Origin of the sequence: Nesterenkonia halobia (assembly GCF_039536005.1) — a bacterium.
GTDB lineage: Bacteria > Actinomycetota > Actinomycetes > Actinomycetales > Micrococcaceae > Nesterenkonia > Nesterenkonia halobia.
Genome location: NZ_BAAAYG010000011.1, coordinates 1 through 57,280, shown reverse-complemented (window position 1 = coordinate 57,280; position 57,280 = coordinate 1). Strand labels below are relative to the sequence as shown.

49 protein-coding genes and 2 tRNA genes (1 of these 51 cut by a window edge) are annotated in these 57,280 nt (G+C 72.4%); 31 read left to right on the top strand and 20 right to left on the bottom strand.

The annotated features are described in order from the left end of the window. The 3 genes in view from recN to ABD652_RS12180 are tightly spaced (at most 36 nt apart) and all read left to right on the top strand, a layout consistent with a single transcriptional unit that may run on beyond the window. Positions 1-1,190 carry the 3' portion of a DNA repair protein RecN gene (gene recN / locus ABD652_RS12190; RefSeq protein ID WP_344721736.1) on the top strand. 607 nt of this gene lie to the left of the window's left edge, so only the last 1,190 of its 1,797 coding nucleotides appear in the window; its start codon lies beyond the left edge, outside the window; the stop codon is at positions 1,188-1,190. A 36-nt stretch (positions 1,191-1,226) separates the two neighbouring features. Then, positions 1,227-2,921, top strand: a complete 1,695-nt coding sequence (pyrG, locus tag ABD652_RS12185) for a CTP synthase (RefSeq protein ID WP_344721752.1) — start codon at positions 1,227-1,229, stop codon at positions 2,919-2,921. A 14-nt stretch (positions 2,922-2,935) separates the two neighbouring features. Beyond that, the gene (locus ABD652_RS12180; RefSeq protein WP_344721734.1) at positions 2,936-4,093 is read left to right on the top strand and encodes a site-specific tyrosine recombinase XerD; all 1,158 of its coding nucleotides are present in this window, start codon (positions 2,936-2,938) and stop codon (positions 4,091-4,093) included. Between the two features lie 53 nt (positions 4,094-4,146). On the opposite strand, the gene hutI is transcribed toward ABD652_RS12180, so the two are convergent. From hutI to ABD652_RS12150, 6 genes are all read right to left on the bottom strand, one after another. Further along, on the bottom strand, positions 4,147-5,307 hold the full coding sequence (gene hutI / locus ABD652_RS12175) for an imidazolonepropionase (protein ID WP_344721750.1): 1,161 nt from the start codon (positions 5,305-5,307) through the stop codon (positions 4,147-4,149). A gap of 74 nt (positions 5,308-5,381) precedes the next feature. Then, positions 5,382-6,605, bottom strand: a complete 1,224-nt coding sequence (locus tag ABD652_RS12170; protein WP_344721732.1) for a formimidoylglutamate deiminase — start codon at positions 6,603-6,605, stop codon at positions 5,382-5,384. After that, positions 6,602-7,924 carry an allantoate amidohydrolase gene (locus ABD652_RS12165; protein WP_344721730.1) on the bottom strand — a complete coding sequence of 441 codons (1,323 nt, stop codon included), beginning with the start codon at positions 7,922-7,924 and terminating at the stop codon, positions 6,602-6,604. Before ABD652_RS12165 ends, ABD652_RS12170 begins: the two co-directional genes overlap by 4 nt. Then, complete coding sequence (locus ABD652_RS12160) at positions 7,921-9,258, bottom strand: YjiH family protein (RefSeq protein ID WP_344721728.1); 1,338 nt, start codon at positions 9,256-9,258, stop codon at positions 7,921-7,923. Before ABD652_RS12160 ends, ABD652_RS12165 begins: the two co-directional genes overlap by 4 nt. Positions 9,259-9,296: 38 nt before the next feature. Then, positions 9,297-11,006 carry a urocanate hydratase gene (hutU, locus tag ABD652_RS12155; protein WP_344721726.1) on the bottom strand — a complete coding sequence of 570 codons (1,710 nt, stop codon included), beginning with the start codon at positions 11,004-11,006 and terminating at the stop codon, positions 9,297-9,299. A gap of 48 nt (positions 11,007-11,054) precedes the next feature. After that, positions 11,055-11,738, bottom strand: a complete 684-nt coding sequence (locus ABD652_RS12150) for an IclR family transcriptional regulator (RefSeq protein ID WP_344721724.1) — start codon at positions 11,736-11,738, stop codon at positions 11,055-11,057. A gap of 164 nt (positions 11,739-11,902) precedes the next feature. On the opposite strand from ABD652_RS12150, the gene hutH reads away from it, so the two are divergent. Further along, complete coding sequence (gene hutH, locus ABD652_RS12145) at positions 11,903-13,567, top strand: histidine ammonia-lyase (RefSeq protein WP_344721722.1); 1,665 nt, start codon at positions 11,903-11,905, stop codon at positions 13,565-13,567. 102 nt (positions 13,568-13,669) lie between these two features. Here the strand turns inward: hutH and ABD652_RS12140 are convergent, their stop codons facing one another. Genes ABD652_RS12140 through ABD652_RS12125 form a run of 4 tightly spaced genes read right to left on the bottom strand, consistent with a single transcriptional unit; the run spans position 13,670 to position 18,018 of the window. After that, a complete protein-coding gene (locus ABD652_RS12140) occupies positions 13,670-14,818 on the bottom strand; it encodes a bifunctional 2-methylcitrate synthase/citrate synthase (RefSeq protein WP_344721720.1) in 1,149 nt (382 codons plus the stop codon). Continuing rightward, entirely contained in the window at positions 14,815-15,738 is a 924-nt protein-coding gene (prpB, locus tag ABD652_RS12135; protein ID WP_344721717.1) for a methylisocitrate lyase, read from the bottom strand. The genes ABD652_RS12140 and prpB overlap by 4 nt, the downstream gene beginning before the upstream one ends. Position 15,739: 1 nt before the next feature. Next, positions 15,740-17,257, bottom strand: coding sequence for an MmgE/PrpD family protein (locus tag ABD652_RS12130; RefSeq protein ID WP_344721715.1), 1,518 nt, complete (start codon positions 17,255-17,257; stop codon positions 15,740-15,742). Beyond that, positions 17,254-18,018, bottom strand: coding sequence for a GntR family transcriptional regulator (locus tag ABD652_RS12125; protein WP_344721713.1), 765 nt, complete (start codon positions 18,016-18,018; stop codon positions 17,254-17,256). The genes ABD652_RS12130 and ABD652_RS12125 overlap by 4 nt, the downstream gene beginning before the upstream one ends. Positions 18,019-18,199: 181 nt before the next feature. On the opposite strand from ABD652_RS12125, the gene ABD652_RS12120 reads away from it, so the two are divergent. From ABD652_RS12120 to ABD652_RS12065, 12 genes are all read left to right on the top strand, one after another. Continuing rightward, positions 18,200-20,164 carry an AMP-binding protein gene (locus tag ABD652_RS12120; RefSeq protein ID WP_344721711.1) on the top strand — a complete coding sequence of 655 codons (1,965 nt, stop codon included), beginning with the start codon at positions 18,200-18,202 and terminating at the stop codon, positions 20,162-20,164. A 165-nt stretch (positions 20,165-20,329) separates the two neighbouring features. Further along, positions 20,330-21,217: a ParA family protein gene (locus ABD652_RS12115; RefSeq protein ID WP_344721709.1), complete on the top strand. Its 888-nt coding sequence runs from the start codon at positions 20,330-20,332 to the stop codon at positions 21,215-21,217. A gap of 25 nt (positions 21,218-21,242) precedes the next feature. Then, on the top strand, positions 21,243-22,226 hold the full coding sequence (locus ABD652_RS12110) for a segregation and condensation protein A (protein WP_344721707.1): 984 nt from the start codon (positions 21,243-21,245) through the stop codon (positions 22,224-22,226). After that, on the top strand, positions 22,223-22,921 hold the full coding sequence (gene scpB, locus ABD652_RS12105; protein ID WP_344721705.1) for an SMC-Scp complex subunit ScpB: 699 nt from the start codon (positions 22,223-22,225) through the stop codon (positions 22,919-22,921). The genes ABD652_RS12110 and scpB overlap by 4 nt, the downstream gene beginning before the upstream one ends. A gap of 67 nt (positions 22,922-22,988) precedes the next feature. Beyond that, entirely contained in the window at positions 22,989-24,113 is a 1,125-nt protein-coding gene (locus ABD652_RS12100; protein WP_344721703.1) for a pseudouridine synthase, read from the top strand. Then, a complete protein-coding gene (locus ABD652_RS12095) occupies positions 24,110-25,270 on the top strand; it encodes a prephenate dehydrogenase (RefSeq protein WP_344721701.1) in 1,161 nt (386 codons plus the stop codon). The genes ABD652_RS12100 and ABD652_RS12095 overlap by 4 nt, the downstream gene beginning before the upstream one ends. Then, positions 25,267-26,001, top strand: coding sequence for a (d)CMP kinase (gene cmk, locus ABD652_RS12090; protein ID WP_344721699.1), 735 nt, complete (start codon positions 25,267-25,269; stop codon positions 25,999-26,001). Before ABD652_RS12095 ends, cmk begins: the two co-directional genes overlap by 4 nt. Before the next feature lie 63 nt (positions 26,002-26,064). Continuing rightward, positions 26,065-27,603: a ribosome biogenesis GTPase Der gene (gene der, locus ABD652_RS12085; RefSeq protein ID WP_344721697.1), complete on the top strand. Its 1,539-nt coding sequence runs from the start codon at positions 26,065-26,067 to the stop codon at positions 27,601-27,603. An 86-nt stretch (positions 27,604-27,689) separates the two neighbouring features. Next, positions 27,690-27,763: transfer RNA gene (locus ABD652_RS12080), tRNA-Pro, on the top strand. Between the two features lie 201 nt (positions 27,764-27,964). Continuing rightward, the gene (locus ABD652_RS12075) at positions 27,965-28,657 is read left to right on the top strand and encodes an HAD-IA family hydrolase (protein ID WP_344721695.1); all 693 of its coding nucleotides are present in this window, start codon (positions 27,965-27,967) and stop codon (positions 28,655-28,657) included. A 27-nt stretch (positions 28,658-28,684) separates the two neighbouring features. Next, positions 28,685-29,884 (top strand): low temperature requirement protein A, encoded by a 1,200-nt coding sequence (locus ABD652_RS12070; RefSeq protein WP_344721693.1) that lies wholly within the window; start codon positions 28,685-28,687, stop codon positions 29,882-29,884. An 11-nt stretch (positions 29,885-29,895) separates the two neighbouring features. After that, a complete protein-coding gene (locus ABD652_RS12065; protein WP_344721691.1) occupies positions 29,896-30,258 on the top strand; it encodes a VOC family protein in 363 nt (120 codons plus the stop codon). 44 nt (positions 30,259-30,302) lie between these two features. Here ABD652_RS12065 and mgrA read toward each other — a convergent pair whose 3' ends face one another. Further along, complete coding sequence (gene mgrA, locus ABD652_RS12060; RefSeq protein ID WP_344721689.1) at positions 30,303-31,340, bottom strand: L-glyceraldehyde 3-phosphate reductase; 1,038 nt, start codon at positions 31,338-31,340, stop codon at positions 30,303-30,305. 117 nt (positions 31,341-31,457) lie between these two features. Between mgrA and ABD652_RS12055 the strand changes: the two genes are divergently transcribed. Then, positions 31,458-32,006 carry a hypothetical protein gene (locus tag ABD652_RS12055; protein WP_344721687.1) on the top strand — a complete coding sequence of 183 codons (549 nt, stop codon included), beginning with the start codon at positions 31,458-31,460 and terminating at the stop codon, positions 32,004-32,006. Positions 32,007-32,082: 76 nt separating this feature from the next. On the opposite strand, the gene ABD652_RS12050 is transcribed toward ABD652_RS12055, so the two are convergent. From ABD652_RS12050 to ABD652_RS12015, 8 genes are all read right to left on the bottom strand, one after another. After that, on the bottom strand, positions 32,083-33,201 hold the full coding sequence (locus ABD652_RS12050) for a cysteine desulfurase family protein (protein ID WP_344721685.1): 1,119 nt from the start codon (positions 33,199-33,201) through the stop codon (positions 32,083-32,085). After that, positions 33,198-34,055 carry a carboxylating nicotinate-nucleotide diphosphorylase gene (gene nadC, locus ABD652_RS12045; protein ID WP_425574580.1) on the bottom strand — a complete coding sequence of 286 codons (858 nt, stop codon included), beginning with the start codon at positions 34,053-34,055 and terminating at the stop codon, positions 33,198-33,200. The genes ABD652_RS12050 and nadC overlap by 4 nt, the downstream gene beginning before the upstream one ends. Positions 34,056-34,066: 11 nt before the next feature. Then, entirely contained in the window at positions 34,067-35,341 is a 1,275-nt protein-coding gene (gene nadA / locus ABD652_RS12040; RefSeq protein WP_344721683.1) for a quinolinate synthase NadA, read from the bottom strand. Beyond that, the gene (locus tag ABD652_RS12035; RefSeq protein WP_344721681.1) at positions 35,338-36,132 is read right to left on the bottom strand and encodes an NUDIX hydrolase; all 795 of its coding nucleotides are present in this window, start codon (positions 36,130-36,132) and stop codon (positions 35,338-35,340) included. The genes nadA and ABD652_RS12035 overlap by 4 nt, the downstream gene beginning before the upstream one ends. A gap of 187 nt (positions 36,133-36,319) precedes the next feature. Then, complete coding sequence (locus ABD652_RS12030; RefSeq protein ID WP_344721679.1) at positions 36,320-36,964, bottom strand: MBL fold metallo-hydrolase; 645 nt, start codon at positions 36,962-36,964, stop codon at positions 36,320-36,322. Between the two features lie 85 nt (positions 36,965-37,049). Continuing rightward, entirely contained in the window at positions 37,050-38,144 is a 1,095-nt protein-coding gene (locus ABD652_RS12025) for an S-(hydroxymethyl)mycothiol dehydrogenase (RefSeq protein ID WP_344721676.1), read from the bottom strand. An 86-nt stretch (positions 38,145-38,230) separates the two neighbouring features. Next, positions 38,231-40,774 (bottom strand): GcvT family protein, encoded by a 2,544-nt coding sequence (locus ABD652_RS12020; protein WP_344721674.1) that lies wholly within the window; start codon positions 40,772-40,774, stop codon positions 38,231-38,233. A 148-nt stretch (positions 40,775-40,922) separates the two neighbouring features. Next, positions 40,923-41,699, bottom strand: a complete 777-nt coding sequence (locus ABD652_RS12015; protein ID WP_344721673.1) for an IclR family transcriptional regulator — start codon at positions 41,697-41,699, stop codon at positions 40,923-40,925. A 140-nt stretch (positions 41,700-41,839) separates the two neighbouring features. On the opposite strand from ABD652_RS12015, the gene ABD652_RS12010 reads away from it, so the two are divergent. The 14 genes from ABD652_RS12010 (at position 41,840) to ABD652_RS11945 (ending at position 56,634) form a co-directional block, all read left to right on the top strand. Then, positions 41,840-42,184 carry a bifunctional 3-phenylpropionate/cinnamic acid dioxygenase ferredoxin subunit gene (locus tag ABD652_RS12010; RefSeq protein WP_344721671.1) on the top strand — a complete coding sequence of 115 codons (345 nt, stop codon included), beginning with the start codon at positions 41,840-41,842 and terminating at the stop codon, positions 42,182-42,184. Positions 42,185-42,198: 14 nt separating this feature from the next. Then, entirely contained in the window at positions 42,199-43,410 is a 1,212-nt protein-coding gene (locus ABD652_RS12005) for an NAD(P)/FAD-dependent oxidoreductase (protein WP_344721669.1), read from the top strand. Between the two features lie 97 nt (positions 43,411-43,507). Continuing rightward, the gene (locus ABD652_RS12000) at positions 43,508-44,788 is read left to right on the top strand and encodes an aromatic ring-hydroxylating oxygenase subunit alpha (protein ID WP_344721667.1); all 1,281 of its coding nucleotides are present in this window, start codon (positions 43,508-43,510) and stop codon (positions 44,786-44,788) included. Continuing rightward, positions 44,785-46,308 carry an L-serine ammonia-lyase gene (locus ABD652_RS11995; protein ID WP_344721665.1) on the top strand — a complete coding sequence of 508 codons (1,524 nt, stop codon included), beginning with the start codon at positions 44,785-44,787 and terminating at the stop codon, positions 46,306-46,308. Before ABD652_RS12000 ends, ABD652_RS11995 begins: the two co-directional genes overlap by 4 nt. Positions 46,309-46,381: 73 nt before the next feature. Continuing rightward, a complete protein-coding gene (gene glyA / locus ABD652_RS11990) occupies positions 46,382-47,674 on the top strand; it encodes a serine hydroxymethyltransferase (RefSeq protein WP_344721662.1) in 1,293 nt (430 codons plus the stop codon). Then, the gene (locus ABD652_RS11985; protein WP_344721660.1) at positions 47,674-48,891 is read left to right on the top strand and encodes a sarcosine oxidase subunit beta family protein; all 1,218 of its coding nucleotides are present in this window, start codon (positions 47,674-47,676) and stop codon (positions 48,889-48,891) included. Before glyA ends, ABD652_RS11985 begins: the two co-directional genes overlap by 1 nt. A 25-nt stretch (positions 48,892-48,916) precedes the next feature. Next, positions 48,917-49,231 carry a sarcosine oxidase subunit delta gene (locus ABD652_RS11980; protein ID WP_153143683.1) on the top strand — a complete coding sequence of 105 codons (315 nt, stop codon included), beginning with the start codon at positions 48,917-48,919 and terminating at the stop codon, positions 49,229-49,231. After that, complete coding sequence (locus tag ABD652_RS11975; RefSeq protein ID WP_344721657.1) at positions 49,228-52,134, top strand: FAD-dependent oxidoreductase; 2,907 nt, start codon at positions 49,228-49,230, stop codon at positions 52,132-52,134. The genes ABD652_RS11980 and ABD652_RS11975 overlap by 4 nt, the downstream gene beginning before the upstream one ends. Further along, complete coding sequence (locus tag ABD652_RS11970) at positions 52,127-52,846, top strand: sarcosine oxidase subunit gamma (RefSeq protein ID WP_344721654.1); 720 nt, start codon at positions 52,127-52,129, stop codon at positions 52,844-52,846. Before ABD652_RS11975 ends, ABD652_RS11970 begins: the two co-directional genes overlap by 8 nt. Continuing rightward, complete coding sequence (purU, locus tag ABD652_RS11965) at positions 52,825-53,688, top strand: formyltetrahydrofolate deformylase (RefSeq protein ID WP_344721652.1); 864 nt, start codon at positions 52,825-52,827, stop codon at positions 53,686-53,688. The genes ABD652_RS11970 and purU overlap by 22 nt, the downstream gene beginning before the upstream one ends. Before the next feature lie 67 nt (positions 53,689-53,755). Next, positions 53,756-54,499: a hypothetical protein gene (locus ABD652_RS11960; RefSeq protein WP_344721650.1), complete on the top strand. Its 744-nt coding sequence runs from the start codon at positions 53,756-53,758 to the stop codon at positions 54,497-54,499. 58 nt (positions 54,500-54,557) lie between these two features. Then, complete coding sequence (locus tag ABD652_RS11955; protein WP_344721648.1) at positions 54,558-56,102, top strand: Rv2578c family radical SAM protein; 1,545 nt, start codon at positions 54,558-54,560, stop codon at positions 56,100-56,102. A gap of 67 nt (positions 56,103-56,169) precedes the next feature. Beyond that, the gene (locus ABD652_RS11950; protein WP_344721646.1) at positions 56,170-56,511 is read left to right on the top strand and encodes an antibiotic biosynthesis monooxygenase family protein; all 342 of its coding nucleotides are present in this window, start codon (positions 56,170-56,172) and stop codon (positions 56,509-56,511) included. A gap of 50 nt (positions 56,512-56,561) precedes the next feature. Next, positions 56,562-56,634 (top strand) — tRNA-Arg (locus tag ABD652_RS11945). A gap of 84 nt (positions 56,635-56,718) precedes the next feature. Here the strand turns inward: ABD652_RS11945 and ABD652_RS13975 are convergent. Beyond that, on the bottom strand, positions 56,719-57,280 hold a 562-nt coding region (locus ABD652_RS13975), incomplete at its 5' end, for an integrase core domain-containing protein (RefSeq protein ID WP_425574579.1).

Sequence of the window (57,280 nt, the reverse complement as noted above, 5' to 3'; positions counted from 1 at the left end):
CGAACGAACGGCAGCGCCGGCTGGAGGCCGAGCAGCTGCAGCAGGCGCTGGAGCGCATCGATGAGGTCGCCCCGCAGTCCGGCGAGGACGAGGAGCTCAAGGCCGAGGCGATGACCCTGGAGAACGTCGAGGAGCTGCGCGAGGCCGCCCGGGTCGCGCAGACCGCGCTGTCGGGCCCGGACGCCGCCGAATCCGTCGGCGACGAGCCCAACGCGGTCGCGCTGGTCGAGACGGCGGCGCAGGCGCTGGCCGCCGTCGCCGACCAGGACCGGGAGCTGGCCTCCGTCCACGAGCAGATCGGCTCGGTCTCCTCGCTGCTCAACGACGCCGCCTCGCAGCTGGGCGTCCACGCCGCCAGCCTCGACGAGTCGGGGCCGGAACGGCTGGCCGAGGTCCACCAGCGTCGCGCCGAGCTGGACCGGCTGACCCGGCTCTACGGCCCCGACGTCGACGCGGTGCTCGCCTGGGCCGGGGAGTCCCGCGCCCGGCTCGCGGTGCTGCACTCCGACGCCGACCGGATCGAGGAGCTGCAGGCGCGGATCACCGAGGAGGAGGCCGCGCTGCGCGAGCAGGCCGCCGAGCTGCGCGCCCGCCGCGCCGAGGCCGGGGAGCGGCTCTCGGCCGCCGTCGGCGAGGAGCTGGCGGCGCTGGCGATGCCGCAGGCGCGGCTCGTCGTCGACGTCGCCGAGACCGAGGACCTGGGCCCGCACGGCGCCGACTCGGTGTCGATGCTGCTGGCCCCGCATGTCGGCGCGGACCCGTTGCCGCTGGGCAAGGGAGCCTCCGGCGGCGAGCTCTCCCGGGTGATGCTGGCCCTGGAGGTCGTCCTCTCCGCCCACGACTCGGCCGGGACCTTCATCTTCGACGAGGTCGACGCCGGCGTCGGCGGCAAGGCCGCAGTGCAGATCGGCCGTCGGCTGGCCATGCTGGCCGAGCATGTGCAGGTCATCGTGGTCACCCACCTGCCGCAGGTCGCCGCGCACGCCCAGCGCCACATCCGCGTGTTCAAATCCTCGGCGGAGACCGACGGCGACGCCGGAGCCTTCACCGCCAGCGACGTCCACGCCCTCGACGACGGGGAGCGGGTGGCCGAGCTGGCCCGCATGCTCGCCGGCCAGGAGGACTCCGAGTCCGCCCGGGCGCACGCCCAGGAGCTGCTGGAGAGCGCCGGACAGCCGGTCTCCGGCTGACGCGGACGCTCCCCGACTATTCCCGGGTGCTGCGGCCTGATACGATCGAACTCCGTGGCGCAGCGAACAAGTTCCCGGAATCAGACCAGTCCCGACCAGACCCGCCAGATCTTCGTGACCGGGGGTGTGGTCTCCTCCCTCGGCAAGGGTCTGACCGCCTCCTCGTTGGGGCATCTGCTCCGTGCACGGGGCCTCTCGGTGGTCATGCAGAAGCTCGATCCCTACCTGAACGTGGATCCGGGCACGATGAACCCCTTCCAGCACGGCGAGGTCTTCGTCACCGAGGACGGTGCTGAGACCGACCTCGACATCGGCCACTACGAGCGCTTCCTCGACGAGAACCTCGACGGCCTGAACAACGTGACCACCGGGCAGATCTACTCCTCGGTGATCGAGCGCGAGCGGCGCGGCGACTACCTCGGCGACACCGTCCAGGTCATCCCGCACATCACCGACGAGATCAAGCGCCGCATGCGGCTGCCCGCCGAGCCGGCGGACGGCCGCGAGGCGCCCGACGTGATCATCACCGAGATCGGCGGCACCGTCGGCGACATCGAATCGCAGCCGTTCCTCGAGGCAGCCCGCCAGATCCGCCAGGACATCGGCCGGGAGAACGCCTACTTCCTGCACGTCTCGCTGGTGCCCTACATCGGGCCCAGCCAGGAGCTGAAGACCAAGCCGACCCAGCATTCGGTGGCGGCGCTGCGCTCGCTGGGCATCCAGCCCGACGGCATCGTGCTGCGCTCGGCGCGCGAGCTGCCGCAGGACGTGCGCGGCAAGATCTCGCGGATGTGCGACGTCGACGAGGACGCGGTGATCAACTGCCCCGACGCGCCGAGCATCTACGACATCCCGCGCATCCTGCACAAGCAGGGCATCGACGCCTACGTGGTGCAGAAGATCGGCCTGAAGTTCCAGGACGTCGACTGGTCGACGTGGAATGATCTGCTCGAGGTCGTCCACCATCCCGACCACGAGGTCGAGGTGGCCCTGGTCGGCAAGTACATCGACCTGCCCGACGCCTACCTCTCGGTCACCGAGGCGCTGCGCGCCGGCGGCTTCGCCCACCGGGCGAAGACGAAGATCCGCTGGGTGGCCTCGGACCTCTGCGCCTCCGAGGAGGGCGCGGCCAAGGCGCTGGCCGGCGTCGACGCGATCTGCGTGCCCGGCGGCTTCGGCATCCGCGGCCTGGACGGCAAGATCGGCGCGCTGCGCCATGCCCGTGAGCACGGCATCCCGACGCTGGGCCTCTGCCTGGGGCTGCAGACCATGGTCATGGAGTACGCCCGCGACGTGGTGGGGCTGCCCGAGGCCAGCTCCACCGAGTTCGACCCGGACACCGCCTACCCGGTCATCGCCACGATGGCCGAGCAGGAGGACATCGTCGCCGGCGACGGCGACCTGGGCGGCACCATGCGGCTGGGCTCCTACGAGGCGGTGCTCGCCGAGGACTCGGTCGTCGCGCAGGCCTACGGCGCCACCCAGGTCACCGAGCGCCACCGGCACCGCTACGAGGTGAACAACGCCTACCGCGAGCAGCTGACCGACGCCGGCCTCGTCGTCTCCGGCACCTCGCCGGACGGTCAGCTCGTCGAGTTCGTCGAGCTGCCGGCCGACCAGCACCCCTACTATGTCGCCACCCAGGCCCACCCGGAGCTGAAGTCGCGGCCGACCGACGCCCACCCGCTCTTCGCCGGACTGATCGGCGCGGGCCTGGCCCGGCGCGGCTGAGCCCGGCGGCGTCCATGGTCGATGCGTCGACGGCCGAGGCCTCGACGGCCGACGCCGCCGGGGACTCCTCCGCGCAGGAGGAGTCCCGCCGGCGCCGTCGTCGGCTGGAGCAGGTCCCCGAGACGCCGATCGGCCGGCAGATCGGCGAGTATCTCACCCATCTGCGGATCGAGCGCGGCTCCTCGGCCAACACGCTGGCCTCCTACCGGCGTGATCTCACCCGCTACGGTGCCCACCTGCTCGACGCCGGCGTCGAGGACCCGGCCGCGATCGACGAGGGACTGGTGGCCTCCTTCGTCCAGGCGCTGAGCACCGGCGACGACGGCGGCTCGCCGATGGCGCAGTCCTCCATCGCCCGCACGCTGGCCGCCGTCCGCGGCCTGCACCGCTGGTGGGCGCTGGAGGGCCGCACCGTCGACGATCCCGCTCGGCACGTCAGCGCGCCCAAGCCGCGCCAGTCGCTGCCCAAGGCGCTGACCGTCGAGCAGGTCCGGCGCCTGCTGGAGGCGCCGAACCCTGCCACGCCGCTGGGCCTGCGGGACCGGGCGCTGCTGGAGTTCCTCTACGCCACCGGTGCGCGGATCAGCGAGGCGGTCAGCCTCGACGTCGACGACCTGCACGAGGTCCGCGCCGCAGCCGGTGCAGAGACCTCCGGCGACGGCGCGGTCGACGGTCCGGACGAGGATCCGGCCGACGGTCCGGACGAGCGGCCGGGACCGCCCGACGGGCTGATCGTCGTCCGGGTGACGGGCAAGGGCGACAAGCAGCGCGTGGTCCCGGTGGGGACCTTCGCCCAGCGGGCGGTCGGCGACTACCTCTCGGCCGGGCGGCCGGCCCTGGTCGAGGCGGCCGCGCGGCGGCGCAGCTCCTCGGCGTCCTCGCCCGCGGGGTCGCCGGCGCTGTTCCTCAACGCCCGCGGCGGGCGACTCTCCCGCCAGTCGGCCTGGACGATCCTGCAGCGTCACGCCGCCGCCGCGGAGATCGACGGCGAGATCTCGCCGCACACGCTGCGCCACTCCTGCGCGACGCATATGCTCTCCGGCGGCGCCGGCATCCGGCTGGTCCAGGAGATGCTCGGCCACGCCTCGGTGACCACCACGCAGATCTATACGAAGGTCACCGCCGAGTCTCTGCAGGAGAGCTACCTGGCCGCCCACCCGCGGGCGCGCTGAGCACGCGCCGCGGGACCGCGGTCCCGACCGGCCGCACCGTCGGCGGTGCCGCCTCAGGCCGCGCGGCGGCCGGCGCGCCAGACCGCGTGGGTCAGCGGCATCCCGGGGCGATAGGCCAGATGGATCGCCGCCGGAGCGTCGAGGACGTGCAGGTCGGCGCGCTTGCCGACCTCGAGGGAGCCGACTTCGTCGTCGACGCGCAGCGCCCGGGCGCCGCCGACGGTCGCCGCGCGGACCGCCTCGTGCAGGCTCAGCCCCATCTGCAGCACCGCAGTGGAGACGCAGAAGGACATCGAGGTCGTGTAGCTGGTCCCCGGGTTGCAGTTCGAGGCCAGCGCGACCTCGACGCCGGCGTCGAGCAGCCGGCGCGCCGGGGCCAGCGGCTGCCGGGTGGACAGGTCGCAGGCGGGCAGGCAGGTGGCCACTGTGCCGGCCCCCTCGCCCGCCCAGCTGCCGGCCAGCGCCTCGACGTCGGCGTCGTCGAGGTGATTGACGTGGTCGACGCTGGCCGCGCCGAGCTCCACCGCCAGCCGCACGCCGGGGCCGGGGCCGAGCTGATTGCCGTGGACCCGCAGCCCGAGTCCGGCCGCGGCACAGTCCTGCAACACCCGGCGGGAGGCCTCGGCGTCGAAGGCCCCGCGCTCGCAGAAGACGTCGGCCCACTGCACATGGGGCCGCACCGCCTCCAGCATCGGGCCGCGGACCTGGTCGAGGTACTCGGCGGCGTCGGCGCCGGGCGGGACCAGATGCGCGCCGAGGAAGGTCACCGCGTCGACGGCCTCGGCGGCGATCCGCGCGTGGCGGGCCTCCTCCTCGACGGAGAGCCCGTAGCCGGTCTTGGTCTCCAGGAAGGTCGTGCCCCCGTCGACGGCGTCCTGCACGCGGGAGGCGACGAGGGCGGCCAGCGCGGCGTCGTCGGCGCCGCGGGTGGTCTCCATGGTCACGCCGATGCCGCCGGCGCTGTAGGCCTCGCCGGCCATGCGCGCCTCGAACTCGGCGCCGCGGTCGCCGGCGAAGACCAGATGGGTGTGCGAGTCGACCCAGCCGGGCAGCACCGCCCGGCCGCCCAGGTCGTGGACGGCCTCGGCGGCCGGGGCCTGCTCGGCGGGCCCGATCCAGGCGATGCGGTCTCCCTCGACGAGCACGGCCGCGCCGTGCAGCACGCGATGCTCGGCGTCCTGGGTGGTCAGCTCGGAGATGCCGGTGATCAGCATCGAGCCGGGCCGCGCGGCGGCGGTGCTGTCGGCGGTGCTCTGGGTGCGGGCGGGGACGGTGTTCGGCAGGGGGTTCATCGCAGCTCCGGGTGGTGGGCGAACAGGGACTGGTACAGCTCGGCCGGGTCGCCGAGGCGCTCGTGGACGCCGTCGCCGGCGATGCGCTCGCCGGCGACGGTGACCGCGACGACGTCGGCGGCGGTGGCCGTCATGGGCAGCTGACCGGGATCCGAGCCGATCGTGCGCATCGAGGAGTCGTCGAGCTCGATCACGTCCTCGGCCGCGGCGGCGGAGATCCCGAGGCTGCGACGGCCGGCGGCCACGGCCGCGGTGCGCAGCGCCGCGGGACTGAAACGGCCGCGGCGCCCGGTGCGCAGCCGCTCGCCGTGCTCCATCGCGCGCATCTCCACCAGCGGGTCCAGGACCACGTGCTGGTCGGAGCCCAGCGCGATGGAGGCTCCGGCGTCGGCGAGCTCGCGGGCCGGTCCGATGCCGTCGCCGAGGTCGGCCTCGGTCGTCGGGCACATCACGACTGTCGAGCCGGTCCGGCCCAGCAGCCCGATGTCGGTCTCGGTGAGATGCGTGGCGTGCACCGCCGAGAGACGTTCGGAGAGCAGCTGATGCGAGTGCAGCAGTGCGGCGGGGCTGAGCCCGTGGGCGGCCTGCACGGCGGCGTTCTCGGCCGGCTGCTCGGAGAGGTGGACATGCAGCGGCACCTGCGGGCGGTCCGCGGCCCAGTCGGCCAGCTCGGCGAGCTGGCCGGAGTCCACGGCGCGCAGCGAGTGCACCGCCGCGCCCAGCGACACCAGCCCGGCGCCGCCGTCCTCTTCGGCCAGGGCGTCCTCCAACGACGCCCATCGGGAGGCCCAGGCGGCGACGTCGCCGTCGGCGTAGCGGCGCTGGACCTCGCCCAGCGGCAGCGGCCGGCCCTCGGGGGAGAGGCCGCCCTGCAGGTAGCAGGTGTCCAGCAGCACCAGGCGGATCCCGGCGGCCCGGGCGGCGCGGGCCAGCGCACGCTCCATGGCGTGGTCCGGGTAGGCGGCGCCGTCGGGGGCGTGGTGCAGATAGTGGAACTCGCCGACCGCCGTCCAGCCGGCGACGGCCATCTCGGCGTAGACGGCGGTGGCCAGCCGCTCCATGCTCTCCGGGGTCAGCGCGCCGGCGAGGCGGTACATCTGCTCCCGCCAGCGCCAGAAGTCGGCCGGCGCGCCGTCGGCGCCGGCGTGGGTGCGTCCGCGCAGCAGTCGGTGGAAGGCGTGCGAGTGCGCGTTGACGGGGGCCTCGACGGTGAGGGTCACAGCAGCTCCTCCAGGGCGTCGGCCAGGGCGAGGACGCCGGCGGCCGCGTCGTCGTCCTCGACGTGCTCCTCGGGCGCGTGGCTGATGCCGGTGGGATTGCGCACGTGGATCATCCCGGTGGGCACGCGGGCGGCCAGCACCCCGGCGTCGTGGCCGGCGCCGGTGGCCAGCAGCGGGGCCGCGGGGGCGGTGCGGCGGACCGCGCCGGAGAGCGTGGCGGCCAGCTGCGGATCGAAGTGCACTGTGCCGCTCAGCGACTCCTCGACGAGCTCGCCGGTGCACCCCTCGGCGGCGGCATGGGCGCGGGCGGAGTCGGCGATCTCGGCCACCAGCGCGGCGGTGACCTCGTCCTCGGCGTGCCGGACGTCCATCCACAGGTCCACGCGGGAGGCGATGACGTTGGTGCCGCCGGGGATCGGGGAGATCCGCCCGACCGTCGCACGGGCGTCGGGGCGGGCGGCGGCCAGCCGGCGGACGGCCAGCACCGTCTCGGCCGCGGCGACCATCGGATCGGCGCGGTCCTGCATGAGCGTGGTGCCGGCGTGATTGCCCTGGCCGCGGAAGCTCAGCCGCCAGCGGCCGTGGCCGAGCACAGTGGATCCCACTGCCAGGGCCGGCCCTGCGGATCCGGGCCCGCTGTGCTCGGGGCCGTCGAGTCCTCGGCCCTGTTCGACGTGCAGCTCGACGAAGCGGCCGATGCTCTGCAGCGCCGCCGGATCGGGGCCCATCCGTCGCGGGTCGAGGCCGTTGCGCTCGGCCGCCTCGCCCAGGGTGATGCCCTCGGCGTCGGTGAGCGCCAGGGCGCGCTCCGGGTCGATGGCCCCGCTGAGCAGCCTCGACCCCAGGCAGGCGACGCCGAAGCGGGAGCCCTCCTCCTCGGGGAAGACCGCCAGCGCCAGGGCGCGCTGGCGGTGCAGGGCGCCGGCGGCCTCGCGGGCGACCAGCTGGTCGAGGGCGGCCAGGGCCGAGGCCACGCCGAGCGGGCCGTCGAAGGCGCCGCCGCCGGGCACCGAGTCCAGATGCGAGCCGGTGACCACCGCGTCGGCGCGGGAGGCCTCCAGCGAGCCGCCGCGGCGTGCCGCCGGCAGGTCCCACCAGGCCCAGAGGACACCGTTGGCGTCGGTGGTGGTCTCCAGGCCCCGGGCGGCGGCCTCGGCGAGGAACCAGCTGCGCAGCTCGCGCTCGGCGTCGGACCAGACCGGGCGGCTGTAGCCGCCGCGGCGCGGGTCGGCGCCGACGTCGGCGATGGCCGCCAGCAGGGAGTTCACCGTCGTCGGGGAGGGGGCCTCGGAGGGCGGGGGAATGGGGGTGGGAGTCATGCGATTCCTAGGATCAGAGCGGCCAGCGGTGTGGCGATGAGCAGGGTGAGGATGACCCGTTCGATCCAGATGATGACCATCTGCCAGATCGTCACGGGGATGCGGGTGGCCAGCACCGACGGCACCAGCGCGGAGAAGAAGATGATCGCCGAGACCGAGAGCACGCCGATGACCAGGCGCAGCAGCTCGGACTCGTGGCCGGCGACCATCGTCGCCGGCAGGAACATCTCGGCCACTCCGACGGCGGCGGCGCTCGCGGCCAGGTGCGGGTCCGGCAGCTGCACGGCCCAGGTGACCGGCAGGAAGAGGTATCCCAGCCAGTCGAAGACCGGCGTGTGCAGCGCCAGCGTCAGCCCGATGAGTCCGACCGACATGATCGAGGGCAGGATCTGCATCGCCATCCGCAGTCCGTCCAGGAAGCTGGACCAGAGGCTGCGGGGCAGCGAGTCCGCCTCGGCCAGCGCCTCGCCGGCGGCCCGCCAGGCGGCCGCCGTCCGCGAGGCGGTGATCCGCTGTTCCGGGCGCGGCTCGACGCCGGGGAGGCAGTCGTCGGCGATGCGGCTGGTCGGCGGGATCCGCACCACGATCGCGGTGACGAGGTAGGTCACCACCAGGGTGAGGAAGAAGTACCAGAGCCACAGGTGCATCAGCTCCAGCGTGCGGGCGACGACGACCATGAAGGTCGCCGAGACTGTGGAGAAGCCGGTGGCGATGATCGCGGCCTCGCGGCCGGTGTAGCGGCCCGAGGCGTAGACCCGGTCGGTGATCAGCAGGCCCAGCGAATAGCTGCCGACGAAGGAGGCCACCGCGTCGATGGCCGAGCGGCCCGGCGTGCGCCACAGCGGGCGCATCACCGGCTGCATCAGCACGCCGAGGTACTCCATGAGGCCGAAGCCGACCAGCAGCGCGAGGAAGATCGCGCCCACCGGCACCAGCAGCCCCACCGGGATGACCAGCGCGTTGTAGAGGAACGGGCCGAGGTCGGGGGCCAGCAGGAACGCCGGTCCGACGCCGAGCACCAGCATGGTGCCGGCGGTCAGCCCCACGATGTTCAGGAACGCGAAGACCGTCCGCACCGGCGAGGCCCGCCACTGCCCGGTGACGAAGGGCCGGATCGTGCCGGCCAGGATGATCGCCAGGGCCACGTAGCGCGCTGCCGCGCCCAGGGCCTCCTCCAGCGCGGTAACCAGGTGGTCCAGCGGGATGGTCGTCGTGCCGGCGGCGGTGACCGGCACGAAGAACATGACGAGGCCGATCGCGCTGTAGAGGAAGAACCTCCAGCGGCCGCGAGGGGCTTCGGCGGTCCGCGCCGTCTGCGGGGCGGTGCTGTCCATGGATCCGTCTCCTTCGTCGTCTCCGGACGGGCGGCAGGTCAGTCCTGCCGACGCATCGGCACCCGCACGCCGCGCTCGTCGGCGACCTCGACGGCGCGGTCGTAGCCGGCGTCGACGTGGCGGATGACGCCCATCGCCGGGTCGTTGGTCAGCAGCCGCTCGAGCTTCTCGGCGGCCAGCTCGGTGCCGTCGGCGACGCCGACCTGGCCGGCGTGGATCGAGCGGCCCATGCCCACGCCGCCGCCGTGGTGCAGCGAGACCCAGGTCGCCCCGGAGCTGGTGGAGGTCAGCGCGTTGAGCAGCGGCCAGTCGGCGATCGCGTCGGAGCCGTCGGCCATCGCCTCGGTCTCGCGGTACGGGGAGGCCACCGAGCCGGAGTCCAGGTGGTCGCGGCCGATGACGATCGGCGCGGAGACCTTGCCCTCGGCGACGAGTCGGTTGAACAGCAGGCCGGCCCGGTGGCGCTCGCCGTAGCCCAGCCAGCAGATGCGCGCCGGCAGGCCCTCGTACTCGACGTGCTCGGCGGCGGCGTCGATCCAGCGGTGCAGGTGCTCGTTCTCCGGGAAGAGCTCCTTGATGGCCTCGTCGGTGACGCGGATGTCCTCCGGGTCGCCGGAGAGCGCGACCCAGCGGAACGGTCCGAGGCCCTCGCAGAACAGCGGCCGGATGTAGGCCGGGACGAAGCCGGGGAACTCGAAGGCGCGGGAACAGCCGGCGTGGCGGGCCTCGTCGCGGATCGAGTTGCCGTAGTCGAAGACCTCGGCCCCGGCGTCCTGGAACTCGACCATGGCCTGCACCTGGGCGGCCATGGACTCGCGGGCCTTCTTGGTGAAGGTCTCGGCGTCCTCGGAGGCGGCCTGCGTCCAGTCCTCCATAGTGTGCTCGGCCGGCAGGTAGGACAGCGGGTCATGCGCCGAGGTCTGGTCGGTGACGACGTCGACGGTCAGCTCGCCGGCGCGGTGCCGGCGCAGCAGCTCGCCGAAGACCTCCGAGGCGTGGCCGACCAGGCCCACCGAGAGGGCCCGGCGCTCGGCCTTGGCGGCGCCGACCTTGGCCAGGGCGGCCTCCAGGTCGGTCTCGACCTCGTCCAGGTAGCGCTTCTCGGCGCGCCGACGCAGCCGGGTCTCGTCGACGTCGACGATCAGGCAGACGCCGCCGTTGAGCGTGACGGCCAGCGGCTGGGCGCCGCCCATGCCGCCGCAGCCGCCGGTCAGCGTCAGCGTGCCGGCCAGAGTGGGCTCGTCGAGCCGGCCGGCCTCGTGCATCGAGCCGGCGACGGCGGCGAAGGTCTCGAAGGTGCCCTGCAGGATGCCCTGGGTGGCGATGTAGATCCAGGAGCCGGCGGTCATCTGGCCGTACATCATCAGCCCCTCGTCCTCCAGGCGGCGGAACTCGGGCCAGTTCGCCCAGTCGCCGACCAGGTTCGAGTTGGCGATGAGCACGCGCGGCGCCCAGCGGTGGGTGCGCAGCACCCCGACCGGCTTGCCGGACTGCACCAGCAGGGTCTCGTCCTCGTCGAGGTCGCGCAGCGTCTCGACGATGGCGTCGTAGGCCTCCCAGCTGCGCGCGGCGCGGCCGGTGCCGCCGTAGACGACGAGGTCCTCGGGGCGCTCGGCGACTTCGGGATCGAGGTTGTTCATCAGCATGCGCAGCGGAGCCTCGGTCTGCCAGCTGCGGGCGCTGATCTCGGTGCCGCGCGGGGCCTGGACCGTGCGGCTGGGGTCGTGGCGGGTGAAGCCGGTGCTCATGGTGTTCTGCTCCTCCAGTGACAGGTGGGTGGGACGGGTCCGCCGGGGTCAGGCGGCGATCGTGTGTGCCTGCAGGATGTCCTCGGCCTCGGCGGCGACCAGCCGCCCCGTCCGGTCGACGACGTCTGAGGTCATGCGGTAGCTGGGAGCGACCACTGACAACGCGGCGACGATCTGAGGGTCGGAGTCTGCGGTCGCGGGGATCGCGATCGGTGCGGCCACCGCGGTGACGTCGGACTCGACGGCCTGGCCGACGACGGCGTACCCCTCCTCGCCGACGGCGCCCGAGAGGGCGGCCCCGGCCGCCGATCCGGCGAGCGGGAAGGACCGACCCACCCAGGAGGCGTGACGGATCGAATGGGTGCCCTCCTCCATGGCGAGGTAGATGCACTGTTCCTGCTCGGTGCCCTGCAGATGCGGCACCGAGAGATAGCAGGACTCGCCGGTGGCCTCGACCAGGCGCCGCAGCGGGGCCTCGGCCAGCGACACCAGCGACTCGCTGCTGAGCGCCTGGGCGCCCAGCTGCACCAGGCGCAGTCCCGGGCGGAAGGAGCCGGCGTGGTCGCGGCGGACGAAGCCGCTCGACTCCAGCGTGCGCAGCAGGCGCAGCGCCGTGGAGGAGGACAGATCCGTGGTGCGGGCGGCCTCGGCGAGGTTCGTCCCGCCGGCGTCGCAGACGGCGGCGAGGAGGTCGAGAGCTCGACTGACGGTGCGGGTGGCTGATTCGGCCATCGGAGTCCTTCCGGGAGCTGCAGGTGCTGTGCTCTTGCGATTTGAGGAAAATCACGTTTCACTGATTGAAACGCATGCTTCAGCAGATGGCAAGAGGCGCCGTCTCGAGCCGCAGAGATCGCCGACCCGGCGTCGAGTACGCCGGCGGGAGGAAGAGCACCACCATGGCAGCACAGTCCCACCACCAGACCCGCCAGACCCAGTCGTCGCAGCCCGCGCAGTCGGCGCAGTCCGCGCAGCCGGATCCCTGGAGCGGCGAGAGCGCCCGGGAGGTCGTCGTCGGCGCCGGGGCGCTCGGGCCCGCCGAGGTCGTCGCGGTCGCGCGGCACGGCGCGCCCGTCGAGCTCGGTGCCGACGCCGTCGAGGCGATGGAGTCCTCCCGCGCGGTCATCGACGCCCTCGCCGAGGACCCGATGCCGCACTACGGCGTGTCCACCGGCTTCGGCGCGCTGGCCACCACGCAGGTGCCGGTGGAGCGGCGCGTGCAGCTGCAGCGCTCGCTGGTGCGCTCGCACGCCGCCTCCTCGGGCGCGCCGATGGCCGTCGAAGTCGTCCGCGGCCTGATGCTCAACCGGCTGGCCACGATGGCCACCGGACGCACCGGTGTGCGTCCCGAGGTCGCCCGCCGCTACGCGGCGCTGCTCAACGCCGGGATCACCCCGGTCGTCGGCGAGCACGGCTCGCTGGGCTGCTCCGGCGACCTGGCGCCGCTGTCCCACTGCGCGCTGGCCGTGATGGGCGAGGGCGAGGTCTTCGACGCCGCCGGTTGCCGTCGCGAGGCCGCCGACGCGCTGGCCGAGGCCGGCATCGAGCCCGTCGAGCTGGTCGAGAAGGAAGGCCTGGCGCTGATCAACGGCACCGACGGGATGCTGGGCATGCTGCTGATGGCGCTGGCGGATCTGGAGCGGCTGGCCCGCACCGCGGACATCGCCGCGGCGCTGAGCATCGAGGCGCTGCACGGCACCGACGCCGTCTTCGCCGAGGACCTGCACCAGCTGCGTCCGCAGCCCGGCCAGGGCGAGTCGGCGGCCAACCTGCGCCGGATGCTGGCCGACTCGGCGCTGATCCAGGACGCCAAGCACAACGGCCACCGCCACACCCGCGTGCAGGACGCCTACTCGATGCGCTGCGCCCCGCAGGTCCACGGCGCGGTGCGCGCGACGATGGCCCACGCGCGCGGGGTCGCCGAGCATGAGCTGGCCTCGGCGGTGGACAACCCCGTCGTCACGGTCGACGGCCGGGTGGAGTCCAACGGCAACTTCCACGGCGCGCCGGTGGGCTATGTGCTGGACTTTCTGGCCGTCGCCGCCGCCGACTGCGCCTCGATGGCCGAGCGGCGCACCGACCGGATGCTGGACAAGAACCGCAGCCACGGCCTGCCCCCGTTCCTGGCCGACGACCCGGGCGTGGACTCCGGACATATGATCGCCCAGTACACCCAGGCCGGCATCGTCTCCGAGATGAAGCGGCTCGCCGCCCCGGCCTCGGTGGACTCCATCCCCTCCTCGGCCATGCAGGAGGACCATGTCTCGATGGGCTGGTCGGCCGGGCTGAAGCTGCGCCGAGCGGTCGAGGGCCTGGAGCAGGTGCTGGCGATCGAGCTGCTCACCGCCGCCCGCGGGGTGGACATGCGCGAGCAGATCGAGGGCGTGGGCTCCGGCCGCTCCTCGACCGCGCTGGGCGCGGTGCGCGCCGAGCTGCGCGAGCGGGTCGCCGGTCCGGACACCGACCGCTTCCTGGCCCCGGAGATCGCCGAGGCCGTCGAGCTCGTCCGCTCGGGCGCCTTCCTCGCCGCCGCCGAGAAGGGCCTGGACGCCCCGCTGGCCTGAGTCGGCCGACACCGCGACGCCCGGGCGCCGACGACGTCGACGACGTCGGCACCCGGGCGTCGGTGCGCCGCGCACGAGGCGCGGCGCCGGGTCAGCGCGCGATCACAGGCTGCGCTCGTCCGGTCCGGAGTAGGCGCTCAGCGGGCGGATCAGCGCATTGTCGGCGCGCTGCTCCATCACGTGGGCCGTCCAGCCGGTGATGCGCGAGGCGACGAACAGCGGGGTGAACATCGCGGTGTCGAAGCCCATCAGGTGATAGGTCGGGCCGGCCGGATAGTCGAGGTTGGGCAGGATGCCCTTGGCCTCCTGCATGGCCGCTTCGAGCCCGTCGTAGAGCCCCTCGAGCTCGTGCCGGTCGTAATGGACGATCATCGCGTCCAGCGCCTGCTTCATCGTCGGCACGCGCGAATCGCCGTTCTTGTAGACGCGGTGGCCGAAGCCCATGACCTTGCGCTTCTCCTCCAGGGCGCGCTCCATCCAGGCCTTCGCCCGGACGGCGGCCTGCTCGCGCGTCTCGGCGGGGTCGACGCCGATCTCCTGGAACGTCTCCATCACCGCCTCGTTCGCCCCGCCGTGCAGCGGTCCCTTCAGCGCCCCGACGGCGGAGGTGAGCGCAGAATGCAGATCGGCCTGGGTGGAGGTCACCACGCGGGCGGTGAAGGTCGAGGCGTTGAACGAGTGCTCGGCGTAGAGGACCATCGACACCCGGAAGGCGTCGACGACCTCCGGGGCGGCCTCCTCGCCGAAGGTCATCCAGAGGAAGTTCTGCGCGTAGTCCAGGTCCTCCCGCGGCTCGACGGCCTCCTGTCCTCTCCGGCGCCGCTGGTCGTAGGCCACCACCGCCGGGAACGCCGCGAAGAGCTCCTGCGCCTTGGTCAGCTCCGCCTCGGGGGAGGAGTCCTCGGCCAGCCGGTGGTTCGCGCCCAGCACGGAGATGCCGGTGCGGGCGACGTCCATCGGGTGCGCGTCCAGCGGCAGCAGGTCGATCGCCTGCCGCACCCGCGGGTCCAGAGCACGGTGGGCGCGCTCGCGCTCGCGGAAGGCGGCACGCTCGGCGTCGGTGGGCAGCTCGCCGGTCCACAGCAGCTGGGCCACGTCTTCGAACGGCAGCTCGGCGGCCAGCTGCTGGACCGGGTAGCCGCGATAGAGCAGCGAGTTGGTCTCCGGGTTCACCTTGGAGATCGCCGTGTGATCGGCGACGACGCCGTCCAGGCCTTTGTGGATCTGCTGCTCGTCGGTCCGCTCGCTCATCGCTGTCCTCCTGTCTCGGGTGCGCCGGGCACCTCGAAGCTGAAGATCCCGGCGTCGAAGGTGCTGTACCCCTGGTAGTCGACGAGGTCGTAGAGCCGGGACCGGGTCATCATCTGATCGACGGCGGCCTGCTGCGTCCCGTCGGCGGCCAGCGTGTCCAGCGTGCGCTCGACGGCGCCCATCGCCGTGCGCAGCGCGGTCACCGGGTAGATGACCATCGCCACGCCGGCGTCGGCGAGCTGCTCGCGGGCGAACAGCTGCGACTTGCCGAACTCGGTCATGTTGGCCAGCACCGGGACGTCCACAGCTTCGCAGACCGCGGAGAATTCGTCGAGGCTCTGCAGCGCCTCCGGGAAGAGGGCGTCGGCGCCGGCGTCGACCAGCGCGCGCGCCCGCTCCACGACGGCGTCGATCCCCGCGACGGCGCGGACGTCGGTCCGCGCCATGATCAGGAACTCCGCGTCGCGCCGGCCGGCCGCGGCCGCGCGGATCCGCCGGGCGGCGGTCTCGACGTCCACTGTGTCCTTGCCGTCCAGATGCCCGCAGCGCTTGGGATTGACCTGATCCTCGATGTGGCAGCCGGCCAGCCCGGCGTCCTCGAGCTCCTGGACGGTGCGGGCGACGTTCATCGGCTCGCCGAAGCCGGTGTCGGCGTCGACGATCGCCGGCAGGTCGCTCGCCCGGGCGATCTGCCCGGCCCGCTGGGCGACCTCGCTCAGCGTGGTCAGTCCGATGTCGGGCAGGCCCAGCTCGTTGGCCAGCACCGCGCCGGAGATGTAGAGCCCGTCGAAGCCCTTCTCCTGGATCAGCGGCGCGGTCAGCGGGGTGAAGGTTCCGGGGAACTGGCGGGCGGCGCCGGGGACGAGCATCTCGCGCAGCGCCCGGCGCTTCTGCTGCGGCGTGGTGGTGGAGTAGAGCATCTCAGAAGAGTCCCTTCGGGGCGGCGGTCGGGTCGATGACGCCGTCGGCGGCGGCGACGGTCAGCTGGTCGAGCTCTCCGGAGCCCAGCGACTCCAGCCGCTGGACGGCCTCGAGGAAGCGCTCGGCCTCGGCGTCGTCGATCACGCCGGCGGACAGTGCGCGGAACTTGGCCAGGTACTGCTCGCGGGCGAAGGGCCGGGCGCCCAGCGGATGCGCGTCGGCGACGGCGATCTCGTCGCGGATCACCCGCCCGTCGGTCAGGGTGATCTCCACCGATCCGCCGAAGGCCTTCTCGGCGATGTCGGTCGAGTGGTACCGGCGGGTCCACTCGGGGTCCTCGGCCGTGGTGACCTTCTGCCAGAGCTCGACGGTGTCGGCGCGGCCGGCGCGCTCCGGCGCATAGGAGTCGACGTGGTGCCAGGCGCCGTCCTGCAGCGCGACGGTGAAGATGTAGGGGATCGAGTGGTCCAGCGTCTCGCGGGAGGCCGTCGGCGAGTACTTCTGCGGGTCCTCCGCGCCGGAGCCGATCACGGAGTGGGTGTGGTGGCTGGTCCGGATGAGCACGCTGTCGACGGCGGCGGGATCCGTCGCCTCCGGATGCTCATGGTGCAGCCTCCGGGCGAGGTCGATCCAGGCCTGGGCCTGGTACTCGGCCGAGTGCTCCTTGGTGTAGGTGTCCAGGATCCCGCGCTTGGCCTCGCCGGGGGCGGGCAGCGGGACCTCGTAGCGGGCCTCGGGGCCGTCGAGCATCCAGGCGATCACCCCGTCCTCGCCCTCGTAGATCGGCACCGGCGACGTCTGGCCGCGCATCGCCCGGTCGACGGACTCGACGGCCATCTTCGCCGCGAAGGCCGGCGCATGGGCCTTCCACGTGGAGATCTCGCCCTTGCGGGACTGGCGGGTGGCGGTGGTGGTGTGCAGCGCCTGGCCGATCGCCTGGAAGATCGTCTCGTCGTCCAGGCCCAGCAGGGTGCCGATGCCGGCGGCCGCCGACGGGCCCAGGTGGGCGACGTGGTCGATCTTGTGCCGGTGCAGGCTGATCGCCTTCACCAGGTCGACCTGGATCTCGTAGCCGGTGGCGAGGCCGCGGATGAGCTCCGGGCCGGAGCGGCCGGCGTGCTGCGCGACGGCGAGGATCGGCGGGATGTTGTCGCCGGGGTGGGAGTACTCGGCGGCCAGGAAGGTGTCGTGGAAGTCCAGCTCGCGGACGGCGACGCCGTTGGCCCAGGCCGCCCATTCCGGGCCGGCGAGCTGATCGACGCCGAAGACCGTCGCGCCGCTCCCGCCGGAGGGGACCGGGTGGTCCAGCGCCTGGGCCCGGGCCGAGGCCACCGGCGCGCGGGTCAGCGAGGCCGCGGCGACGGCGGCGTTGTCGATGAGCCGGTTGATGACCATGTCGGTGACCTGCGGGTCGACGGCGACCGGGTCGGCGGCCACGCGGGCGAGCTTATAGGCGAGCTGCTCCTCCCGCGGGAGGTGCTCGCGGCTGGGGCGGACGGTGACGGGATGGGTGATCATCGGGCGGATCCTTCCATGGGGGAGGGGGTGTCGGCGGGCGGAGTGTCGGCCTGCCGTCTCAGGGCATGCTGGATGTGGGCGAGGCTGGCGCGCAGGTGCACCAGCATCGTCGCGGCGGCCAGCTCCTCGTCGCCGGCGGCGACGGCGCGGCAGACGGCCGCGTGCTCGTCGGCGGAGCGGCGCAGCCGCTGCGGGTCGTCGTGGGAGAGCCGCCGGATGCGGGCCAGGTGGGTGCGCAGCGGCTGCATCACCGCCACCAGCCGGGGATTGCCGACGGCGTCGTCGACGGCGGCGTCCATCTCCGCGACCAGGGCGTAGTACTCCTCGGCGTCGGAGGCCGCGCCGTCGGAGGCCCCGCCGTCGGAGGCCGCGCCGTCGACGTCCTCTCCGTCGGCCGCGGAGGCGTCGACGGGGTCGGGCCCCTGCCGTTCGGCGGCGCGGAAGCGCGCGGCGAGCTCGGCGAAGACCGTCGGCTCGGCGCGGCGCGCGGCCAGCCGCGCGGCCTGGACGTCCAGCGGGATGCGGACCTCGAAGAGCTGCTCGACGTCGGCGGGGGAGACTGCGCTGACGACGGTGCCGCGTCCGCGCGTCTGGTCGGCCAGCCCTTCGGAGACCAGCCGGGCCAGCGCCTCGCGCAGCGGGGTGCGGGAGACGCCGAGGCGCGCGGCCTGCTCGACCTCGCCGAGGACGGTGCCCGGCGGCAGCAGACCCTCGACGATCTCTCGGCGCAGCGCCTCGTGGGCGCGATCACTGGCTCGCATCTGGCCAGTGTATACAGAAGGTCGATCCAGGAGCTAGAGCTGCGGAAAGTTTCGGAGATATGTATACAAAGTATGGACGACGCGTGATGCAGGTCATACGATGGCGTCATAGTCGGCCGCCCCGCTCACGGATTCCCGGCGGCCCGGCGGTCCCCGATGCTCCGACCCCAGGAGGACGACGATGTCCCAGCACCATCCGGCCGGCGGCGACTACCGCGCCGTCCACGACCGCTCGCTGCGCGATCCCGCACACTTCTGGCTGGAGACGGCCGGCCGGGTCGCCTGGGAGGAGTCCCCGCGGCAGGCGCTCGACGTATCGACGACCCCGCTGCCCCGCTGGTTCCCGGACGGGCGGCTGAACATCACGCGCAGCTGTCTGGACCGGCATGTCGCCGAGGGACGCGGCGAGCAGACGGCCCTGATCCACGACTCGCCGGTCACCGGTACCGTGCGTCGCTTCAGCTACGCCGAGCTCACCGACGAGGTCGCCCGCTGCGCGGGGATGCTCGCCGCCCTCGGCGTGGGCCGCGGCGACCGCGTGGTCCTCTATCTGCCGATGATCCCCGAGGCCCCCATCGCGATGCTCGCCTGCGCCCGGCTCGGCGCGGTGCACTCGGTGGTCTTCGGCGGATTCGCCGCCAGCGAGCTGGCCGCGCGCATCGACGACGCCGCGCCGTCGGTGGTGCTCACCGCCTCCGGCGGCATCGAGCCCTCCCGCCGCGTGGAGTACCTGCCCGCCGTCGCCGAGGCGCTGGAGCTGGCCGAGCATCCGGTCGCCGACGTCGTCGCGCTGGAGCGCGAGGGCTTCGCCCACGGCCTCGTCGACGTCGCCGGGTCCGGCCGGGTCCGCTGGCACGACTGGACGCGGCTGCTGGCCGGCGCCGAGCCGGCCGAGGCGGTCACCGTCGCCGCCACCGACCCCCTCTACATCCTCCACACCTCGGGCACCACCGGCCGGCCCAAGGGCGTGGTCCGCGACCAGGGCGGCACTGCGGTCGCGCTGAGCTGGACGATGGAGGCGATCTACGACGTCGGGCCCGGCCGGACGATGCTGACCGCCTCCGACGTCGGCTGGGTCGTGGGGCATTCCTACATCGTCTACGGGCCGCTGCTCGCCGGGGCGACCACGGTGCTCTACGAGGGCAAACCGGTGGGGACCCCCGACGCCGGCGCCTTCTGGCGGATGGTCGACGAGCACCGCGTCACGGCGCTGTTCACCGCGCCCACCGCGCTGCGCGCGATCCGGAAGGCCGACCCGGAGGCCGCGCGCGTCGCCGATCACGACCTCTCCAGTCTGGAGCACCTCTTCGTCGCCGGCGAGCGGCTGGACCCGGAGACGCAACGGTGGATCGGCGAGGCGCTGGGCGTGCCGGTGATCGACAACTGGTGGCAGACCGAGACCGGCTGGCCGATCGCGGCCAATCCGGTCGGCCTCGAGCCCCAGCCGATCCGGGAGGGCTCGGCGGGGCTGCCCATGGTCGGCTACGACGTCGCGATCCTGAGTCCGACCGGTGAGGAGCTGGCCGCCGGCGAAGAGGGCGAGATCGCGCTGCGGCTGCCGCTGCCGCCCGGCACGCTGCCCACGCTCTGGGGCGACGACCAGCGGTTCGTCGACTCCTACCTCGCCGCCCACGAGGGCTTCTACACCACCGGCGACTCCGGGTTCCTCGACGACGAGGGCCGGCTGTTCGTCATGGGGCGCACCGACGACGTGCTCAGCATCGCCGGACATCGGCTCTCGGCCGGCGCGATCGAGGGTGCGGTGTCCGAGCACCCGGCGGTGGCCGAATGCGCAGTCATCGGACGGGGCGACGAGCTGAAGGGTCAGCGCGCCGCGGCCTATGTGGTGCTGAAGGCCGGCTGGGAGGACGCCGCGGAGCGGGTCCCCGAGGAGATCGTGGCCCTGGTCCGCCGGCTGATCGGCCCGGTGGCGGCCTTCCGCGACGTCGCCGTGGTGCCCGCGCTGCCGAAGACGCGCTCGGGCAAGATGCTGCGCCGGACGATGCGTCAGCTCGCCGACGGCCGGGAGGCGCCGGTGCCCTCGACGATCGAGGATCCGAGCGTGCTCGACCAGATCGCCGAGCTGCTGCACGGCGGGGACGGCGACGACGCCGTCGGCGAGGCTGAGGTGCGGCCTTCAAGCTGAGGATGACCCCTGCGGTCTGCCGCGGGGGAGCGCTCGGGGTAGTCTGGTCGGGTTGTGCCCGCCGGGCGATCTCAGCGTGGCCGCGGCCCCCGGGCCGGCCGGCCCCGCGCGGCGAAGGGCACGTCGACAGCGCAAGCGACGGCGGCAGGAAAGGCGAGCGAGTCCGTGAGCAATCAGCAGCCCACCGAGCTCTTCACCGTGCACGGGGAGCCGATCATCGGCCCGACCGGGCGGCCCAAGCACGAGTTCCCGGAGCCGCCGCCCCTCGAGGGCCACGGTCCCGCGCGGACCATCGCGATGGTCAACCAGAAGGGCGGCGTCGGCAAGACCACCTCGGCGATCAACCTGGGCGCGGCCCTGGCGGAGCAGGGGCGCCGGGTGCTGATGGTCGACTTCGACCCGCAGGCGGCGCTCTCCGCGGGACTGGGCACCAACCCGCATGAGCTCGAGGTCTCGGTCTACAACGTGATGATGGAGCGCGAGGTCACCACGCAGCAGGCCATCCTGAGCACGCACGTCGAGGGCGTCGACCTGCTGCCGGCCAACATCGACCTCTCCGCCGCCGAGGTGCAGCTGGTCAACGAGGTCGCCCGCGAACAGGTGCTCGACCGCGCGCTGCGCGCCGTCCGCGACGACTACGACGTGATCATCATCGACTGCCAGCCGTCCCTGGGCCTGCTGACGGTGAATGCGCTGACCGCCGCGCACGGGGTGATCATCCCGCTGGTGGCCGAGTTCTTCGCGCTGCGCGCCGTCGCGCTGCTGGTCGACACGATCGAGAAGGTCCAGGACCGGCTGAACCCCGACCTGGTGATCGACGGCGTGCTGGCCACGATGGTCGATCCGCGCACGCTGCACAGCAAGGAGGTCATCTCGCGCATCGTGGAGGCCTTCGACGACAAGGTCTTCGAGACCGTCATCAAGCGCACGGTGAAGTTCCCCGACGCGACAGTGGCCGCCGAGCCGATCACCTCCTATGCGCAGAAGCACGAGGGCGCCAAGGCCTACCGGACCCTGGTGCGGGAGCTGATCTCCCGCGGCGGCGCGCCCTGAGGGCGGCGATCCGGAGGGGACCGGCGTGATCGACCAGACCGAGGCCGTCGGCGACGGCGCCGCTCCGGCCGCCGCCGCTGAAGGAGCCGTCGACGAGGCCGTCGGCGGGATCGTCGGCGAGGAGGTCGAAGGCACCAGCGGCTTCACCGTCTCGCTGCAGAACTTCGACGGCCCCTTCGACCTGCTCCTCGGGCTCATCGCCCGTCGGCGCATGGACGTCACCACTGTCGCGCTGGCCGAGGTCACCGACGAGTTCGTCGCCTACGTCCGGCGGCTCTCGCTCGAGGCCGGCGTCGACGGCGGCGGCTACAGCCCTGCGGCGCTGGAGGAGTCCTCGCACTTCATCCTGGTCGCGGCCACGCTGCTGGACATGAAGGCGGTCCAGCTGCTGCCCGGCGCCGACGTCGAGTCCGAGGAGGACGTCGCCGCGCTGGAGGCCCGCGATCTGCTCTTCGCCCGGCTGCTGCAGTACCGGGCGTTCAAGCAGATCGCCGAGCACCTCGACCGACGTCTCGACGCCCAGTCCGGCCGGCACCCGCGCCGGCCCGGCACGGACCCGCAGCTGGGCGGACTGCTGCCCGAGCTGGTCTGGCGGACCTCCCCCGAGGACCTGGCGGCCATCGCCGAGAAGGCCTTCACGCGCCCGACGATCGAGCCCGACGACGTGCACCTGGACCACCTGCACGCCCACGCGGTCGACATCCGTGAGGAGATGCGCACGATGACCGGTCGGCTGCGCGGCTCCGGGAGCCTGGAATTCTCCGAGCTGGTCTCCGACGCGACCAGCCGACTGGTCGTCGTCGTGCGCTTCCTCGGGCTGCTCGAGCTCTTCCGCGACCGCGACGTCGAGCTGGAGCAGGAGTCGCCGCTGGGGGAGCTGACGGTCACCTGGGCCGGGATCGAGGACGGCGAGACCGCCGCGGCCCGCCGTGCGGCGGCCGAATGGGGAGAGGACGAGGCCGAGCAGCAGGCCGAGCTGACGGGAGAGCAGACGGGAGAGCACCGATGACCGACGCGCAGCAGGCGAGCAGGCGTCAGCCGCAGGCCGGCGACGTCGACGGCGCCGCGGGCGCCGCGCGGGAGCCGGCCCTGGAGGACGCGCAGGGCGACCGGCTCGTCGCGCACGAGGATCACCTGGCCGCCCTGGAGGCGGTGCTCATGGTGGCCGAGGAACCGGTGACTCCGGCCGAGCTGGCCGAGGCGCTGGCCCTGGCCGAGCATCAGGTGGTGGTGCTGCTCGACGAGCTGCGCCTCGAGGCCGACGGCGCCCGCGGCGGCCGGGAGCGCGGCTTCGAGCTGCGCGAGGTCGCCGGCGGGTACCGCTACTACTCGCGTCCGCGCTACGCCGACCAGGTCTCGGCCTTCGTGCTCGGCGGGCAGACGTCCCGGCTGTCCCAGGCGGCCCTGGAGACGATGGCGATCATCGCCTACCGCCAGCCGGCGTCGCGCTCGCAGATCGCCGCCGTCCGCGGGGTCAGCGTCGACGGCGTGATCCGCACGCTGGTCGCCCGCGGGCTGGTGGACACTGTCGGCACCGACCCGGTGACCGGCGCGACGCAGTACGTGACCACGTCGCTGCTGCTGGAGAAGCTCGGTCTGGACTCGCTGGATCAGCTGCCGCAGCTGTCGCCGCATCTGCCGGGGATCGAGGCTGTCGGAGAGGCCGACGGCGCCGTCGCCGACGGGCTGCCCGGCGAGGGGTGAGTCACGGTGCGGGCGGCCCGCGGTCCGTGCGTCGCCCGGTTTGCGCCGGGGCCATAGAATAGAGCGCATGACATCTTCGGGGAAGCGCCGTCCGACGCGCACGCCGCCGCGCGCCGCGCGCGCCGTGCGGACCCCGCGCGCCGGCGCCTCCGGCGGCCCGTTCGCCGATGTGGACCCGCAGCGTCTGGTCGTCGACGAGGCCCGCCGAGCCAAGCCGCGCCTCGACGAGGCCGAGGACAACTTCGCCGCCGTCCACGACCCCTCGGGGGAGCGGCTGCAGAAGGTCCTCGCCCGCGCCGGCGTCGCCTCGCGCCGGGTCTGCGAGAGCCTCATCGCCGAGGGGCGCGTGGAGGTCGACGGTCGTGTCGTCGTCGAGCCGGGGGTGCGGGTGCGTGCCGAGGCGGTGCGCATCCACGTCGACGGCGTGCGGGTGACCCTCGGCGTCGAGCATCAGTACCTGATGTTCAACAAGCCCGCCGGCGTGGTGACGACCATGTCCGACCCGCAGGGCCGTCCGGCCATCGGCGACCACCTCGACGCGGAGACCTCGGCGGCCGGACTGGTCCACGTCGGCCGGCTGGACCGCGAGACCGAGGGCCTGCTGCTGCTGACCAACGACGGGGAGATGGCCCATCGGCTGACGCATCCCTCCTACGAGGTGCCCAAGACCTACCTCGTGGAGGCCGCCGGGCGGGTGACCGCCGCCGACCGCCGTCGGCTGCTCGCCGGGGTGGAGCTCGAGGACGGTCCGATCGCCGTCGACGAGTGCCGCATCCTGGAGAGCTCGGGGTCCCGGACCATGGTCGAGGTGACCCTGCACTCCGGGCGGAACCGCATCGTGCGGCGGATCTTCGACCACATCGAGCACCCGGTCCGGCGACTGGTGCGCACGGCGATCGGCCGCCTCACCGTCGGGGACCAGCCGCAGGGCACCATCCGGCCGTTGGGGCGACAGGAGCTGGGTCATCTGCTGGACCTGACCGGTGTGGAGCCCGGAGGGCGCACCGACTCCCGCGGCGGGGAGACGGCGACCGAGGCTCCCGGACCGGCTCCGACGTCCGGATCGAGTCAGTCGACGCCGTCCGCCCGGGCGTCAGGTCCGAAACAGGCGCGGACGAATCGCGCGCCGTCGAGTGCGAGCTCCCGGTCGACGCGCCGCAGGCGCCCCGGGGCACAGGAGGGAGGCCGGTGAATCCGCTGACCACATTGCCCGACGACGGGCGCAGCCGCCCGCGCGTGCTGGTCCGGGGCACGGGGCTGCTCGGGGCGAGCATCGGAATCGGCCTGCGTGCCGACGGCCATGACGTCAGGCTCTCCGACCCTTCGTCGACTGCGCAGGCCGTGGCCCGCGACATCGGCGCGGGGGCCCTCTGGGAGGACGGGCTCGTCGACCCCGAGCTGGTCGTCGTCGCCGCCCCGCCGGAGGTCACCGCCGACGAGGTCGCCGCCGCGCTGACGCGCTTCCCGCAGGCGCTGGTCCTCGACGTCGCCTCGGTGAAGGACGCGGTGCTGCGCGAGCTGCTCGCCCGCGCCGACGACGCCGAGGAGCCGCTGAGCCGCGAGGACCTGGAGCGCTATGTGGGCACCCACCCGATGGCCGGCCGGGAGCAGTCCGGCCCGGTGGCCGCCCGCGGGGCGCTGTTCACCTCGATGCCGTGGGTGATCTGCCCGGCCGCGGACCGGAGCACCGGCGAGCGGATCAGCTCGCCGGCGGCGGTCGCCTGGGCCGAGGAGATCGCCTCCCGGCTCGGGGCCACCGTCCACCACATGGACGCGGCGGAGCACGACTCCTCGGTGGCGCTGATCTCGCATCTGCCGCAGATCGCCGCCTCGCTGGTGGCCTCCCGGCTGCAGGACGCCCCGACCACGGCGCTGGCGCTGGCCGGCAACGGGCTGCGCGACGTGACCCGCCTGGCGGCGTCGGACCCGAACCTGTGGGTGCAGATCCTGGCGGCCAACTCCGTGCCGCTGGTGGACGTCCTCCACGGGCTGCGTGACGACGTCGAGCGGCTCATCCGCACCATGGAGGCCCCCGAAGCCCCCGGCGGCCGGGCGGACATCGCCCAGCTGATCGCCGAGGGCAACAGCGGCCGGGCCCGGGTGCCGGGCAAGCACGGCGCGCCGCCGCAGTCCTTCGCGAAGCTGGCGGTGATCGTCGACGACCGGCCGGGGCAGATCGCCGCAGTGCTCGACGACGTCGCCGCAGTGGGCGTCAACGTCGAAGACATGCGCATGGACCACTCCGCCGGCCACGAGGTCGGTATGGTGGAGCTGTCCGTGCTGCCGGGACGACAGCAGGAGCTGGCCGATGCGCTGGCCGAGATGGGATGGAAGGTGATCCAGTCATGAGCGCCGGTGCCTCGCGGCATGTCGCCGCCTCCGTGTCCGACTCTGTGTCGGACGCCGCCTCCGCCGCCGACGCTCCGCGGCTGGTCGTCGCGGTGGACGGCCCCTCGGGCTCGGGCAAGTCCAGCGTCTGCCGCGCCGCCGCGCGCGAGCTCGGCGCGGCCTACCTCGACACCGGAGCGATGTACCGCGCCGCGGCCTGGTACTGCCTGGACCAGGGGGTCGACTTCGACGACGAGGACGCCGTCGCCGTCGCCGTCGAGGAGCTGCCGCTGTCGATCTCCACCGACCCCGACCACCAGACCGTCACCGTCGGGCAGGCCGACGTCACCGACGCGATCCGCGGCTCGGCGGTCTCCGAGGCGGTCTCCGAGGTGTCCACCAACCGGCGGGCGCGCTCGCTGCTGGTCGACGCCCAGCGCCGCATCATCGACGAGGCCGGCGTCGTCGTCGCCGAGGGCCGCGACATCACCACTGTCGTCGCCCCCGACGCACCGGTGCGGGTGCTGCTGACCGCCTCCGCGGAGGTCCGGCTCGCCCGGCGCGGCCTGCAGCTCGGCGGCGAGCAGTCCGCCGAGTCGCTGCACCGGCAGGTGCTCGCCCGCGACGCCAAGGACTCCACCGCGGTGAACTTCACCGAGGCCGCCGACGGCGTCGCCGTGCTGGACTCCACCGACCTGACCTTCGAGGAGACGGTCGCCTCGCTGGTCGACCGGGTGCGCGCGGTGCGCTGACATCCGGCCCGGACCCCGACGACGACTCGTCACCCCACCTTCTTCCACCACCAGGAGCACCAGTTGGCCCGACACGACGCTGACACCCCCGACGGCGAGGACTACGCCGTCGGGCACGAGGACGACCAGATCGCCGAGCGCCTCGCGGCCATGTCCGACGAGGAGGCCGACGCCCGGGCCCAGGCGCTGCGCTCCGGCCTCGACGACTACGAGCTCGAGGACGAGGACGCGCTGCTGCTCGACGCCGACGGCGAGCCGCTCGACGCGCCCGCGCACGTCGCGGCGCCGCCGGTGCTGGCGATCATCGGCAGACCCAATGTGGGTAAGTCCACGCTGGTCAACCGCATCACCCGCTCGCGCGAGGCCGTCGTGGAGGACGTGCCCGGGGTGACCCGGGACCGGGTGTCCTACGACGCCGAATGGAACGGCACCGACTTCACCATCGTCGACACCGGCGGCTGGGAGAAGGACGCGCGCGGCATCCACCGACGGGTGGCCGACCAGGCGGAGCTGGCCGTCGACGAGGCCGATGCCGTGGTCTTCGTCGTCGACGGCACCGTCGGGGCGACCGCCGTCGACGAAGCTGTGGTCCGGATGCTCCGGCGGAAGAAGAAGCCGGTGTTCCTGGTGGCCAACAAGGTCGACTCCGAGGCGCAGATGATCGAGGTCCACGCGCTGTGGAACCTGGGTCTGGGCCGGCCGTACCCGGTCTCGGCGGTGCACGGCACCGGCACCGGCGACGTGCTCGACGCCGCCGTGGAGGCGATGCCCGAGACCGCCCAGCACGGCGGACTGGTGCCCTCCGGAGGGCCGCGCCGGGTGGCGCTGGTCGGCCGGCCGAACGTGGGCAAGTCCTCGATGCTGAACAAGCTCGCCGGGTCCGATCGCGTCGTCGTCGATCCCGTCGCCGGGACCACCATCGATCCGGTGGACGAGCACATCGAGCTCGGCGGCGAGACCTGGCGCTTCGTCGACACCGCCGGCATCCGCCGGCGGCAGCACATGGCCTCCGGCTCGGAGTACTACGCCATGCTCCGCACGCAGCGGGCGGTGGACAAGGCCGAGGTGGCCGTCGCGCTGCTTTCGGTGGACGAGCCGATCTCCGAGCAGGACGTGCGGATCATCCAGATGGCCGTCGACTCCGGCCGCGCGCTGGTGCTGGCCTACAACAAGTGGGATCTGCTCGACGACGAGCGGCGCTACTACCTGGAGCGCGAGGTCAAGCGCGACCTCGGGCACGTGACCTGGGCGCCGCGCGTCAACGTCTCCGCCCGCACCGGCTGGCACAAGGACAAGCTGGCCCCGGCGCTGAAGAGGTCGCTGGACAACTGGGAGCGGCGCGTCCCGACCGGCAAGCTCAACGCCTTCCTCGGCGAGATCGTCGCCGCCCATCCGCACCCGGTGCGCGGCGGCAAGCAGCCGCGGATCCTCTTCGCGACCCAGCCGTCGAGCCGTCCGCCGAAGTTCGTGCTGTTCACCACCGGGTTCCTGGACGCCGGATACCGCCGGTTCATCCAGCGGCGGCTGCGCGAGACCTTCGACTTCTCCGGCACGCCGATCGAGGTCAGCATGCGGGTCCGCGAGCGGCGGCGGAAGAAGTGAGGCCGGTCCCCGGGGCCGTCTCCGATGCGGCATCGGCGCCGCTGATGTAGTAAGATCTTCGGGTGGCCGGCACGGACCGGCCAGCTCGGGATGTGGCGCAGTTTGGTAGCGCACACGACTGGGGGTCGTGGGGTCGCAGGTTCAAATCCTGTCATCCCGACCGAGCAGAGAGCCCCGGCGAGGAGAGATCCTCGCCGGGGCTCTTCTCGTCTCCGGCTGGTGGAGGCCATCCCGGCGGACCACGGGACCGAGCACCTCCGCGGCGACGTGCTCTTCCTCGAGCGCCCGCTGCAGTAGTCTGGGGCCGCCCGCGCCCGTCGCGAGCGCCGTCCTCGTCGCCGCCCCGTCCCAGGAGATCCCCATGACCGCCGCAGAGACCGCTCCGCAGACGTCCGACGCCTCGCCCCGGTCCTTCACCGTCGCCGCCGCGCTGCTGGACATGGACGGCACGCTGGTGGACTCCTCCGCCGCCGTCGAGCGGGTCTGGCTGCGCTGGGCCGAACCCTTCGGACTGGACCCCGAGCATGTGCTGCGGATCGCCCACGGCCGTCAGGGGCACGAGACGATGGCGATCCTGCTGCCGGATCGGCCGATGGAGCAGAACATCGAGGACAACCGGCGGCTGCTGGCGGCCGAGGAGGTCGAGACCGACGGGATCGTGGAGATCGCCGGGGCCGCGGCGCTGCTCGCCGGTCTGGAGCGCCTGCCGCATGCGCTGGTCACCTCGGCCAGCCTGGGCCTGGCGCGCGCCCGGATGGCCGCGGCCGGGCTCGCAGTGCCCGAGCATCGCGTGACCGCCGAGGACGTCTCGGCGAGCAAGCCGGATCCCGAGGGCTTCCTCCGGGCGGCTCGGCGGCTGGGCGTCGACCCGGCCGACACCGTCGTCTTCGAGGACTCGCCGGTGGGCGTGCAGGCCGGCCTGGCCGCCGGGGCCACGGTGATCGGCGTCGGCGCCGGAGCCGCCGCCCACGGACCGACGCACGCGGTCGAGGATCTCACCGGCGTCTCGGTCGCCGCGGACGCCGCGGGCCGGCTGCGCATCACGCTCGGCTGAGCTCCCTGCGGCGCATATCATGCTCCCATGACTGATACACGAGGCCCCCTCGGGGTGCTGCGCGGCGCACAGCCCGGCACGCACGGCGTCGGCGGCATGGAGCTGTTCTTCGACCTGGTCTACGTCTTCACCATCATCCAGCTCTCGCACTATCTGCTGCACCACCTCAGCTGGACCGGTGCCGCCGAGGCCGTGATCCTCTTCGCCGCGGTGTGGTGGGGCTGGAACTACACCGCCTGGGCGCTGAACTGGATGGATCCCCAGCACGTGGCGGTGCGGGTGCTGATGGCGGTCTTCATGCTCTGCGCCCTCGGCATGGCGGTGGCGATCCCGACGGCCTTCGGAGCCGGAGCCGGGCTCTTCGTCGGGGCCTATCTGCTCTTCCAGCTGCTGCGCGCGGGATTCATGGCCGCGGCCTTCGGCCGCACGCAGATGGGGCGGAACTATACCCAGCTGCTGATCTGGAGCGCGCTGGCCGGCGTCGTCTGGACCGTCGGGGTCTTCGTGCCGGAGGAGCACCGGCTGGCCGTCTGGGTGCTGGCGGTGCTCGTCGACTACCTGGGCCCGGCGGCGCAGTTCTGGGTGCCGGGGCTGGGCGGTAGCCGGATGAGCACCTGGCCGGTGGACGAGGCGCATCTGGCCGAGCGGTGCCGGCTGGTCTTCATCATCGCCCTGGGCGAGTCAATCCTCATCCTGGGCAACACGCTCATCGAGGCGGAGCTGACCGGAGAGGTCGTGCTGGCCGCGCTCATCGGCTTCGCCGCGCTGGTCATGCTCTGGTGGCTGTACTTCTCCACCCGGCACGGCAACGCCGAGCATGAGACCCCGCAGACCGAGGAGGCCGCCGCCATGGCGCGGGCCGCCTACGCCTATGCCCACGCCCTGATGGTCGGCGGGGCCATCGTCTGGGCGGTGGCGATCGAGCTCGTCGTCGCCCATCCGCACGATCCCGCCGACTGGACGGTGATCACTGTGCTCACCGCCGGGCCGGGGCTGTACCTGCTGGGCAACCTGATCTTCGTCCGGGCGCGCAGCGGGCGGATCGCGCGGTCGCGGCTGATCGCCCTGCTGGTCCTGCTGGCCTCGGTGCCGCTGGGACTGCAGCTCACCACGACCGGCGCCGCGGCCGTCGTCGCGCTGGTGCTGCTGGTGCTGCTGCTGTCCACCGCGCGGGTGCGTCAGTCCTCGCGGCCGGCGGACGTCGCCTCGGCAGAGTCTGCAGTGTGAGGCTGGTCGGCATGGAGATCACCCGACAGGTCATCGTCCTCGACGCCGCCGACCTCGACGCGGTCAGCCGCTTCTGGGCCGACGTGCTCGGCGGAGAGGTCGCCGCCGACGAGGACTGGCACGGCATCCTGATCGACGGCGTCGAACAGCTCGCCGTCCAGCACGTGCCGGACCATCGGCCGCCGGACTGGCCGGACGGCGCGCCGCAGCAGATGCATCTCGACTTCTACGTCGCCGACGTCGCCGGCGCCCATGCCCACGTGATGGACTGCGGCGCGCGGCTGCTCCAGGACGCTCCGGACCGGGACGCCGAGCGCGGCTTCATCGTCTACGCGGACCCGGCCGGCCACCCCTTCTGCCTCTGCTGGGGATGACCGGCTGAGCGCGTGCTCCGCCGCCTGCCGGCGCGGGCCCGCGCTCAGCCGGCGGAGCCGCGGCGGGCGGCGCCCCAGATGTCGACGCCGCCGTCGACGGCGTGCTGCTCGATCGCGTCGAGCTCCGCGGCGGTGAAGCTGCGGTTCTGGAGCGCCTGCAGGTTGTCGGTCAGCTGCTCGGGGCGGCTGGCGCCGATGACCAGCGAAGTCACCCGCTCGTCGCGCAGCGCCCAGGCCAGCGCCATCTGCGCCAGCGACTGGTCCCGGGAGGCGGCGATGTCGCGCAGCGCGCGGATGTGGGCGAGGTTCTCCTCGCTGAGGAAGCCGTCGCGGAAGGAGGACTTCGTCGTCGCCCGCGAGCCCTCCGGCACGCCGTCGAGGTACTTGCCGGTGAGCATCCCCTGGGCCAGCGCGCTGAAGGCGATCACGCCGACGCCCTCGTCCTCCACGACGTCGAGCAGCCCGTCGTCCTCGATCCAGCGGTTGAGCATCGAGTACGAGGGCTGGTGGATCAGCAGCGGGGTGCCCAGCTCGCGCAGGATCGCCGCCGCCCGGCGGGTGTCCTCGGCCGAATAGGAGGAGATGCCCGCATAGAGCGCCCTGCCGGAGCGCACGGCGGCGTCCAGCGCGCCCATGGTCTCCTCCAGCGGCGTGTCGGCGTCGGGCCGGTGGGAGTAGAAGATGTCCACGTAGTCCAGGCCGAGACGCTCCAGCGAGGCGTCCAGGCTGGAGAGCAGGTATTTGCGGCTGCCGCCGGGGCCGCCGTAGGGGCCGGGGTGCATGGTCCAGCCCGCTTTGGTGGAGATGATCATCTCATCGCGGTAGGGGGCGAAGTCTTCGCGCATGATCCGGCCGAAGTTCAGCTCGGCAGTGCCCGGCGGCGGACCGTAGTTGTTCGCCAGGTCGAAGTGCGTGATGCCGTGGTCGAAGGCGGTGTGCAGGATCTCGCGCTGAGTCTGCACCGGCACGTCGTCGCCGAAGTTGTGCCACAGTCCCAGCGACAGCGGCGGCAGCATCAGGCCGGAGCGGCCGACGCGGCGGAACTCGGCGTGCTCATAGCGGGTCTCGGCGGCGCGGTACATCGCGGCTCCTTCTGCTGGAGGGACGGGGAGCGGGCGGCCGACCCGGACCGAGGTCCGCGGCGGCGCGCACGCCGTCCAGCCTACTCGGCGGCGGAGGCCGCGCAGTAGGCTCGCGCCATGATCCGTGGACAGAACATCGAGGCGATCGCCGCGGCCACCGGGCGGTCGTGGGAGGACTGGCTGGCCGTGCTCGACGATGCCGGCGCCGTCGACCGTCCCCATGCCGCGATCGCGGAGCTGGCGGCCTCGCGGATGCCCGAGCAGCTGGAGAATCCGGGATGGTGGGCCCAGGGCGTGGCGATCGGCTACGAGCAGCACCACGGGCTGCGCCTGCCCGGGCAGCGCTCCGACGGGACTTTCCACGTCTCGGCCTCGCGCACTGTGGCGCGCCCCGCCGACGAGGCCATGGAGGCCTGGCGCCGGCTGGCCGAGGCGCGCGAGGACTTCGACGGCGCTGCCGCCGAGGAGCCGCCGACGACGTCTCGGACGGCCCGGCGGCTGCACTGGCGCGTGCGGCTCGACGACGGCACGCGCGCGGCGGTCAGCGCCGAGGCCGTCGGCGACGGCGAGCGGACGCGGCTGGCGGTGGAGCACGAGCGGCTGGGCTCACCGGCCGACGTCGAGCGCTGGAAGCAGTTCTGGAAGGCGCGGCTCGCCGAGCTCTGAGCCGCCCGCACACCGGATGACTCCGTGGGACGCGTGGGAATGCCGACGCTTTCCCACCCGTTCCACGGCGTCATCGTCAGCGGGCGGCGGAGGCCAGCGACTCGGCGGCCTGCTCCAGCTCGGCGGAGGTGGTCCCGGCCCCGAAGCTGAAGCGGATCGCGGTCTGCGCGAGCTCTTCGTCGACGCCCATCGCCGTCAGCGTCGGGCTGGCCTCGGTGCTGCCGGCGGCGCAGGCCGAACCGGCCGAGCAGAGCACGCCGTCGCGCTCCAGGTCGAGCAGCAGCGACTCGCCGCTGCGCCCGGCCACGACGAACGAGGCGTGCCCGGCCAGGCGAACGGTGCGGCGGCCGGTCAGCCGCGCGCCGGGCACGCGGTCCTCGACGGCGGCGATGAAGGCGTCGCGCCGAGCGCGCAGACCGGCGACGTCGTCCTCGGCGGCCAGCTCCAGGGCGGCGGCCATGCCGACGGCTCCGGCGACGTCCTCGGTGCCCGACCGGCGGCCGCGCTGCTGGCCGCCGCCGTGGAGCAGCGGCTCGAAGGGCGTGCGACGGCGCAGCACCAGCACGCCGACGCCTTTGGGCGTGCCGAGCTTGTGCCCGGCCAGGCTGAGCGCATCGACGCCGAGCGCACCGACGTCGAGCGGCTCGGAGCCGGCGGCCTGGACCGCATCGGTGTGGAAGCGGGCGCCGGCGTCGCCGGTCAGCCGTGCCAGCGTCGCGACGTCCTGGACGGTGCCGACCTCGTTGCTGGCGTGCTGGATGCTCACCAGCGTGGTGTCCTCGCGCAGCCGGGCGGCCAGCGCCTCGGGGGAGACTGCGCCGTCGGCGTCGACCGGGACCGTCTCCACGGTGTAGCCGATCCGCGACAGCCAGGCGGCCGACTCGGCGACCGCCGGGTGCTCCAGTGCGGAGACCAGCACGTGGCGCCCGCGAGGGTCCGCCAGCGCGATGCCCTTCACCGCGGCGTTGTCCGCCTCCGTGCCGCCGGAGGTGAAGATGATCTCCGCCGGTCGGACGCCCAGCCGGCGCGCGACGCGACGTCGGGCGTCCTCCAGCGCGCGGCCGGCCGCCAGTCCGGGCTCGTGCCGGCTCGAGGGGTTGGCGTGCTTGGCGGAGAGGAAGGGCCACATGGCCTCGAGCACCTGACGGCGCACCGGCGCCGAGGCGGCGGCGTCGAGATAGGTGGTGCTGCTCACGCGGCGCCGCCCGGCGAGGTCATGGTCATGTCCAACCCCAAGTCGAGGGCTCGTGACCCATGCGTCAGAGCGCCGACGCTGATGACATCGACCCCGGTCTCGGCGATGGCGCGCACCGACTCCAGCGTCACCCCGCCGGAGGCCTCGACGACGGCGCGTCCGGCGATCCGCTCGACGCCGCGGCGCAGCTCCGCCGGGGTGAAGTTGTCCAGCATGATCGTGTCGGCGCCGCCGACCAGTGCCGGCTCGATCTGCTCGAGCCGATCGACCTCGACCTCGAGATGCGTGGTGTGCGGCAGGCGCTCCTTCGCCGCCGCGACGGCCGCGGCGAGGTCGTCGATCAGCGCGAGGTGGTTGTCCTTGGCCATCACGGCGTCGGAGAGCCCCGCCCGATGGTTGTGCCCGCCGCCGCAGCGCACTGCGTGACGCTCCAGCGCCCGCAGCCCCGGGGTCGTCTTGCGGGTGTCGACGATCCGTGCACCGGTGCCGGCGACTGCCTCGACGTGCGCGGCGGTGGCGGCGGCGATCCCGCTCATCCGCTGCACCAGGTTCAGCGCTGTGCGTTCGCAGGTCAGGATCGGTCGCGCGGGTCCGGTCACCTCCGCCAGCGTGGTGCCGGCGTCGAAGCGGACGCCCTCCTCGACGCGGACGGTGACCTCCACGGCCGCGTCGAGTGCGGTCATCGCGGCGGCGAAGACCGCGGCGCCGCTGAACACTCCGGGCTCGCGGGCGACCAGCGCGGCGTCGGCCGTCGCCTGCTCGTCGACGAAGGCGGCCGTGGTCAGATCGCCCGACGGCGCGTCCTCGGCCAGCGCGGTGCGCACGACGCGGTCGATCGTCTCGGCGGCGAGCAGCATCGCGGCGCTCACCTCGGCTTCGCCGCGAGCATGCGGTCCAGGGCGACCTTCGCGTCGTCGGCGACTTCGGCCGGCACGCTGATCCGGTTCTCGACGCGTCCGGCGACCAGCTCCTCCAGCACCCAGGCCAGGTAGCCGGGGTGGATGCGGTACATCGTCGAGCAGGGGCAGATCACCGGATCCAGGCAGTAGATCGTCCGGTCCGGGTAGTCGGCGGCCAGTCGATTGACCATGTTGATCTCCGTGCCCACGGCGATGGTGTCGCCGGGGGAGGAGGCGGCGATGAACTTGGTGATCGCGTCGGTGGAGCCGGAGGCGTCGGCGGCGTCGACCACCGGCATCGGGCACTCCGGATGCACGATGACCTTGACCTCCGGGTCCTCGGCGCGGGCCTTCTCGATCTGGTCGACGGTGAAGCGTCGATGCACCGAGCAGAACCCGTGCCAGAGCAGCACCTTCGCCTGGTGCAGCTCCTCGGCGGTGTGGCCGCCGAGCTCCTCGCGCGGGTTCCACATCGGCATCTGCTCCAGCCCGATCCCCATCGCCCTGGCCGTGTTCCGGCCGAGGTGCTGGTCGGGGAAGAAGAGCACCCGGTGGGCGCGTTCGAAGGCCCACTCCAGCACGGTGGCCGCGTTCGAGGAGGTGCAGACGATCCCGCCGTGCCGGCCGCAGAAGGCCTTCAGTGCGGCCGAGGAGTTCATGTAGGTCACCGGGATGACCGGCAGCTTCCCCTCGGCGTCGGGCTCGGCGCCCTCCGGGTCGAAGCCGTAGACCTCGGCGATGTCCTCCCAGGCCTCCTCGACGGAGTCCTCGTCGGCCATGTCGGCCATCGAGCAGCCGGCCGCGAGGTTGGGCAGGATGACCTGTTGGTCCGCCGAGGAGAGGATGTCGGCGGTCTCGGCCATGAAATGCACGCCGCAGAAGACGATGTGCTCGGCGTCGGGCTTGGTCAGCGCCGCATTGGCCAGCTGGAAGGAGTCGCCGACGAAGTCGGCGTGCTGCACGACCTCGTCGCGCTGGTAGAAGTGCCCGAGGATCACCAGCCTCGACCCGAGAGTCTCGCGGGCGGCGACGATCCGGCGCTGCAGCTCGGCCTCCTCGAGGCTGCGGTACTCCTCGGGCAGCTGGCCCGGCCGGGTGACGGGGTCCGGGATCGGGTCGGCCTCCGAGGCGCCGGGTCCGTAGCCGGGGGCGGCGTCGAACTCCCAGGGGCCGTCCGGCAGCGACTCGTTGCAGGACTCCTTCGGGGTGAGCTCGATGCGATCGTGGACGGACAGGCTCATGAGGGCTCCTCGATGGTGAGCGCGTAGCGCGAGCGGTGCGGATTGGAACGGTAGAGCTTCGGCGGACGGTGGGCGGTGCCGGTCATCCGTTCGCCGGTGTCCTCGACGGTGCCCTGCGCGAGGATCTGCCGGCGGAAGTTCGACGGGTCCAGGGCGCGGCCCAGGATGGCCTCGTAGACCCGCCGCAGGTCGGCCAGCGGGAACTGCTCCGGCAGGAAGGCGTGGGCGATGGGGGAGTAGGTGACCTTGGCCCGGAGTCGACGGAGCGCATAGTCGAGGACGACGTCGTGGTCGAATGCCAGCGGACCGGCCTCCTCGGCGATGTCGTCGGCGGGGAACCACTCGACGTTCTCGCCGACGACGGCGGCGGCGTCCTCGTCCTGCCGGACCAGCGCCCAGTAGACGATCGAGACCACCCGCGGGGCGGCCGTCGTGTCGGTGTCCGCGGGCGCCGGGGAGCGGCCGACGTCGCCGAAGGCGTAGAGCTGCTCGAGATGGCGCGGGGCCAGGCCGGTGGTCTGGTGCAGAGTGGCGCGGGCCGAGCTCACCAGGTCCTGGTCGGTCTCGAGCGGCCCGCCCGGCAGCGCCCAGAGCCCCTGGAAGGGGGCGCGGATGCGCCGCACCAGCGGCAGCCACAGGGTGAGTTCGCCGGTGTCGGGGTGCGGCCGCAGCGAGAACACCACTGTGGAGACGGCGAGCTCGAGGGGCGCGGCGGCGCAGGTCGCCGCGTCGGGATGTGCGGCGCTCGCCGGCCGCGGGGACGTCGTCGCGGCGGACGGGACCTCGGGCATCGGACCTCCTGAGGGTTCTGGTATTCCTGACACTATGGTGCACTTCATAAGGTCACGTCAACCTGAAGTGGTGGGGCGGGCCCGCACGCGACTCCCGGGAACACCGGGTGCGGACGCAGACGAGGGCCCCGGGACCGTCGTGGTGACGGTCCCGGGGCCCTCGTGATCTGCGGTCAGACGTTCCGGCTCAGTAGCCGCGGTCCTTCCAGTCCTGCAGCTGCGGCTTCTCGTCCCCGATCCGGGTGGTCGGCCCGTGGCCGGTGTGCACCCGGGTGTCCTCCGGCAGGTCGTTGAAGATCCGGCCCTCGATGGAGTCGATGATCGTCTCGAAGCTGGAGTAGGACTTCCCCGTCGCCCCGGGGCCGCCCTGGAAGAGCGTGTCGCCGGAGAAGAGCACCGGGGTGCCGTCGAGCTCCTCGACGAAGAAGCAGGTCGACCCGGGGGAATGACCGGGAGTGTGCAGCGCGGTCAGCCGCACATCCGCCACGGTGAAGGTGTCCCCGTCGGTGATCTCGACGTCCGGGCGGGCCTGCGGGTGGACCTGCTCCCAGAGGACGTGGTCGTCCGGGTTGAGGTGGATGCGCCCGCCCACGGCGTGCTGCAGGGCCAGGGCCTCGCTGACGTGGTCGCTGTGGCCGTGGGTGAGCAGGATCGAGACCACCTCCCGGTCCCCGACGGCCTCGGCGACGGCCTCGGAGTCATGGGCGGGATCGATGACGATCACTTCCTGGTCGTCGCCGACGAGCCAGACGTTGTTGTCCACCTCCCAGGATCCGCCGTCCAGGGTGAAGAACCCGGAGGTGGTCAGGTGCTCGATGCGTGCCTGGGTCATAGTTGTTCTTCCTCTCTCGACCAGCCGGATGCTGGTCCGATGCCGGTCGGGTGCGGGCCGGGTGTGCCGGAGCGGGTGAGCGGTCTCAGCCGATCTCGACGACGCTGCGCAGCACCTCGCCCTGGTTCATGGTCTCGAAGGCCTGCTGGACCTCGTCGAGGCGGACGCGTTCGGTGACGAAGGCGTCCAGATCCAGCCGACCCTGTCGGTAGAGGTCGACCAGCATGGGGAAGTCGCGGCTGGGCAGGCAGTCGCCGTACCAGGAGGACTTCAGCGAACCGCCGCGGCCGAAGATCTCGATCATCGGCAGCTCCAGGGTGAACGAGGGGTCCGGGACTCCGACCAGCACGACCCGACCGGCGTGATCGCGGGCGTAGAAGGCCTGGGTGGAGGTCGCCGGGATCCCGACGGCGTCGATGACCACATCGGCGCCGTGGCCGCCGGTGAGCTCGCGGACGCCCTCGATCACGTCGGTCTCGGAGGCGGCGACTGTGTGGGTCGCCCCCAGCGACCGGGCGGTCTCGAGCTTCCGCTCGTCGAGGTCGACGGCGATGATCGTGGTCGCCCCGGCCAGCTTCGCCCCGGTGATCGCGGCGGTGCCCACACCGCCGCAGCCGATGACCGCGACGGACTCGCCGCGCTGGACGCCGCCGGTGTTGATCGCCGCGCCGATGCCGGCCATGACGCCGCAGCCCAGCAGCCCCACGGCGGCGTCGTGCTCGTCGGAGAGGTCCTCGATGACGGTGCACTGGCCGGCCGCTACCAGGGTCTTCTCGGCGAAGGCGCCGATGCCCAGCGCCGGCTCCAGCTCGGTGCCGTCGGTCAGGGTCATCTTCTGGTCGGCGTTGTGGGTGTCGAAGCAGTACTGCGGCTGCCCCTTGGCACAGGCGCGGCACTGCCCGCAGACCGCACGCCAGTTGAGGATGACTTTGTCGCCGACGGCGACGGAGGTGACGTTCTCGCCGACCTCGGCGACGCGGCCGGTGGCCTCATGGCCGAGCAGGTAGGGGAAGTCGTCGCCGACTCCGCCCCGCTGGAAGTGCTGGTCGGTCTGGCAGACGCCGCAGGTGTGGACGTCGACGACGACCTCCCCGGGCCCAGGATCGGGGACGATGATCGACTGCACGCTGGCGGGGGCGTTCTTCTCGGTGACGACGACGGCGTCGACGGTATGCGGCATGATGCTCCTGTTCGCGAAGGATGGACGAGGGGTGCGGGCGACGGTGCGTGCCCGGCGGTGTTCCGGACGGGGACGGGGCCCCGAGGTCAGGCCCGCATGCGCGAGGCCGTCGGGTCGTAGAGCGGATCCTGCGCCACGGTGGCGCGGTGCCGTTCGCCGAAGTAGGAGGCCTCGACGACGGTGCCGACGGCGGCGTGCTCGATCGGCAGCCAGGCGTAGGCGATCGACAGGCCCGTGGTGTAGCCCTGATCCGCGCTGGTGATGTAGCCGATCGCCGGACCCTCGGGGTCCTGCGGATCGTGGACCGGCTCGTGGCCCATCAGCACCCGCGAGGGGTCCTCCAGGGTCAGGCAGACCAGACGGCGCGTCGGCTGGTCTGCCCCGAGCGCGGCGAGCTTCTCGAGCGCGGCTCCGCGGCAGGCGAACTCCAGGCCCGCCTCGGCCGGCGTGTGCTCCCGCGTGAGGTCGGCGCCCCAGAGGCGCATGCCCTTCTCCAGGCGCATGCTCTCGAAGGCGCGGCGTCCCACGGGCAGGATGTCGTGCGGCCGGCCCGCGGTGATCAGCGCGTCCCAGAGGTAGCGGCCGAACTCGGCGGGAGTGTAGAGCTCCCAGCCGAGCTCGCCGACGTAGCTGAGCCGCATCGCCAGCACCGGCACGCCGGCCACGGAGAACTCCCGGCAGCGGTAGAAGCGGAAGGACTCGTGGGAGATGTCCTCGTCCACCAGCTCGGAGAGGACCTCGCGGGCCTTCGGCCCCCAGATTCCGAGGCCGCAGGAGCCGGAGGCGGCGTCGGACAGGTGCAGCTGCACCCCGTGCTCGCGCATGCGGGCCCGCAGCCAGGCGGCATCCTGGTTGCCGTTGGTCCCGAAGTGGTAGGTCTCCTCGCCGGTGCGGGCGATCGTGATGTCGGAGAGCACCCCTCCGCGATCGTCGAGGAGGAGCGCGTAGACGATGCTGCCCACGGAGCGTCCCACGCGGCGGCTGAGCTGCGCCTCATCCGCCAGGGCGTCGAGGAACTCCGTCGCCCCGGGGCCGGAGAGCTCCAGTCGGGGCAGGGAGGACATGTCCACCAGCCCGACGGACTCGCGCAGGCGCTGAGCCTCCACCGCCACCAGCGGGCTCCAGTACTGCGCGGCCCACTGGTCCCGGGTGGGCAGCGGGGAGTCGCCGAGCATGGGGACCGCCGGTTTGCGGTCCGGCAGGGTGGCGTTCGACTCGTACCACAGCGGACGCTCCCAGCCGGTGGCCGAGCTGAACGCCGCACCGCGGCCGCGCTGGCGCTCGTAGAACGGCGAGGTGCGCAGGCACCGCAGGCGCAGCGTCGTCGAGCGGGGGTGGACGATGTCGTAGACCTCGTCGTAGGACTCCTCGCCCTGTTCGCGCGCCCAGCGCTTCGAGATCATCAGCGGATCGAAGCGGGAGAGGTCGAGGCCATGGGTGTCGATCCCCGGGTTGCCGGTGGTGATCCACTCGGCCATGACCTCGCCGACGGCGGCCGACTGGGTCACCCACACCGCCTGGGCCATCCACAGCCCCTCGACCCCGGGCACCGGCCCGAGCAGCGGGCCGCCGTCGGGGGTGAAGGAGAAGATCCCGTTGAAGCTCAGGCTGTCGTCGAGGGTGGAGTCGCGCAGCTCGGGCAGCAGCTTCTGCGCTTCGACCCAGGAGGACTCGAAGTCCTGGCGGGTGAAGGAATGGATGGAGGGCTGGACGCCGCTGTGCTCGGCCTGCTCGGGGTCGGCGATCTCGTCGTCGTCCACCGGCAGCGGGCGGTGCTCGTAGGCGCCGATCGCGATCCGCGAGCCCCATTCGCGGAAGTACATGGCGTGATCCTGATGGCGGATCATCGGCCGGGCCACCTCGGTCTGCTCGTCGAGGCTGGCCAGGGAGTCCAGCGGCTGGCTGAAGCCGAAGCCGTGCTCGACCGGGACCATCGGGATGTCGACGCCGAGCAGCTCGCGAGCCATCTTCGGTCCCCAGAGGCCGGCGCAGGAGACGACGAGGTCGGCCTCGAGCGGCTCCGGCTCGGCGTCGCTGCCGACCGGACGGATGTCGACGCCGGTGACCCGGTCGCCCGACCGGCGGATGCCGGTCACCTGGGTCCGGCTGAGGATCCGGGCGCCGCCGGCCTCCGCGCGGCGCGCCTGGAACTCGACGGCCCGCGTTCCCTTGACCACGGCGTCGGTGGGGGTGTGGAGCGCACTGAGCACATGGTCGGTGTCCAGGCCCGGCCAGAGCTCGGCCACCTCCTCGGGGGAGATGATCCGCGCCGGCACGCCCCATGCGGCGGCGGCGTCGCGGCGACGCCGCAGCTCCGCCTCGCGCGCGGGGGTCGTGGCGAGCTCCAGGCCGCCGACGCGCTTCATCACCCACTCGCCGGAGACCTCGGCGCCGTCGAGCTTGTCCAGCGTGCGCTGGGCGAGCTCGCAGGACGCCTTGTTCGTCGAGGTCTGGAAGACGAACCCGGGGGCGTGCGAGCTGGACCCGCCCGTCTCGTAGGCCGGGCCCTGCTCGACGACGGTGACCTCCTTCCAGCCTCGCTGGACCAGCTCGTCGGCCACCGCGGCACCGACGACTCCGAGACCGATGATGACCACGCGGGATCCGTGCGCCGCGGCATGCTGGGACATGTGCCCTCCATTGGTTGCACTATGAAAAACAGTGTTCTATCTGCGCAACCAACTCTAGAAAGTCCGTGATCTGTCGCACAAGGGGGAGGGCCTCCAGATTTCCTGGACGCGGCCGCGAGTCCCTCCCCTCGGGGCGTGCTCGGCCGGCTCAGCGGTCGCCGAGATGGCCCATCCGCGCCTCGAGCGTGCGCGCCTGCGCCTTCAGCGCGTCGGCGAGCTCGGCGAACTGCGACTCCGGCAGGCGGAACGAGGGGGCGGTGATGGACAGGGCGGCCTCCACGCGGCCGCCCTGTCCACGCACCGGGACCGCCAGGGCGTTGATGCCCTGCTCCCACTCCGCGACGGCCGAGGCCCAGCTGCGCCGCCGGATGGTCTCCAGTTCGTTCCGCAGCACCTCGGGGTCGGTCATCGTCATGCCGGTGAAGCTGTCCAGGCCGCGCTCGAGCTGCCGCTCGAACTCCTCCTCGTCCGCGTGGGCCAGCAGCACCTTGCCCGTCGAGGTCGCGTGCAGCGGGCCGCGCTGGCCCACGTACTGCTGGCTGACGCTGAGCATCTGGTCGTCGGTGGCCTGGGTGATCGTCACCGCGTGCCCGTCGTCGAGGATGGCGATGTTGACCGTCTCGTTCAGGCGCCGGGCCAGGGAGTCGCAGCACGCCTGGGCGTCCTTGGTGAAGTCCATCTGGCTGGCCACCGAGTTGGCCATGTGCAGCAGGGCCAGGCCCAGACGGTAGGCGCCGCGCTCGGACTCCTGCTCGACGAGGTTGTGCAGCTCCAGCGTGCCCAGCAGTCGGAAGGCCGTGGAGCGGTGGACGTCGAGCGCGCGGGCGACCTCGGTGATCGTCATCGACGGCTCCTCGCTCAGCAGGCGGAGGATCTGTGCGGCGCGGTCCACGGACTGGATGGGGTTCAGGTTCTCGGGCTTCATGGGGCCCTCCTCAAATTGATCGGCCGAGGTGCTTGACCGTTCTGTGATGCGAGCTGTAATTTCTATCACACGAGATGTTGCGCACAGCAAACCATGTTGCTCTATAAGCAACACTAGTTCCAGCCTGGTGGTGATGGCAAGTGAGTTTCCGCGTCTGTTCCCTGCAGGACCTGACTCCCGGGGAGGGCCTCCGTATCGATTCGGTCAGTCCGCCGATCGCGGTCTTCATGACGGAGGAGGGTGAGATCCATGCGCTCGACGACACGTGTACGCATCAGGACGCCTCGTTGGCGGCCGGATGGGTCGAGGACTGTCGAGTCGAGTGCCCGCTGCACGAGAGCACCTTCTCGCTCCGCACCGGAGCGGTCGACCAGCCGCCCGCCAAGCGCGGCGTCCGAGTCCACGAGGTCGAGGTCGACGGCGACGACGTCCTCGTCGAGCTCTCCCAGGACGCCCCCAACCTGCCCCCCGGCGTGACCGTCTGATGGAGGAGAGCACCATGAGCCCGATCAACCCGCTGAACCCCGGTCTCCCCGCCGACGGGCACCTGCTCATCGTCGGCTCCGGCCTCGCCGGCTATCACGTGGCCCGCGGCGCTCGCCTGAACGGCCACGTCGGCGCGATCACCGTGCTCGGCGACGAGCTGCACCCCGCCTACGACCGTCCGGCGCTGAGCAAGGCCTTCCTCAGCGGGACTGCGGCCTTCGAGCACCTGGTCCTCGACGACCCCGAGAACCCCCTCGACGTGACCTGGGCCGGCGGCTCCGCGGCCGTGCACCTCTCCTCCGAGCCGCTGGGCGTGGAGACCGCCGACGGCACCTTCCACGGCGCCGACAGCATCGTCCTCGCCACCGGCGCCCAGGCCTGCCGGCTGCCCATCTCCGGCCAGGGCACCTTCGTGCTGCGCAACGTCGACGACGCGGTGGCTCTGCGCGGCCGCGCCATCGAGGGCCAGCGCGTGGCCATCGTCGGCGGCGGCTTCCTCGCCCTGGAGGCCGCGGCGACCTGCGTCGAGCGCGGCGCGGCGGAGGTGACCGTCGCCGCCAGCGAGCACAACCCCGGCGCCGCGCGCCTCGGAGCGCCGGTCGGCGAGGCGGTGCGGGCGCTGCACGAGCGGCGCGACGTCGCCTTCACCGCGCCCGCCCGGGCCTCCGAGGTCAACGACGTCCCCGGCGGTCAGGAGCTCGTCCTGGCCGACGGCCAGACCGTCGAGGCCGACATCGTCATCTGCGCCATCGGCGCGACCCCGTCCACCGCCTGGCTGCGCGAGGGGATCCTGAGCCTCGACCCGGTGACCGGCGCGATCCTCTGCGACGACACCGGATTCACCGGCATGCCCGGCATCTGGGCCGCCGGCGACTGCGCCCAGTGGGCCTCCCAGGCCTCCGGGCTGCGGCCGGTCGGGCACTGGCAGGAGGCGGTGGAGCAGGCCGGCATCCTGGCCGCCTCGCTCACCGGCATCCCGCCGGCGCCCTTCCAGGAGCCCTACTTCTGGTCCGAGCAGTACGAGGTCCGGATCCAGGGCGCCGGGCGCATCGGCCTGGCGGACGAGGTCCGCGTGGTCGACGGCTCGATCGAGACGAACGACCTGCTGGTCAGCTACCTCCGCGAGGGCGCCGAGGTCGGCATCCTCGGCTTCAACCGGCTGCGCGAGGTCAAGCGCTGGCGCAAGCAGCGCCAGGTGCGCACCGAGCCGGCACTGGTCGCCTGACCAACTGCGACGAGCCCCCGACGCGCCCCCGAAGCGTCGGCGTCGCGGGCGGCCCGCCGCCCAGCCACGGAACAGCCCCTGCAGAAAGAGGACATCCATGATCATCGACCACCTGGAAGAGCCCCTGCCCGGCTCGTCCCTGAAGCCGACGCCTCCGGGGGAGGCCTACACCGACCCGGAGATCTTCGCCCGCGAGCAGGAGCACATCTTCGAGCGTCAGTGGAACTGCGTGCTCCGCGCCGACTCGCTGTCGACCGCCGGGCAGTGGAAGACCGCCACGATCGGCCGCGAGGAGATCATCCTGGTGCGCACCCGCAAGTCCGGGATCGCGGCGTACTTCAACGTCTGCCGCCACCGCGGCATGCGCGTGTGCACCACCGGCGAGGGGCGGAACAAGACGCTGCAGTGCGGATACCACGCCTGGACCTACGGGCTCGACGGTGAGCTCGTGGCGGCGCCGAACCTGACGTCGATGCCCGACGTCGACCGGCAGGAGTACGGCCTCAAGCCCGTCCACGTCCGGGAGTGGCTGGGCTACGTCTGGGTCTGCCTCGCCGAGGACCCGTCCTCCTTCGAGGACACCGTCCTGGGCGAGGTCCGCACCAGCTTCGGCGAGGTCGAGTCCATCGACAACTACGGCATCGAGAACCTCGCCTGCGGCGAGACCAAGACCTACGACGTGCAGGCGAACTGGAAGCTCATCATCGAGAACTTCATGGAGTGCTACCACTGCGCGACGATCCACCCGGAGCTGACCGAGGTGATCCCGGAGTTCGCGGACGGGCTGGCCTCGCAGCGCGCCGGCGGCCAGGTCCACGGGGCCTCCTTCGGCGGCGAGGTCGAAGGCTTCACGGTCGACGGGTCCTCCGGAGTCTCGGAGCTGCCGGCCGTCGCGCCCGACCAGGAGCGCAAGTACTACGCGATCACCGTCCGGCCCCAGGTGTTCATCAACACCGTCCCGGACCACGTGATCATCCACCGGATGTTCCCGATCTCGGAGAGCCGGACGACCGTGGTCTGCGACTGGCTCTTCCTGCCCGAGGTCGTCGAGCAGATCAACGCCGGCACCCTGGACGTGAGCAAGTCGGTCGAGCTCTTCCACCGCGTCAACCAGCAGGACTTCAACGCCTGCGAGCTGACGCAGCCCTCGATGTCCTCGACCGCATACCGCGGCGGCGGGGCGCTGGTCCCCAGCGAACATCACATCGCCGAGTTCCACTCCTGGTGGTACGAGTCGATCGGGATGCCGACCGCCTCCTCGTCGGAGGGCCCGGCGGCGGAGGCCGAGGCTGTCGCGGAGCATGCCGCAGAGGACGTCGTCGAGGACGCTGGGGAGAGCTCGGCGGAGGCCTCCTCCGCAGTTCGGTCGACACCATGACCATCAGCGTCTTCGACCTGTTCAGCATCGGCATCGGCCCCTCCTCCTCGCACACCGTCGGACCGCTGCGCGCGGCGCGCCGCTTCGTCGACGAGCACCTGGTGCGTCCCGAGGCGCTGGACCGCGTCGCCGAGATCCGCGTGGACCTCTTCGGCTCGCTCTCCGCCACCGGCGCCGGCCACGGCACCTTCGGCGCCGTGCTGCTGGGTCTCGAGGGCTGGGCGGCGGAGACGATCCGTCCCGAGCAGGTCGACGAGCGGTTGGAGGGGATGCGCGCCGACGGGCTGGTCCAGGTGGGCGCGCAGCTCGGGGTGCGGCATGACATCGCCCTGCGCGAGGAGGACTTCGTCCAGCGGCCGCTGACGATGCTCGAACGGCACAGCAATGCCATGCAGCTGACGGCCCGCGATGCCGCTGGTGCCGACATCGCCGTGGAGACCTACTACTCGGTGGGCGGCGGATTCGTCGTCGCCGAGGGCGACGAGGTCTCCGACCGCGTCGGCGTCGCCGAGGACGCCGCGGGGCAGGATCCGGCGGAGGACTCGGCGGAGGATTCGACGCAGGATCCGTCGGAGAGCTCGTCGGAGAGCTCGTCGGAGTTGACTGTGGAGGAGCCGTCGGAGACGACGGGCGAGGTCCCCTTCCCCTTCCGCACCGCCGCCGAGCTGCTCGAGATCTCCCGGCGCGAGCAGCTGCCGCTGTCCCGGATCATGCTGGCCAACGAGTGCGTCTCGCGCTCCGAGGCCGAGGTGCGCTCCGGACTGCTGGAGATCTGGCAGGTGATGGAGGAGAGCAAGGACTCCGCCCGTCGCCGCATCGGTCCGCTGCCCGGCGGGCTGAAGGTCCGACGGCGCACCGGCGACTGGCACGCCCAACTGATGGAGCGGGACCCCGACCGCAGCCATGCCTACTGGCAGGAGTGGGTGAATCTGGTGGCGCTGGCCGTCAACGAGGAGAACGCCTCCGGCGGCCGGGTCGTCACCGCCCCGACCAACGGAGCCGCCGGCATCATCCCCGCCGTCGGGTTCTACGCCACGCACTACGGGCCCGGCGCCACGTTCGCCGACGAGGCCGACCGCGACGACATCGTGACGACCTATCTGCTGACCGCCGGGGCGATCGGGGTGCTCTACAAGGAGCAGGCCTCGATCTCCGGAGCCGAGGTCGGCTGCCAGGGCGAGGTCGGCTCGGCGTCGTCGATGGCCGCCGCCGGACTCTGCGAGGTCCTCGGCGGCACCGTCGAGCAGGTGGAGAACGCCGCGGAGATCGCCATGGAGCACAACCTGGGACTGACCTGCGACCCGGTCAGCGGTCTGGTGCAGGTGCCCTGCATCGAGCGCAACGCGATCGCGGCGACCAAGGCGGTCAACGCGGCGCGGATGGCGCTGATGGGCGACGGCGAGCACCGGGTGAGCCTCGATCAGGTCATCGACACGATGCGCGAGACCGGCGCGGACATGTCCCACAAATACAAGGAGACCGCGCTCGGCGGACTGGCCGTGTCCGTCGTCGAGTGCTGAGTCCGCACGGCGGGCAGCGTCGCCCGCCGTGCGGACCGCCCTTGGACATCCGAGACCCCTACTAGGAGAGACCATGACCGACTCCGTCGCCTCGCTGCGCGAGGAGGACCCGGAGATCGCCGCGGCGATCGACGCGGAGCTCCACCGACAGAGCACCACCCTGGAGATGATCGCCTCCGAGAACTTCACCTCGCCGGCGGTGATGGAGGCCCAGGGGTCGGTGCTGACCAACAAGTACGCCGAGGGCTATCCCGGATCCCGCTACTACGGCGGCTGCGAGCATGTCGACCGCGTCGAGCAGCTCGCCCTCGACCGGATCCGCGACCTCTTCGGCGCCGAGGCGGCCAACGTGCAGCCGCACTCCGGGGCGCAGGCCAACGCCGCGGCGCTGATGGCTCTGCTCGAGCCGGGGGAGACGATCCTCGGTCTGGACCTGGCCCACGGCGGACACCTGACCCACGGGATGCGGCTGAACTTCTCCGGCCGGCTGTACCACGTCGTCTCCTACGGCGTGGAGGAGGGCGACCACCGCATCGACATGGAGGAGGTCGCCCGACTGGCCCGCGAGCACCGTCCGCGGGTGATCATCGCCGGCTGGTCGGCCTACCCGCGGCAGCTGGCCTTCGCCGCCTTCCGCGAGATCGCCGACGAGGTCGGGGCCTGGCTGATGGTGGACATGGCCCACTTCGCCGGTCTGGTGGCCGCCGGGCTGCACCCGTCGCCGGTCCCGTACGCCGACGTCGTCACCACCACCACGCATAAGACCCTGGGCGGGCCGCGCGGCGGAGTGATCCTCTCGCGGGAGTCGTTGGCGAAGAAGATCAACTCCGCGGTCTTCCCCGGCCAGCAGGGCGGTCCGCTCGAGCATGTGATCGCCGCCAAGGCGGTCGCCTTCCAGCACGCCGGCTCGGCCGCCTTCCGGGACCGTCAGGAGCGCACGCTCTCCGGCGCCCAGATCCTCGCCGGCCGGCTGAGCGAGCCGGACGTCGCGTCCACCGGCATCCGGCTGGTCAGCGGCGGCACCGACGTGCACCTGGTGCTGGTCGACCTCCGCGACGCCGAGCTGGACGGCCGGCAGGCCGAGGACCGGCTGCATGAGATCGGCATCACGGTCAACCGCAACGCCGTGCCCTTCGACCCGCGTCCGCCGAAGATCTCCTCGGGGCTGCGGATCGGCACGCCGGCGCTGGCCGCCCGAGGCTTCGGCGACGAGGAGTTCGCCGAGGTCGCCGACCTCATCGCCGTCGCCCTCGCACCGCAGCTGACCGACGGCGAGCTCGCCGAGCTGCGTGATCGGGTCGCCGCGCTGGCCGCGCGCTTCCCGCTGTACCCCCACCTGGAGCCCGCGATCGAGGAGGTCGCCTGATGGCCGTGCCGCCGCCCGAACACCCGGACTTCCTCTGGAGGAATCCGGAGCCCAAGTCCTCCTACGACGTGGTCATCGTCGGCGGGGGAGGTCATGGGCTGACCACCGCCTACTACCTGGCCGCGCACCACGGGATCACGAACGTCGCCGTCGTCGAACGTGGCTGGCTGGCCGGTGGGAACATGGCCCGCAACACCGCGATCATCCGTTCCAACTACCTGTGGGACGAGAGCGCGGCGATCTACGAGCAGTCGCTGAAGCTCTGGGAGCAGCTGCCCGAGGAGCTGGACTACGACTTCCTCTTCTCCCAGCGCGGCGTGCTGAACCTGGCCCACACCCTGGGAGACGTCCGGGAGTCCCGGCGCCGTGTGGAGGCCAACCGGCTCAACGGCGTCGACGCCGAATGGCTGACCCCCGAGGAGGTCGAGGAGGTCTGCCCGATCATCAACACCGGAGACGACATCCGGTACCCGATCATGGGCGCGACCTACCAGCCGCGGGCGGGCATCGCGAAGCATGACCACGTCGCCTGGGCGCTGGCCCGCCGCTGCGACGAGCTGGGCGTGGACCTCATCCAGAACTGCGAGGTCACCGGCTTCGTCAAGGACGGCGAGCGCGTGGTCGGCGTCGAGACGACCCAGGGCCGCATCCACGCCGGCAAGGTCGGCCTCGCCGCCGCCGGGCATTCCTCCCAGGTCGCGGAGATGGCCGGAGTGCAGCTGCCGATCCAGTCGCATCCGCTGCAGGCGCTGGTCTCCGAGCTCTTCGAGCCGGTGCATCCGACTGTGGTGATGTCCAACCACGTGCACGTCTACGTCTCCCAGGCGCACAAGGGCGAGCTGGTCCTCGGCGCGGGCATCGACCAGTACGTCGGCTACGGGCAGCGCGGAGGATTCCACGTCATCGAGGACCAGATGGCCGCCGCCGTCGAGCTCTTCCCGATGTTCGGCCGCGCCCACGTGCTGCGGACCTGGGGCGGAGTCGTCGACACGACCCTCGACGCCTCGCCGATCATCTCGAAGACGCCGGTCGACCAGCTCTACGTGAACTGCGGCTGGGGCACCGGAGGGTTCAAGGGCACCCCCGCCTCGGGGATGACCTTCGCCCACACGATCGCCCACGACGAGCCGCATCCGCTCAACGTGCCGTTCTCCCTGGAGCGCTTCGAGACCGGCTTCCTCATCGACGAGCACGGCGCCGCCGGCGTCGCCCACTGACCCCCGTCCCCGCAGAGGTCCCACCATGATGCTGATCCCCTGCCCGCACTGCGGGCCGCGCAATGAGACTGAGTTCGCCTATGGCGGCCAGGCCCACGTCTCCTACCCGGAGGACCCCCACGCGCTCGACGACGCCGCCTGGGCGCGCCACCTCTTCTACCGGGAGAACCCCAAGGGGCTGTTCGCCGAGCGCTGGGTCCACTCCGCCGGCTGCCGGAGATGGTTCAACGCGGTGCGGAACACCATCACCTACGAGGTCCAGTCGGTGGAGCCGATCGGCCCCCGGCCCCCGGGCGGACGCCCGGCCGAGTCCACCACGTCCGAAGGAGGACACGCATGACGGCGACACCCCGACGAGTCCCCACGGCGGCCGCCCCGCACGCCCGCATCGAACCCGCCCGGTCGCGTCGACTGCACCTCGACGGGGAGGAGCTCGTCGGCGTCGAGGGCGACACCGTGGCCAGCGCGCTGCTGGCCTCCGGCCGGATCCGCGTCGGCGACTCCATCTACCGCGGCCGGCCGCGCGGCCTCATGGCCGCCGGCGTCGAGGAGCCCAACGGTCTGCTCTCGGTGCGCTCGCCGCACCCCGGACAGGCCCGCGAGTCGATGCTCTCGGCGCCGACCGTCGAGCTGGTCGACGGCATGGAGGTCGAGCTGCTCTCCGGGCTCGGCACTCTGGACCCCGGCCCCGACGAGGCCTATTACGACCATAAGCACGTCCACACCGACGTGCTCGTCGTCGGCGCCGGACCCGCCGGACTGGCCGCCGCCCGCGAGGCGGCCCGCTCGGGCGCCCGCGTCATGCTGCTGGACGAGCAGCCCGAGGCCGGCGGGAGCCTCGACGTCCGCCCCGGCGCCCAGATCGACGGTCAGCCGGCCCGCTCCTGGATCCGCGGCGTCGAGGGCGAGCTGGCCGACCACCCGGAGGCGGTGCACCTGCAGCGGACCACTGTGGTCGGCAGCTATGACGCGAACTACATGGTGGCCGTCGAGCGGCGCACCGCCCACTGGACGCGGCCGCCGGGCGACGGCGTCTCCCGCGAACGGGTCTGGCACATCCGTGCCGGCCAGGTCGTGCTGGCCACCGGCGCCCACGAGCGCCACATGGTCTTCGCGCACAACGACCGGCCGGGCATCATGCTCGCCGGGGCGGTGCAGCGGTACCTGAACCGCCACGGCGTGCTCGTCGGCGACCGGACCGTCGTCGCCACCACCGGCGACCAGGCCTACGACCTCGTCGACGACCTCCGCCGGGTCGGGGGAGAGGTCGTCGCCGTCGTCGACTCCCGCCCGGAGCTCTCGCCGCGGGCCGCCCGGGCCCAGGAGGCCGGGGTGCCGGTGCACACCGGCTCGGTGGTCGCCCACACCGAGGGCGACGAGGACGGGGCGCTCAGCTCGGCGATCATCAGCCCGGTCGCCGAGGACGGCACGCTGACCGGCTTCGTGAAGGCCGTCGAGACCGATGTGCTCGCGCTCTCCGGCGGCTTCTCCCCGGCGATCCACCTGCACACCCAGCGTCAGGGCCGGATCCGCTGGGAGCCGTCGCTCGCGGCCTTCGTGCCGGAGTCCCCGGTGACCGGCCAGCGCACCGCCGGCGCGGTGGGCGGCACGTTCGACCTCGCCGGGGCGCTCGCCGAGGGCGCGCAGGCCGGGGCGGCGTCCGCCGTCGACGTCGGCTTCTCCCGCGAGCCGTCGATCCCACAGGCTCCCGTCGAGGAGATCACCCCGGCGGCGCCGGTGTGGCTGGTGCCGCCGCTGGACGGCGAGGGTCGGGAGGCCTATCGGAATCACTTCGTCGACTTCCAGCGGGACCAGACCATCGCCGACGTGATGCGCTCCACCGGAGCGGGCATGCGCTCGGTGGAGCATGTGAAGCGCTACACCTCGATCTCCACCGCCCACGACCAGGGCAAGACCAGCAGCGCCGCCCTGGTGGCCGCTCTGGCGCGGCTGCTCGGTCGGGAGAACCCGGAGGGGATCGGACTGACCGCCTTCCGGCCGCCCTACACGCCGGTGGCCTTCGCCGCCCTGGCCGGCACGCGGCGCGGCGATCTCTTCGACCCCGCCCGGGTGTCTCCGATGCACTCCTGGCATGTGGCGCAGGGGGCCGAGTTCGAGGACGTCGGCCAGTGGAAGCGGCCCTGGTACTTCCCCCGCGAGGGCGAGACCATGGACGAGGCCGTGCTGCGCGAGTGCGCCGCGGCGCGCGAGTCGGCGGCCTTCATGGACGCCACCACGCTGGGCAAGATCGAGATCCGCGGCGCCGACGCCGGCGAGTTCCTCAACCGCATCTACACCAACGGCTTCAAGAAGCTCGCCGTGGGCAAGGGCCGCTACGGCGTCATGTGCGGCGAGGACGGGATGATCTTCGACGACGGCGTCACGCTGCGGCTGGCCGAGGACCGGTACCTGATGACCACCACCACCGGCGGTGCCGCCGGAGTGCTGGACTGGCTCGAGGAATGGCTGCAGACCGAGTGGCCCGAGCTGGACGTGACCTGCACCTCGGTGACCGAGCAGTACGCGACGGTCGCCGTCGTCGGGCCGCGCTCCCGGGACATCATCGCCGAGCTGGCCCCGGACCTGGACGTCTCCGTCGAGGGCTTCGAGTTCATGGGCTTCCGCGAGACGGTGCTCGCCTCCGGCATCCCCGCGCGGATCTGCCGGATCTCCTTCTCCGGCGAACTGGCCTTCGAGATCAACGTGGCCTCCTGGTACGGGCTGCAGGTCTGGGAGGACGTCGCCGCGGCGGGGGAGCCCCACGGCATCACGCCCTACGGGACCGAGACGATGCACGTGCTCCGGGCGGAGAAGGGCTTCATCATCGTCGGCCAGGACACCGACGGCACTGTCACCCCGCAGGACGCCGGGATGGACTGGGTGGTCTCGAAGTACAAGGACTTCATCGGCAAACGGTCCTTCGACCGTCCCGACACCCGACGGGAGGACCGCAAGCATCTGGTCTCGGTGCTGCCGGTGGACACGCGACTGCGCCTGCCCGAGGGTGCGCAGCTCGTCGACGCCGCCGCGGACCTGACACAGTACCCGGTGCCCATGGAGGGCTGGGTGACTTCCTCCTACGATTCGGCGGCGCTGGAGCGGACCTTCGGCCTGGCGCTGATCGCCGAGGGGCGGAACCGCCTCGGCGAGACGCTGCACGCCGTCGTCGACGATCAGCCTGTCGAGGTCGTCGTCTCGTCCACTGTCCTCTACGACCCCGAAGGGAGCCGCCGCGATGGCTGACATCCTGTTCACCCAGGGCCCCGACGAGCTGAAGCGCGCGCCGCTGGCGCATCTGCACCGCCGACTCGAGGAGGTGTCGCAGCCCGCCCCGTCGACGATCCGGCTGGGCGAGCGGCCGTTCACCACCCAGATCGGCCTGCGGGCGGTGCCCGGCACCGCCGCCCACCGCGCGCTGGCCGGAGCGCTCGGCGTCGAGCTGCCGGCCCGCGTCGGCGAGGTCACCGGCGACGCCGCCGACGTCGCCGTCCTCTGGCTGGGACCCGACGAGTTCCTCGTCGTCGCCCCGCCGGAGCGTGCCGAGCTCGTCCCCCGTCTCCAGGACGCCCTCGGGTCCGAGCCCGGGCAGGTCGTGGACCTCTCGGCGAACCGGACGATCGTCGAGCTCGGCGGATCGGCCGCCCGGGACGTGCTGGACAAGGGGTCGCCGGCGGATCTGCATCCGCGGGTCTTCCCGGCGCGCACGGCCGTGACCACCACGCTCGGGCCGGCGGCCGTGCTGCTCTGGCGGACGGCGGAGGACGGCTGGCGTGTCCTGCCGCGCGCCTCCTTCGCCGAGTACACGGCCCTGTGGCTGCTCGACGCAGTGCGCGAGCATCGCCACCCGGCATCCGACGGCGCCTCCGACGCCGCCCCCGACGCGGCGGCCGACCCGGCGTCCGCATCCACTCCCGACTCGCGTGAGGAGGCCGCATGGCCGGCGACGATGGCATGATCCTGACCCTGGACTGTCCCTCCACTCTGGGGATCGTCCACTCCGTGAGCGGCGTGCTGCTCGAGCACGGCTACAACATCATGGAGCTCGCGCAGTTCAACGATCCCCGTGAAGAGCACTTCTTCCTGCGGGCCCGGGCGGAGCGCGGCTCCGAGGAGGCCTCGACGCCCGAGCAGGTCGAGCGGGACCTGGCGCCGGTGGCCGAGCGCTTCGGCATGAACTGGGGGCTGCGTCGCCCGGGGGAGCGCCCGCGCGTGCTGGTGATGGTCTCGAAGTACGAGCACTGCCTGAACGATCTGCTCTTCCGCGCCCGGAAGGGCGATCTGCCGATCGACATCGTCGCAGTGGCCTCGAACCATGATGATCACCGGGGACTCGTCGAGTGGCACGACATCCCGTTCTTCCACATCCCGGTCACGCCGGAGACCAAGCCGCAGGCCGAGCAGCAGCTGCTGGATCTGGTCGACCGGATGTCGATCGACCTGGTCGTGCTGGCCCGCTACATGCAGATCCTCAGCGACTCGCTGGCGACGCGGATGGAGGGGCGGGTGATCAACATCCACCATTCCTTCCTGCCGAGCTTCAAGGGCGCGAAGCCCTACCACCAGGCGTACGAGCGGGGGGTCAAGACGGTCGGGGCGACGGCGCACTACGTCAACAGCGAGCTGGACGAAGGTCCGATCATCGCGCAGAGCGTCGTCGGGGTCGATCACACCTACGGGCCCGACGATCTGGTCGCCGCCGGACGGGACACCGAGTGCAAGGCGCTCTCCGACGCGGTGCGCTGGCACGCCGAGGGGCGGGTGATCCTGCACGGCACCAAGACGGTGGTGCTGCGCTGATGCGCTGACGCACCGGCGGCGCGCGGCAGGCGGCGAGGCCGGGGGAGCGGCGTCCTAGACTGGCGCGGTGATCCCCTCCGTGCTGACCCGCCTGCTGGCGCGCGGCCGGCCGCGCGCCGTGCGCGCCGGCCTGGTGCTCGCCGTGGTCGTCGCCGTCGTCGCCGATCGCATCGCCAGAGCGCTGGCCGGCGAGGACCTGCTCGGCGCAGTGCTCAGCATCTCGCAGGTCTCGGCCCGCACCGAGGCCGCCGGCCCGCTCCTGGCGGCCGGGGCCGGAGCGCTGCTCCGCGTGCTGGACTGGTGGCCGACGTGGGCCGAGGGCGGGGCCCGGGCGGCCGCAGGCCCTGTGCTCGCCGCCGGAGCGGCGATGCTCGGGCTGACGACGCCGACCGGCGAGCTGCTCGGCGCCCAGCTGCCGCTGATGCTCTGCCTCGGCGTCGGCGCCGTCGGCGCCTGGATGCTGCGCGGGCCGGACTGGGAGTCCGTGCGCTCGGCGACGGCACGGGGCGCGTTGCTGCTGACCGGCCTCGGCGGTCTGCTCGGGCTGGCGCTCGCCGTCGGGATCGCCCAGCTTTCCGGGGGCTCCGTCGGCGGCGATCTGCTCGCGGCCGGCAACCGGGTGCTGCTGACCGTCGCCGCGGTGGGACTCGGCGTGGGCGTGCCGCTGCGCGCTCCGGTGCGGGCGCTCCGCCGCCGCCGGGGCGGCGCCGCAGCCGCCGACGAACCCGTCGCGACGTCGACGGCGCGCGCGGTCGGCTCGCTGCTGCTGGTCGCCGCGGCGGCAGGATCCGCGACGGCGCTGCTCGGCTGAGCTCGATGGCGCGTGCGGCGGCCTCGACACGCATTCGAAGCTATGTTCGAATGTGGCCATGCGGTGGGAATCCCAGAAGGTCCAGGAGGGGGAGTCTGCGGCGCTCATCCCGCTGAAGGGCATGATACGCAGCGTGCGCACCCCGGAGTTCGACGGTGTGACGTTCCACGAGGTCGCCGCGAAGACGGCGCTGAACCGCGTGCCGGGCCAGTCGGCCATGCCCTTCGACTGGACGGTCAACCCGACGCGGGGGTGTCTGCACCAGTGCGTCTACTGCCTGGATCCGGAGACGCTGATCCTGATGGCCGATGGGCGGCAGAGGCCGCTGCGGGATATCCGGGTGGGGGATCGCATCGTCGGGACGGAGAGTCGCTCCGGACGACGCCGGTATGTGGAGACTGACGTCCGGGCGGCATGGTGGACGGAGAAACCTGCCTGTCGAGTGGCGCTGCGCGACGGCACGCGCATCACGGCCAGCGGCGACCATCGGTTCCTCACGGACCGTGGATGGAAGCATGTGGCACCTGCTGGTCCGGGCGAGGCGCAGCGCCCGTCCTTGACGACCAGCGACCGGCTGTTGGGGTTCGGGAACGGTGGGGCCTCGTCCGATGCGCCGCCCCTCCTGGCGATCATCGGGGACGCAGTCGAGACGACGGCAGATCTCACGGTGGAGTCCGTGGAGGCGCTCGGGGAGGCGCGGTCGCTGATCGACATCACGACCGACACCGGAGACTTCATCGCTGAGGGGGTGATCAGCCACAACTGCTTCGCCCGCAAGACTCATGAGTATCTGGACCTGGACTCCGGGCGGGACTTCGACAGTCAGATCATCGTCAAGACCAACATCGCCGAGGTGCTCCGCGCCGAGCTCTCTCGTCCGTCGTGGAAGCGTGAGCACGTCGCGCTGGGCACCAACTCGGATCCCTACATGCGCGCTGAGGGGCGCTACCGCCTGATGCCGGGGATCATCCGCGCGCTCGCCGAGTCGGGGACGCCGTTCTCGATCCTGACCAAGGGTCCGCTGCTGAAGCGGGACCTGCCCCTGCTGCAGGAGGCCGCCCAGCTGGTGCCGGTCTCCGTCGCGGTCTCGCTGGCGATGGTCGACCCGCGGCTGCAGCAGCGCATCGAGCCGGGAACCCCGGATCCGCGGGCTCGGCTGAGTCTGATCCGGTCGATCACCGATGCCGGTCTGGAGTGCTCGGTGCTGGCCATGCCGATCCTGCCGTGGCTCAGCGACGACCCCGAGCAGATCGACGCCCTCCACGCCGCGCTGTCCGACGCGGGGGCCTCCGACGTGACCGCCGGCGCCCTGCATCTGCGCCCCGGGGCGCGCGAGTGGTTCCTGCAGTGGCTCGCCCGCGAGCACCCAGAGCTGGTCGGTCGGTACCGTCGACTCTATCGCGGGGGCTCCTATGCCGCGGCGGGATATCGGTCCTGGCTGGAGCGGCAGGCCGCAGCGGCCCGACGGCGTCACGGCTTCGATCGCCCTGTGGCAGCTCGGGATGACGACGACGTCTGGCGGCGTCGTCGGGATCCGGCAGGCGGTCCGGACTCGGCGATGACCGAGATAGCCGCCTCGCCGGCGCAGCCGGCGCTGTTCTGAGAGCGGAGGGGCGGTCGGCCCCGGCGGATGGGCACCGATGGCACGATCCCGATGGCAGAATGGAGCCATGAGCGTCATCAAGATCAATGCGATCACCGTCCCCGCCGATGCCGGCGACGAGCTGGGCCGCCGCTTCGCCGCCCTGCATGGCTCCATGGAGGGCACTCCGGGCTTCGAGGGTTTCGAGCTGCTCGAACCCACGGATGACCGCACCACCTGGCTGGTCATCACCCGCTGGACCTCCGAGCAGGACTACGAGAACTGGCGGAACTCCGAGCAGTTCCAGCGGTCCCACGGCCGCTCCGGCGATGATGCTGAGGGCGGCTCCGGAGAGGAATCGGGCGAGAAGAAGGCCCCGGTGGGCATGTCCTCGGAGCTGTGGAGCTACCGAGTTTCAGTCACAGGCTAGCTCCTGGTAATCTGATCTGGTCGTCGAACGGCTCGTCCGTTCAGGACCCCGCCTCCGTAGCTCAGGGGATAGAGCGTCGGTTTCCGGTACCGAAGGCCGCAGGTTCGATTCCTGCCGGGGGCACACTTGTGAAGTGCCGGGACATCGTTCATCCGATGTCTCGGCACTTTTTCTATGTCGGGGCGCGGGGGTGTGGCGAGACATCGTTCACCCGGTCTTGGGCTGGTAGCTGCGTGCTGGGTCGAGACGGTGCTCGGCGATGATCTCGCCGGTGGTCCTGTCGATGACCATGGTCTGGTCGTGGTGGATGAGCACCAGCACCCGCCTGCGGCTGTAGGAGCGCCCGATGGCCCGATGTCGCATGCAGTCTGCATAGCGCAGTGAGATCGTGCCGTTGGCCCCGACGATGTCGTAGCGGGTCCTCCAGCGGTGATCGCCCAAGGTCAGTGCAGGTGTTGCCGGTGGTCGGGCGTGATAGACGCTGGCCGGGGTCCGTCGGCCCAGGCCCCGGTGCGGGCGCGTGGTGTTGTAGATCGTGCGGAAGGCGGCCAGCTGGTCGTCGAGTTCGGCGAGCGTGGCCGCCGGCGGCTGCGCGTCCAGTCGCAGCTTCAGCGTCTGGTGGAAGCGCTCGACTTTGCCCTGGGTGGTGGGGTGATGGGGCTGGCCGTTCTTCTGGACGATGCCCAGGTCGGCCAGCAGGTGTTCGAAGCCGTTGGGCTGGCCGGAGGTTCCGCCGGCGCCGCCGGCCAGGCGGGTGGTGTAGACCATC

Excerpts from the sequence above, each read along its gene's own strand:
- ABD652_RS12180 (WP_344721734.1), top strand. The coding sequence starts at position 2,936 with ATGGTCGATGCGTCGACGGCCGAGGCCTCGACGGCCGACGCCGCCGGG.
- hutI (WP_344721750.1), bottom strand. The coding sequence starts at position 5,307 with ATGCTGATCACCGGCATCTCCGAGCTGACCACCCAGGACGCCGAGCAT.
- ABD652_RS12165 (WP_344721730.1), bottom strand. The coding sequence starts at position 7,924 with ATGACTCCCACCCCCATTCCCCCGCCCTCCGAGGCCCCCTCCCCGACG.
- ABD652_RS12160 (WP_344721728.1), bottom strand. The coding sequence starts at position 9,258 with ATGGACAGCACCGCCCCGCAGACGGCGCGGACCGCCGAAGCCCCTCGC.
- hutU (WP_344721726.1), bottom strand. The coding sequence starts at position 11,006 with ATGAGCACCGGCTTCACCCGCCACGACCCCAGCCGCACGGTCCAGGCC.
- ABD652_RS12150 (WP_344721724.1), bottom strand. The coding sequence starts at position 11,738 with ATGGCCGAATCAGCCACCCGCACCGTCAGTCGAGCTCTCGACCTCCTC.
- hutH (WP_344721722.1), top strand. The coding sequence starts at position 11,903 with ATGGCAGCACAGTCCCACCACCAGACCCGCCAGACCCAGTCGTCGCAG.
- ABD652_RS12140 (WP_344721720.1), bottom strand. The coding sequence starts at position 14,818 with ATGAGCGAGCGGACCGACGAGCAGCAGATCCACAAAGGCCTGGACGGC.
- prpB (WP_344721717.1), bottom strand. The coding sequence starts at position 15,738 with ATGCTCTACTCCACCACCACGCCGCAGCAGAAGCGCCGGGCGCTGCGC.
- ABD652_RS12130 (WP_344721715.1), bottom strand. The coding sequence starts at position 17,257 with ATGATCACCCATCCCGTCACCGTCCGCCCCAGCCGCGAGCACCTCCCG.
- ABD652_RS12125 (WP_344721713.1), bottom strand. The coding sequence starts at position 18,018 with ATGCGAGCCAGTGATCGCGCCCACGAGGCGCTGCGCCGAGAGATCGTC.
- ABD652_RS12120 (WP_344721711.1), top strand. The coding sequence starts at position 18,200 with ATGTCCCAGCACCATCCGGCCGGCGGCGACTACCGCGCCGTCCACGAC.
- scpB (WP_344721705.1), top strand. The coding sequence starts at position 22,223 with ATGACCGACGCGCAGCAGGCGAGCAGGCGTCAGCCGCAGGCCGGCGAC.
- ABD652_RS12100 (WP_344721703.1), top strand. The coding sequence starts at position 22,989 with ATGACATCTTCGGGGAAGCGCCGTCCGACGCGCACGCCGCCGCGCGCC.
- cmk (WP_344721699.1), top strand. The coding sequence starts at position 25,267 with ATGAGCGCCGGTGCCTCGCGGCATGTCGCCGCCTCCGTGTCCGACTCT.
- ABD652_RS12075 (WP_344721695.1), top strand. The coding sequence starts at position 27,965 with ATGACCGCCGCAGAGACCGCTCCGCAGACGTCCGACGCCTCGCCCCGG.
- ABD652_RS12070 (WP_344721693.1), top strand. The coding sequence starts at position 28,685 with ATGACTGATACACGAGGCCCCCTCGGGGTGCTGCGCGGCGCACAGCCC.
- ABD652_RS12065 (WP_344721691.1), top strand. The coding sequence starts at position 29,896 with ATGGAGATCACCCGACAGGTCATCGTCCTCGACGCCGCCGACCTCGAC.
- mgrA (WP_344721689.1), bottom strand. The coding sequence starts at position 31,340 with ATGTACCGCGCCGCCGAGACCCGCTATGAGCACGCCGAGTTCCGCCGC.
- ABD652_RS12055 (WP_344721687.1), top strand. The coding sequence starts at position 31,458 with ATGATCCGTGGACAGAACATCGAGGCGATCGCCGCGGCCACCGGGCGG.
- nadA (WP_344721683.1), bottom strand. The coding sequence starts at position 35,341 with ATGAGCCTGTCCGTCCACGATCGCATCGAGCTCACCCCGAAGGAGTCC.
- ABD652_RS12035 (WP_344721681.1), bottom strand. The coding sequence starts at position 36,132 with ATGCCCGAGGTCCCGTCCGCCGCGACGACGTCCCCGCGGCCGGCGAGC.
- ABD652_RS12030 (WP_344721679.1), bottom strand. The coding sequence starts at position 36,964 with ATGACCCAGGCACGCATCGAGCACCTGACCACCTCCGGGTTCTTCACC.
- ABD652_RS12025 (WP_344721676.1), bottom strand. The coding sequence starts at position 38,144 with ATGCCGCATACCGTCGACGCCGTCGTCGTCACCGAGAAGAACGCCCCC.
- ABD652_RS12020 (WP_344721674.1), bottom strand. The coding sequence starts at position 40,774 with ATGTCCCAGCATGCCGCGGCGCACGGATCCCGCGTGGTCATCATCGGT.
- ABD652_RS12015 (WP_344721673.1), bottom strand. The coding sequence starts at position 41,699 with ATGAAGCCCGAGAACCTGAACCCCATCCAGTCCGTGGACCGCGCCGCA.
- ABD652_RS12005 (WP_344721669.1), top strand. The coding sequence starts at position 42,199 with ATGAGCCCGATCAACCCGCTGAACCCCGGTCTCCCCGCCGACGGGCAC.
- ABD652_RS12000 (WP_344721667.1), top strand. The coding sequence starts at position 43,508 with ATGATCATCGACCACCTGGAAGAGCCCCTGCCCGGCTCGTCCCTGAAG.
- ABD652_RS11995 (WP_344721665.1), top strand. The coding sequence starts at position 44,785 with ATGACCATCAGCGTCTTCGACCTGTTCAGCATCGGCATCGGCCCCTCC.
- glyA (WP_344721662.1), top strand. The coding sequence starts at position 46,382 with ATGACCGACTCCGTCGCCTCGCTGCGCGAGGAGGACCCGGAGATCGCC.
- ABD652_RS11985 (WP_344721660.1), top strand. The coding sequence starts at position 47,674 with ATGGCCGTGCCGCCGCCCGAACACCCGGACTTCCTCTGGAGGAATCCG.
- ABD652_RS11980 (WP_153143683.1), top strand. The coding sequence starts at position 48,917 with ATGATGCTGATCCCCTGCCCGCACTGCGGGCCGCGCAATGAGACTGAG.
- ABD652_RS11975 (WP_344721657.1), top strand. The coding sequence starts at position 49,228 with ATGACGGCGACACCCCGACGAGTCCCCACGGCGGCCGCCCCGCACGCC.
- ABD652_RS11970 (WP_344721654.1), top strand. The coding sequence starts at position 52,127 with ATGGCTGACATCCTGTTCACCCAGGGCCCCGACGAGCTGAAGCGCGCG.
- purU (WP_344721652.1), top strand. The coding sequence starts at position 52,825 with ATGGCCGGCGACGATGGCATGATCCTGACCCTGGACTGTCCCTCCACT.
- ABD652_RS11955 (WP_344721648.1), top strand. The coding sequence starts at position 54,558 with ATGCGGTGGGAATCCCAGAAGGTCCAGGAGGGGGAGTCTGCGGCGCTC.
- ABD652_RS11950 (WP_344721646.1), top strand. The coding sequence starts at position 56,170 with ATGAGCGTCATCAAGATCAATGCGATCACCGTCCCCGCCGATGCCGGC.